52 protein-coding genes and 2 tRNA genes (1 of these 54 cut by a window edge) are annotated in these 56197 nt (G+C 59.9%); 27 read left to right on the plus strand and 27 right to left on the minus strand.

The window, feature by feature from the left end; translation table 11 throughout:
• Positions 1–626 (plus strand): hypothetical protein (locus ACJ8IL_RS19815; protein WP_442516781.1); only part of this gene is annotated, 626 nt, incomplete at its 5' end.
• 328 nt (positions 627–954) lie between these two features.
• Here ACJ8IL_RS19815 and ACJ8IL_RS19820 read toward each other — a convergent pair.
• On the minus strand, positions 955–1848 hold the full coding sequence (locus tag ACJ8IL_RS19820; RefSeq protein ID WP_442516782.1) for a LysR family transcriptional regulator: 894 nt from the start codon (positions 1846–1848) through the stop codon (positions 955–957).
• Between the two features lie 107 nt (positions 1849–1955).
• Between ACJ8IL_RS19820 and ACJ8IL_RS19825 the strand changes: the two genes are divergently transcribed.
• Positions 1956–3263: a serine hydrolase domain-containing protein gene (locus ACJ8IL_RS19825; protein ID WP_442516783.1), complete on the plus strand. Its 1308-nt coding sequence runs from the start codon at positions 1956–1958 to the stop codon at positions 3261–3263.
• 66 nt (positions 3264–3329) lie between these two features.
• Here ACJ8IL_RS19825 and ACJ8IL_RS19830 read toward each other — a convergent pair whose 3' ends face one another.
• The 8 genes from ACJ8IL_RS19830 to ACJ8IL_RS19865 form a co-directional block, all read right to left on the minus strand.
• Positions 3330–4079, minus strand: coding sequence for a glycosyltransferase family 2 protein (locus ACJ8IL_RS19830; protein ID WP_043143064.1), 750 nt, complete (start codon positions 4077–4079; stop codon positions 3330–3332).
• A 103-nt stretch (positions 4080–4182) separates the two neighbouring features.
• Positions 4183–5262: an LPS export ABC transporter permease LptG gene (gene lptG, locus ACJ8IL_RS19835; RefSeq protein WP_442516784.1), complete on the minus strand. Its 1080-nt coding sequence runs from the start codon at positions 5260–5262 to the stop codon at positions 4183–4185.
• A complete protein-coding gene (lptF, locus tag ACJ8IL_RS19840; RefSeq protein ID WP_148123587.1) occupies positions 5259–6329 on the minus strand; it encodes an LPS export ABC transporter permease LptF in 1071 nt (356 codons plus the stop codon). The genes lptG and lptF overlap by 4 nt, the downstream gene beginning before the upstream one ends.
• A 28-nt stretch (positions 6330–6357) precedes the next feature.
• Positions 6358–6924 (minus strand): YtfJ family protein, encoded by a 567-nt coding sequence (locus ACJ8IL_RS19845; RefSeq protein WP_060447913.1) that lies wholly within the window; start codon positions 6922–6924, stop codon positions 6358–6360.
• Between the two features lie 20 nt (positions 6925–6944).
• Positions 6945–7814, minus strand: coding sequence for a hypothetical protein (locus ACJ8IL_RS19850; RefSeq protein ID WP_049203524.1), 870 nt, complete (start codon positions 7812–7814; stop codon positions 6945–6947).
• The gene (locus tag ACJ8IL_RS19855) at positions 7811–9148 is read right to left on the minus strand and encodes a lipopolysaccharide biosynthesis protein (protein ID WP_004935553.1); all 1338 of its coding nucleotides are present in this window, start codon (positions 9146–9148) and stop codon (positions 7811–7813) included. Before ACJ8IL_RS19855 ends, ACJ8IL_RS19850 begins: the two co-directional genes overlap by 4 nt.
• Positions 9149–9220: 72 nt before the next feature.
• On the minus strand, positions 9221–10015 hold the full coding sequence (locus tag ACJ8IL_RS19860; protein ID WP_043143074.1) for a hypothetical protein: 795 nt from the start codon (positions 10013–10015) through the stop codon (positions 9221–9223).
• Positions 10016–10045: 30 nt separating this feature from the next.
• Positions 10046–10771: a hypothetical protein gene (locus ACJ8IL_RS19865; RefSeq protein WP_262237579.1), complete on the minus strand. Its 726-nt coding sequence runs from the start codon at positions 10769–10771 to the stop codon at positions 10046–10048.
• A gap of 371 nt (positions 10772–11142) precedes the next feature.
• On the opposite strand from ACJ8IL_RS19865, the gene ACJ8IL_RS19870 reads away from it, so the two are divergent.
• Positions 11143–11874 (plus strand): ATP-binding protein, encoded by a 732-nt coding sequence (locus tag ACJ8IL_RS19870; protein ID WP_025303502.1) that lies wholly within the window; start codon positions 11143–11145, stop codon positions 11872–11874.
• A gap of 68 nt (positions 11875–11942) precedes the next feature.
• Here the strand turns inward: ACJ8IL_RS19870 and spt are convergent, their stop codons facing one another.
• From spt to ACJ8IL_RS19890, 4 genes are read right to left on the minus strand one after another with little or no spacing between them, the layout of a single operon-like run.
• On the minus strand, positions 11943–13115 hold the full coding sequence (gene spt / locus ACJ8IL_RS19875; RefSeq protein ID WP_060433594.1) for a serine palmitoyltransferase: 1173 nt from the start codon (positions 13113–13115) through the stop codon (positions 11943–11945).
• Positions 13102–13362 (minus strand): acyl carrier protein, encoded by a 261-nt coding sequence (locus ACJ8IL_RS19880; protein WP_015378483.1) that lies wholly within the window; start codon positions 13360–13362, stop codon positions 13102–13104. Before ACJ8IL_RS19880 ends, spt begins: the two co-directional genes overlap by 14 nt.
• 31 nt (positions 13363–13393) lie before the next feature.
• On the minus strand, positions 13394–14308 hold the full coding sequence (locus ACJ8IL_RS19885; RefSeq protein WP_043143080.1) for an NAD-dependent epimerase/dehydratase family protein: 915 nt from the start codon (positions 14306–14308) through the stop codon (positions 13394–13396).
• Positions 14305–16044 (minus strand): fatty acyl-AMP ligase, encoded by a 1740-nt coding sequence (locus ACJ8IL_RS19890; protein WP_038629655.1) that lies wholly within the window; start codon positions 16042–16044, stop codon positions 14305–14307. The genes ACJ8IL_RS19885 and ACJ8IL_RS19890 overlap by 4 nt, the downstream gene beginning before the upstream one ends.
• Before the next feature lie 738 nt (positions 16045–16782).
• On the opposite strand from ACJ8IL_RS19890, the gene ACJ8IL_RS19895 reads away from it, so the two are divergent.
• The 3 genes from ACJ8IL_RS19895 to ACJ8IL_RS19905 all read left to right on the plus strand — a co-directional run bounded on the left by ACJ8IL_RS19895 (position 16783) and on the right by ACJ8IL_RS19905 (position 19495).
• Complete coding sequence (locus ACJ8IL_RS19895; RefSeq protein WP_025303498.1) at positions 16783–17907, plus strand: hypothetical protein; 1125 nt, start codon at positions 16783–16785, stop codon at positions 17905–17907.
• Positions 17908–18126: 219 nt separating this feature from the next.
• Positions 18127–18492 (plus strand): diacylglycerol kinase, encoded by a 366-nt coding sequence (locus ACJ8IL_RS19900; RefSeq protein WP_004935528.1) that lies wholly within the window; start codon positions 18127–18129, stop codon positions 18490–18492.
• 103 nt (positions 18493–18595) lie between these two features.
• Complete coding sequence (locus ACJ8IL_RS19905) at positions 18596–19495, plus strand: LysR family transcriptional regulator (RefSeq protein ID WP_043143085.1); 900 nt, start codon at positions 18596–18598, stop codon at positions 19493–19495.
• Here ACJ8IL_RS19905 and ACJ8IL_RS19910 read toward each other — a convergent pair.
• Entirely contained in the window at positions 19470–20276 is an 807-nt protein-coding gene (locus ACJ8IL_RS19910; protein WP_442516785.1) for a substrate-binding domain-containing protein, read from the minus strand. The two genes, ACJ8IL_RS19905 and ACJ8IL_RS19910, sit on opposite strands and share 26 nt — an antisense overlap.
• A gap of 26 nt (positions 20277–20302) precedes the next feature.
• Positions 20303–21598 (minus strand): MFS transporter, encoded by a 1296-nt coding sequence (locus ACJ8IL_RS19915; RefSeq protein WP_151429227.1) that lies wholly within the window; start codon positions 21596–21598, stop codon positions 20303–20305.
• Positions 21599–22036: 438 nt separating this feature from the next.
• On the opposite strand from ACJ8IL_RS19915, the gene ACJ8IL_RS19920 reads away from it, so the two are divergent.
• The 3 genes from ACJ8IL_RS19920 to ACJ8IL_RS19930 all read left to right on the plus strand — a co-directional run bounded on the left by ACJ8IL_RS19920 (position 22037) and on the right by ACJ8IL_RS19930 (position 24331).
• The gene (locus ACJ8IL_RS19920; RefSeq protein ID WP_025303493.1) at positions 22037–22390 is read left to right on the plus strand and encodes a type II toxin-antitoxin system RelE/ParE family toxin; all 354 of its coding nucleotides are present in this window, start codon (positions 22037–22039) and stop codon (positions 22388–22390) included.
• Positions 22391–22394: 4 nt separating this feature from the next.
• Positions 22395–22697, plus strand: a complete 303-nt coding sequence (locus tag ACJ8IL_RS19925; RefSeq protein WP_016927038.1) for an XRE family transcriptional regulator — start codon at positions 22395–22397, stop codon at positions 22695–22697.
• A gap of 425 nt (positions 22698–23122) precedes the next feature.
• Entirely contained in the window at positions 23123–24331 is a 1209-nt protein-coding gene (locus tag ACJ8IL_RS19930) for an aldose 1-epimerase family protein (protein WP_060433584.1), read from the plus strand.
• 73 nt (positions 24332–24404) lie between these two features.
• Here the strand turns inward: ACJ8IL_RS19930 and ACJ8IL_RS19935 are convergent.
• Positions 24405–24480: transfer RNA gene (locus ACJ8IL_RS19935), tRNA-Asn, on the minus strand.
• Between the two features lie 456 nt (positions 24481–24936).
• Between ACJ8IL_RS19935 and ACJ8IL_RS19940 the strand changes: the two genes are divergently transcribed.
• The 5 genes from ACJ8IL_RS19940 (at position 24937) to ACJ8IL_RS19960 (ending at position 29977) form a co-directional block, all read left to right on the plus strand.
• Entirely contained in the window at positions 24937–26055 is a 1119-nt protein-coding gene (locus ACJ8IL_RS19940; RefSeq protein WP_016927040.1) for a branched-chain amino acid ABC transporter substrate-binding protein, read from the plus strand.
• A 125-nt stretch (positions 26056–26180) separates the two neighbouring features.
• The gene (locus ACJ8IL_RS19945; RefSeq protein ID WP_004928592.1) at positions 26181–27095 is read left to right on the plus strand and encodes an ABC transporter permease subunit; all 915 of its coding nucleotides are present in this window, start codon (positions 26181–26183) and stop codon (positions 27093–27095) included.
• A 10-nt stretch (positions 27096–27105) separates the two neighbouring features.
• The gene (livM, locus tag ACJ8IL_RS19950; protein ID WP_049209259.1) at positions 27106–28392 is read left to right on the plus strand and encodes a high-affinity branched-chain amino acid ABC transporter permease LivM; all 1287 of its coding nucleotides are present in this window, start codon (positions 27106–27108) and stop codon (positions 28390–28392) included.
• Positions 28389–29264 (plus strand): ABC transporter ATP-binding protein, encoded by an 876-nt coding sequence (locus ACJ8IL_RS19955; protein WP_025303490.1) that lies wholly within the window; start codon positions 28389–28391, stop codon positions 29262–29264. Before livM ends, ACJ8IL_RS19955 begins: the two co-directional genes overlap by 4 nt.
• Entirely contained in the window at positions 29261–29977 is a 717-nt protein-coding gene (locus ACJ8IL_RS19960) for an ABC transporter ATP-binding protein (RefSeq protein WP_060433581.1), read from the plus strand. The genes ACJ8IL_RS19955 and ACJ8IL_RS19960 overlap by 4 nt, the downstream gene beginning before the upstream one ends.
• 30 nt (positions 29978–30007) lie before the next feature.
• Here ACJ8IL_RS19960 and ACJ8IL_RS19965 read toward each other — a convergent pair whose 3' ends face one another.
• Positions 30008–30430 (minus strand): winged helix-turn-helix transcriptional regulator, encoded by a 423-nt coding sequence (locus tag ACJ8IL_RS19965; RefSeq protein ID WP_060433579.1) that lies wholly within the window; start codon positions 30428–30430, stop codon positions 30008–30010.
• A gap of 86 nt (positions 30431–30516) precedes the next feature.
• Here ACJ8IL_RS19965 and ACJ8IL_RS19970 point away from each other — a divergent pair, with 86 nt between their 5' ends.
• Positions 30517–31464 carry an aromatic alcohol reductase gene (locus tag ACJ8IL_RS19970; protein ID WP_308370081.1) on the plus strand — a complete coding sequence of 316 codons (948 nt, stop codon included), beginning with the start codon at positions 30517–30519 and terminating at the stop codon, positions 31462–31464.
• 17 nt (positions 31465–31481) lie between these two features.
• On the opposite strand, the gene ACJ8IL_RS19975 is transcribed toward ACJ8IL_RS19970, so the two are convergent.
• The gene (locus tag ACJ8IL_RS19975) at positions 31482–32168 is read right to left on the minus strand and encodes an aspartyl/asparaginyl beta-hydroxylase domain-containing protein (protein ID WP_025303486.1); all 687 of its coding nucleotides are present in this window, start codon (positions 32166–32168) and stop codon (positions 31482–31484) included.
• Between the two features lie 268 nt (positions 32169–32436).
• Between ACJ8IL_RS19975 and ACJ8IL_RS19980 the strand changes: the two genes are divergently transcribed.
• The 6 genes from ACJ8IL_RS19980 to ACJ8IL_RS20005 all read left to right on the plus strand — a co-directional run bounded on the left by ACJ8IL_RS19980 (position 32437) and on the right by ACJ8IL_RS20005 (position 39356).
• Positions 32437–33627, plus strand: a complete 1191-nt coding sequence (locus ACJ8IL_RS19980; RefSeq protein ID WP_025303485.1) for a sugar transporter — start codon at positions 32437–32439, stop codon at positions 33625–33627.
• 174 nt (positions 33628–33801) lie between these two features.
• Positions 33802–35196 (plus strand): MFS transporter, encoded by a 1395-nt coding sequence (locus ACJ8IL_RS19985; RefSeq protein ID WP_334273795.1) that lies wholly within the window; start codon positions 33802–33804, stop codon positions 35194–35196.
• Positions 35197–35338: 142 nt separating this feature from the next.
• On the plus strand, positions 35339–36169 hold the full coding sequence (locus ACJ8IL_RS19990) for an alpha/beta fold hydrolase (protein ID WP_043143107.1): 831 nt from the start codon (positions 35339–35341) through the stop codon (positions 36167–36169).
• A 9-nt stretch (positions 36170–36178) separates the two neighbouring features.
• The gene (locus tag ACJ8IL_RS19995) at positions 36179–36604 is read left to right on the plus strand and encodes a DoxX family protein (RefSeq protein ID WP_043143109.1); all 426 of its coding nucleotides are present in this window, start codon (positions 36179–36181) and stop codon (positions 36602–36604) included.
• Positions 36597–38207, plus strand: a complete 1611-nt coding sequence (locus tag ACJ8IL_RS20000; protein WP_049203315.1) for an MFS transporter — start codon at positions 36597–36599, stop codon at positions 38205–38207. Before ACJ8IL_RS19995 ends, ACJ8IL_RS20000 begins: the two co-directional genes overlap by 8 nt.
• Positions 38208–38303: 96 nt before the next feature.
• A complete protein-coding gene (locus tag ACJ8IL_RS20005) occupies positions 38304–39356 on the plus strand; it encodes an NAD(P)H-dependent flavin oxidoreductase (RefSeq protein ID WP_142590222.1) in 1053 nt (350 codons plus the stop codon).
• Positions 39357–39462: 106 nt separating this feature from the next.
• On the opposite strand, the gene ACJ8IL_RS20010 is transcribed toward ACJ8IL_RS20005, so the two are convergent.
• From ACJ8IL_RS20010 to ACJ8IL_RS20030, 5 genes are all read right to left on the minus strand, one after another.
• The gene (locus ACJ8IL_RS20010; RefSeq protein WP_442516786.1) at positions 39463–40845 is read right to left on the minus strand and encodes a serralysin family metalloprotease; all 1383 of its coding nucleotides are present in this window, start codon (positions 40843–40845) and stop codon (positions 39463–39465) included.
• A gap of 502 nt (positions 40846–41347) precedes the next feature.
• Entirely contained in the window at positions 41348–42637 is a 1290-nt protein-coding gene (locus tag ACJ8IL_RS20015) for an alginate export family protein (protein ID WP_141998493.1), read from the minus strand.
• Positions 42638–42678: 41 nt separating this feature from the next.
• On the minus strand, positions 42679–43476 hold the full coding sequence (locus tag ACJ8IL_RS20020) for a glyoxalase (protein WP_197780947.1): 798 nt from the start codon (positions 43474–43476) through the stop codon (positions 42679–42681).
• Between the two features lie 630 nt (positions 43477–44106).
• Entirely contained in the window at positions 44107–46302 is a 2196-nt protein-coding gene (katG, locus tag ACJ8IL_RS20025; RefSeq protein ID WP_141998491.1) for a catalase/peroxidase HPI, read from the minus strand.
• A gap of 259 nt (positions 46303–46561) precedes the next feature.
• Positions 46562–47986 (minus strand): coniferyl aldehyde dehydrogenase, encoded by a 1425-nt coding sequence (locus ACJ8IL_RS20030; protein WP_442516787.1) that lies wholly within the window; start codon positions 47984–47986, stop codon positions 46562–46564.
• Between the two features lie 199 nt (positions 47987–48185).
• Here ACJ8IL_RS20030 and ACJ8IL_RS20035 point away from each other — a divergent pair, with 199 nt between their 5' ends.
• From ACJ8IL_RS20035 to ACJ8IL_RS20045, 3 genes are all read left to right on the plus strand, one after another.
• Positions 48186–49016, plus strand: a complete 831-nt coding sequence (locus tag ACJ8IL_RS20035) for an alpha/beta fold hydrolase (protein WP_025303474.1) — start codon at positions 48186–48188, stop codon at positions 49014–49016.
• A gap of 121 nt (positions 49017–49137) precedes the next feature.
• Positions 49138–50013 (plus strand): glyoxalase III HchA, encoded by an 876-nt coding sequence (gene hchA, locus ACJ8IL_RS20040; RefSeq protein WP_016927070.1) that lies wholly within the window; start codon positions 49138–49140, stop codon positions 50011–50013.
• Complete coding sequence (locus ACJ8IL_RS20045; protein WP_334273787.1) at positions 50010–50738, plus strand: PA1136 family autoinducer-binding transcriptional regulator; 729 nt, start codon at positions 50010–50012, stop codon at positions 50736–50738. The genes hchA and ACJ8IL_RS20045 overlap by 4 nt, the downstream gene beginning before the upstream one ends.
• Here the strand turns inward: ACJ8IL_RS20045 and ACJ8IL_RS20050 are convergent.
• The gene (locus ACJ8IL_RS20050) at positions 50735–51625 is read right to left on the minus strand and encodes a LysR substrate-binding domain-containing protein (protein WP_197769067.1); all 891 of its coding nucleotides are present in this window, start codon (positions 51623–51625) and stop codon (positions 50735–50737) included. The genes ACJ8IL_RS20045 and ACJ8IL_RS20050 overlap by 4 nt on opposite strands.
• 129 nt (positions 51626–51754) lie before the next feature.
• On the opposite strand from ACJ8IL_RS20050, the gene ACJ8IL_RS20055 reads away from it, so the two are divergent.
• Positions 51755–52327, plus strand: a complete 573-nt coding sequence (locus ACJ8IL_RS20055; RefSeq protein WP_060433544.1) for a hypothetical protein — start codon at positions 51755–51757, stop codon at positions 52325–52327.
• A 235-nt stretch (positions 52328–52562) separates the two neighbouring features.
• Positions 52563–53018 carry a hypothetical protein gene (locus ACJ8IL_RS20060; RefSeq protein ID WP_147823997.1) on the plus strand — a complete coding sequence of 152 codons (456 nt, stop codon included), beginning with the start codon at positions 52563–52565 and terminating at the stop codon, positions 53016–53018.
• A 112-nt stretch (positions 53019–53130) separates the two neighbouring features.
• Here the strand turns inward: ACJ8IL_RS20060 and ACJ8IL_RS20065 are convergent, their stop codons facing one another.
• Entirely contained in the window at positions 53131–54051 is a 921-nt protein-coding gene (locus ACJ8IL_RS20065) for an AraC family transcriptional regulator (RefSeq protein ID WP_442516788.1), read from the minus strand.
• A 105-nt stretch (positions 54052–54156) separates the two neighbouring features.
• Here ACJ8IL_RS20065 and ACJ8IL_RS20070 point away from each other — a divergent pair, with 105 nt between their 5' ends.
• The gene (locus tag ACJ8IL_RS20070) at positions 54157–54990 is read left to right on the plus strand and encodes an oxidoreductase (RefSeq protein ID WP_442516794.1); all 834 of its coding nucleotides are present in this window, start codon (positions 54157–54159) and stop codon (positions 54988–54990) included.
• Positions 54991–55087: 97 nt separating this feature from the next.
• Here the strand turns inward: ACJ8IL_RS20070 and ACJ8IL_RS20075 are convergent.
• Both ACJ8IL_RS20075 and ACJ8IL_RS20080 read right to left on the minus strand, forming a co-directional pair.
• Positions 55088–55163: transfer RNA gene (locus ACJ8IL_RS20075), tRNA-Asn, on the minus strand.
• Positions 55164–55277: 114 nt separating this feature from the next.
• Positions 55278–56197, minus strand: partial view of a beta-galactosidase gene (locus ACJ8IL_RS20080; protein WP_442516789.1) — the final stretch only. The gene runs 2170 nt beyond the window's last position; only the last 920 of its 3090 coding nucleotides appear in the window; the start codon falls outside the window, past its right edge; the stop codon is at positions 55278–55280.

Consider the following 56197-nt stretch of genomic DNA (forward strand, 5'->3'; position numbering starts at 1 on the left):
GGTCAAAACCGCCGGTTAATACGGTAAAAACGACTTTCCCAGACGATGCGCAGCCGGCATCGTCCGGATCGTCGCAGCTAAAAGCAGAAAAAATACAGAATACTCTAAATTTGAAAAAGCATAGGCAAAATATTTTAAATTTTGGTGAGGATGCTTACACTATGGATATTTCAAGGTGTTATAAATCAGTAATACCACACTTAAAAAAAGCAGGCTACCAAAAAGTAACTTGGAAAAGATGTCCAGACTTGCTGACTAAATATGTAGATCTCATATTTAAATGTCAAGATAGTAGACCTTTTTTTCACATACATATAGAGAACTGCCTCCCTTTCTGCTGGAATTCCCCAGCAAAAAAAGGATGGGACCTTAACTATATAAAATACGAGTGGGGACATATTAATTCTATAAACCAAAATAATGATTTAGCTCACAGTGCAAATAATCTCTGTTTACAATCGGCTAGATGCAACCAGCATATACAAAGCTCACTCAACGTAGATGAACTAATTCAATACGGTGGGGAATTGGAAGTCGTTATAAGGAAGAATTTATCTAACAGGGAAAAATTGTTTGCATCAAATGAGTGGCAAGAACTGCTGAAATGCCTTGATTTGTTCAGATAATTTACGATGACATCTTTTTTCCTATCGTCAAAATGGGGGGCGAGATGTTACACATTTACTTGCCCCTCATTAATTGATATATCGTAACCTTAGTAATTTATACATCCGCAGTAATAATAAATGTGAACTTCCACTCCTCGCTCAAAGCTGGCCCTTAATGCCACCGTTCAAAGCAATAAACCAGCACCAGTAGCTGTGGAACGGAAGCGTTATGGGGCTCATTGAGGAAAACAGAAATCCCTGCTTAAGAGCGATCAGATCGACAACGCAGATGATGAGCCCTAAGACCGTCTTCCGGTAACAACACCGCTAATCTAACAGCGAATTTTCACTCCCCAACTCCCCACCACAACCCCGGCAACAGCGCCAACGTCTCATCAATCAACGCCCGCCGGTCATTGCCCGGCTTCCAGATGGTCACTATGGTTTGGCTGATCCCCTGGCTGCCGACTTCGGTGCGCAGCGTGTTGACGTTTTTCCACTGTTCCGCGTGCATATGCGTCGGCAAGAATCCCCAGCCGCAGCCTTGTTCAAGCAGGGCGCGCAGCATTTCCAGCTCGTTGGTAAATATTGTATGCCCGGAAATTTGCAGGCGGCGCGCCACCGGTTCGTCAGAATCCGGGTGCATGATCACCTGCGGCGCGAGCGAGAGCTCCAGCAGTGAAAGCGGCTGTTCCGCGTTGGGGAAAAGCGTTTTTGCGGCGTAAAAATCCATCTCTATCGCCCCTAAGGCGCGCCACTCCATGGCGTCGCCCACGCTGCGATGGCGCGCCTGGCAGATACCCAGATCGGCCTGGCCGTTTGCCAGCAGCCTTTCCGCTTCGTCGCGCGAGGCGTTAATCAGGCTCAGCCGTGTGTTGCGCTGGGCCATGGCGGCAATCAGCGCCTGCAGCAACGCGCGGGGCGTAAAGGGATCGTAGACCAGCGAGATTTCCTGCGCCGCGCTCTTGGGCACGTCTTTGGCAAATGCCTCAAACGCCTTCACCTGGCGCATCAGCAGGTGCGCCTGGCGCTGCAGCTGTTCGCCTTCCGGTGTCAGGTGCAGGCTGCGCCCCTCGCGCAGGAACAGCGCATAGCCCAAGCCATCCTCGAGAAAATCAATCAAATCGCGCAGCGTCGTGCGGTCTTTGCCCAGTTTGAGCGCGGCCTTAGCCAGGCTGCCGTGCTCGGCCACGGCGGTGAAGGCTTCCAGTTGGGCAAAGGAATAAATCAGGCTCGGCACGCGGTTCCCCCGTCGATTTTTCGGGGGATTTTCCCCCATTAGGCGTTTTTTATTATAGGCCGCGTTTTTTTAAGCTGAACGCCTTCCTGAGCTAAGCGAGAAAAAATATGAAAAGCAAAGTGTTTAACCGCAGCCTGCTGGCGGGCGTTGTCATCAGTCTCTGCAGCGGTCTGTTGGCGCCCGCCGCGCTGGCCGCCTGTGCGAGCACCGAACTCAGCGCCTGTCCGGCGCCTTTCGATGCGCAATTGCCGGACACGCACAAGATGCTCACCTGGAGCCAGAGCGATCGGGTGATCGGTTTTCGTAACGACTACCGCAACTATGCCGGGGATGTGTTTCATCACGGCAATGCCGCACCGCTGCCGGCTGCCGCTAAACCGTTAAAGGACGCCAGTTATCGGGTGAATGGCAAAACCTACAGCCTGCAGGACTATCTGCAGCGCCAGAACGTCAGCGGCATGCTGGTATTGAAAGACGGCAAAATCGCCTGGAAATATCTTGGGGAGGGCAATACCGACGCCACGCTGTGGACGTCGCGCTCGGTGGGCAAATCCGTGGTCGCCACGCTGGTGGGCGTGGCGATTAAACAGGGCAAAATCCGCTCGCTCGACGATCTCATCACGCAATACGAACCCGATCTGAAAGGCACCGCGTGGGACGGCGTGACCCTCAGGCAGCTGATCACCCACACCTCCGGCGTGGCGTGGAATGAGGATTACACCAACCCGAAATCGGACTTCGCGCAGCTGACCGAGTGTGAAGCCAGGCCCGGCACCTACGCCTGCGTGCGCAAGCTGGTGGCCGGCTTGCAGCGTGCGCACCCTGCCGGGCAGAACTGGTCTTACTCCTCCGGCGGCGCGTGGCTGCTGGGCGACGTGCTGGAGCGCGCCACCGGCATGCCGCTGGCGGCCTATCTGCAGCAAAGCATCTGGCAGCCGTACGGCATGGCGAGCGACGGCGTGTGGCATGCCTACGCCAAAGGCCAGCACGACGTGGGCGCGCACGGCTTCAACGCCACGCTGGAAGACTGGGGGCGCTTCGGCGAGTTCATTCTGCATAATGGGACGTTGCCGAACGGCAAACAGATCTTGCCGGAAGATTGGGTAGCCCAGTCGTCCAATTGGACTCAGGCGGTGGGCTCGGTGTCGGCGGCGCATCCCAACGGCATTTACGGATTCCAATGGTGGAACAACGAAGTGCCGGTGAATGCGACCAACGTTGAGCCTGTTCCGCAGGCCTCCCTCAAGCATTCCCTGTGGGCGCTGGGGATCTTCGGCCAGATGATTATGGTCAATCAGGCGGAGAATCTGGTGATCGTCCAGTGGTCCACCTGGCCGCAGGCGGAGCCTTCTTTCAGCGCGCAACCGCTGGAGGCGTCGCTGATGTTTAGCGCGATAGCGAAGGAACTGCGTTAAGCCCGCGGAGCGAGCAGGGGCTGGATGGCGTTTGCTATTCAGCCCCTGTTTCTGCCCTTAACGCTATCAATCTTTGCCATACCAGGATTTAAAATACTTTAGGAAACTGTAGGCCACGGCATAAAACCCAGTGACGGCGCCGACTTTGCCTTCCTTCCATGCGCCGCTCAGTACGTACCATTTGAAAAACGCGCCGATCGCGCTAACGACGCCACGAAATATCGAGGGCCTGATGTCTCTGTATTTGACTACCCTTGTCGTATAGCTATTGAGCTTATTGAGTATTTCATGGAGAGAATAAAAAGTATCGTGCTTAACATTGCCGGGAATGACCGACGTGTGAATATAGCCTTCAGCGGCATCATCTACCGGAGCATCATTGAACCTGACCTGTGTTCTATTGAACAGTCGAACGGGGTAGTCCGGTGAGGAGATGGGATAAATCGTTCTGACTGGCTGCCCGAGTACAAACCAATTCCTTTTTATTCTATAGGCTTGCTGTGGTGGCGGGTTTGCCTGCGATTTGAATGTTAAAATGGACGCTATGGTTTCGGCATCAAGGATTTCGTCGCTGTCCAGGCACAGTACCCAATCATGGTGAGATTGAGAAATCGCAAAGTTCATTTGTCGTCCATGCGTTTCGAAACGATGGTAAATAGGGCTTATTCCAAAGCTTTGGCAAATAGACAGCGTTTTATCCGTACTTCCGGAGTCCACCACAATCCACTCATCCGCAATGCCCATGAGTGGAGAAAGCACCTCGTGTAATAAACGAGAGGAGTTAAAAGTCAGTATACAAACAGCTATCTTTGCCATTAACTAACATCCTTAAAAATCGCTGAGCAGGTGAGCGCGTAATGTTTTCTCTGGAATGGAAATTGCGATTCTCTTCTTATCCCTTATCAACCTCGGAAAATGCCTAACCCCGCCGATCAAACCGATAAACCAGCGCCAGCGACAATGTCAGGAGTAAAAGCGGCGGGGCGAGGGCGGTGAAGGGCGCGTTGAGGGCGAACAGCAACCCCAGATTGAGGACGATCTGGTAAGCGATGTAGGTCAGCAGCCCGATGATGACGCCGAGCGCTAATCGGCTGCCCATGCCGGGCGCGCGTGGGGCGGTGAAGGTAAACGGGATGGCTAGCAAAATCATCGCCAGCACCAGCAGGGGCTGGCCGAGTTTTTTCCACAGCGCCAGGCGGTATTCGGTGCTGGGCTGCCCCGAGCCCTGCAGGTAATCGATATAGCGATCCAGCTGTTGGAGCGAGAAGCTGCCGGCCGGCAGGGTCAGCTCTTTCAGGCTCGGCACGGCGAACAGCGAGCGCCAGAGCAGGCTGTCTTGCCGCTGAATCGTCTCCTTTCTGCCTTGCCAGCTTTTTTGCATCACGTTGTGCAGCAGCCAGCTGCCGTCGGCGGCGGTGCTGGCGCTGTCGGCGTAAATGTAAGATTCCAGCGCGTGGTTGGCCTGATAGCGGAAGATCTCAATGCCGTGGGGCTGGTCGTTCTCATCGACGGTTTTGACCGTCACAAACTCGTTGCCGCGCCGCGCCCACAGCGGGTTAACGGTGACGTCGTTATCGTTCGACTGCGCCAGCGCGTTGTTCTTTATCTGCAGCGCGCGTTGCTGCAGCGGCGAAGCGGCCCATTCATCGAGGGCGCCGAGCGAGAGGTTCATCAGCAGCCCGGCGGCGAGCATCACCAGCGCGATGCGGAATATCGACATCCCGGCGGAGCGGATCGCCGTCAGCTCCAGGGTTTTAGACAGCTGCCCCAGCCCGACGATGCCGCCGAGCAGCGCGATAAACGGCCCCAGATCGACCAGGCTGCGCGGCAGGGTCATCACGGTCACCAGCAGCGCCTGCTGCCAGCGGTAGCCGCCCGGAGTGACGTCCTCCAGCTCGTTGATCAGCGTAAAGGTGGTGAACAGCGGGATGAGCAACCCGGCCGCGGCGGCGAAGCCGATGAACACGTTGCGCATTAGGTAGCGGCTAAAAATGGTCATCGGGAGGGTTTCCGCAGCAGGGATAAGTCGCGCGCCAGCAGCAGGGCGATGCCGACAGCCATCGCTATCGGCACCAGCCAAACGCCGGGGATCGGTGGCAGAGAGCCGTTGGCCACCAGCGTGCGGCAAATGTTGCCGCCATAGAAAATCACGGTAAACAGCACCGTCAGGGGCAGCAGCGCGGCGTAGCGCCCCTGCCGCGGCTTGATGCGGCTCAAGGGGATCGCCAGCAGCACCATCAGCACGGTGGTCAGCCCGCGGCTCTCGCGCCATTGCAGTTCGGCGGCGTCGCCCGGATCGGCGGAGCGCGCCAGCTCCGCCGGCGAGGCCGACTTGTGCCGGCTCTCGGCGCTGGGCACGAACGGTTTAAGCGCGATGTCGAAATTGTCGTAGTTCTGCCCGTTGTCGTCGGCGCCCTGGCGATCCAGCACATAGGCAGTGCCGGTTTTCAGCCGCACGGCGGGGCTGGCGGGGGAGGCGTCGAGCACCTCCACCGACTGCGCGCGATACAGGTTGGTGTGATGGCCGCCGCGCACATAAATCAGGGCGTCCGTCAGGTGGTTGGCCGTTTTGTCGACGTGATTGGCGAGGATCATGCGGCCGTTGCCGCTGACGTTGAATTTGTCGGCCTGCAGGTGGCTCACGTCCAGCACCGATTGCGACTGTTGTTGCAGTTGATAAATATTGGCGTACGCCCAGGGCCTGCCATACAGCGACAGCAGCGTGACCGCGATCGCCAGCGGCACGGCGAGCAGCAGCACCGCCTTGTACAGCCGCAGCGGGCTGGCGCCGGCGGCCAGCATGGCGGTGATCTCCGCATCGCTGTACAGCTGGCTCAGCGCCACCGCCACCGAGACATACAGCGCGACGGGCAATATCATCTCCAGCGCGATCAGCGATTTATAGAAAACCACGTCGGCCACCACCCGCAGCGCCAGCGTGCCGTTGGCGGCGTCGGTCAGGTAGCGCTGGGCGGAGTAGCTGGCGAACATAAAGATCAGAAACCCGGCGATCATCATCACCAGGCGGCGGATCTCAACCGTGATATAGCGTTCAATCAAAGACATGCGTCATCGGCTCCCGGCGGCGTGCGCTTCATGGCGTCTCCTGCGCGATCAGGGTGCGCAGCAGGGCGATCACCTGGTCAACTTCCTGCGGGGTGAGTGCGCCGTCCTTCGCCCACTGCACGCGCCCGGCCTTATCCAGCACCACGATGGTGGAGCTCTCCTCCGGCAGCCGCCAGGCCATGCGCCCCAGCCCGTCGCTGTCGACGATGAACTGCGCCCAGGGATAATGGCGCTTGTTTTTCTCGATCTTGCCGCGCACGAAGAAGCCGGAGCCCGGTATCGCGTCGTCGGTGTTGACGATGGTGGTCGGCTGGAAGCGATCGCCCGGCAGGTTCGCGTCCTTAACGGCGTTGATCAGCAACGAGTTCTTCTTTTTGGCGGAGGTGCGCCCGGCGATGTACTGGATCACCCGCACCTTGCCCGCCAGTTTTGCGCTGTTCCACGGCCGGTAGCTGAAATCGCCGTTGCGCAGCAGCAGCTCGCCGCGATCGGCGATGGCGATCGGCGCCACCGGCCGGCCATGCACGAAGTTATGCGCAGATGCCGCCAGCGGCGACAGCAGCAGCGCAAGGGTCAGCAAGCGACGTAACGTCATCATGGCTACGGGCAATGCGCTTATCTGCCCGCCGCGATGGCCGGCTGGGAAAACGACAGCGGAAAGCGCGCCAGCAGCAGCTCCAGGCGCTGGCGGATGTCGATATCCAGGATCGCCGGCCGGTCATAGATATCGCCGCCGGCCAGCTTGTCCGCCACCATCACGTCATGCCGGTCACCCATCAGGCCGTTAATCGCCGCCAGGAAGCGCGAGATCTGCCGGGCTTCGCGGTTGTCGGGATCGATCGATCTCAGCGTGTCGTAAAACGAGACCTGGCGGCTGACGATTTTGCGCACGTCATGGAACTGATGCCCGGTCAGCGCCGGGCCGGCGATCAGCGTTTGCAGCTGGCGCATCTGCTCCTGGCGGTAGGTGATAAAGCCCTGTGCGCTTTCCAGGCGGGTGTGGCGCAGCGCATAACGCACGTATGACCACACCGGCTTGCTGAGCAGTAGCCGCAGCAGGTTGCCGTACAGCGTGAGGTTCTTCTGGTTGCCGTTGCGAAACGCGTCCTGAAAATGGCCGAGTACCACGGTGGTGGTGTGGAACAGGCGGTTGGCGCGGTGGGGGGCGCCGTACAGCTGCTGGGCGAAGCGCAGGTGCTTGTAGCGGGCGCGGATATATTTGTAGCGCATGCGGGTAGCCGCCGCCAACTGCGGGTCTTGCAGGAAACCGTTCACCAACTGCAGCAGCTCACGGCGGGAAAAACCGTCTTCCCAAAACTGCAGGCACAGCGCGTAGTTGTCCCGAATGCTCTCGGGGGAGCATTCCAGATCGATCTGCTGCGGCAGGCTGATATTCGCCTCGACCAGGTCATCCTCTTCCACCGCGACAAACAGCGCCTGGGTGGTTTCGGCGGAGAACTTCTTCCAATTCGTGATAGCGGTCATTGATTACTCTCTTTGGGCACATTCAGCCCCAACATAAAGCGATTGCGGTAGGCGCCGATCGTCGGTATCAGGGATAACAGCACGTCTAAACATTGCCCCAGTAAATAAGCGAAGGCGGCGCCCTGCACGCCGAAGGCATACGCCATCGACACCAGCAGCGCAATGTAGGCCGCCGAGGCCGTCGCCTGCGCGATCAGGAAAGCGCGCTGCTTGCCTGCCATAAATAGTAAGGATTCCTGCGGGAAGCCCATCATGGAGACGATGATCGCGCCCAGCATGATTTGAATCAGGTCATAGGCTTCCAGGTATTGCTGCCCGAAGACCGCGGAAATGAGCGGTTTGCCCACAAGCAACATCAACACCGCGACGGCCAGGCCGATGCCGCCGGCCAGCAGCGAGGAGCGCAGGCCCAGCAGCCACGGGGTCTTGGTGCGCGGATCCAGGCGCATGATCTCGGGATAGAAGCTTTTTTCCAGCAGCTTGGCCGGGGTGCCCGTCGCATCGAAGAAGGTCATGGCGATCTTGAACAGCCCGGCGGCGGCCGGCCCGAGCACCACGCCCACCAGCACGGTGGTGCAGGAGTTGCGCGCGGCCCAGATGGTATGGGCGATGTTGGTGGTCCAGACGAAGTTCCAGGCACCCTCGATGCGGCGCGCGACGTTGAACAGGCGTGGCCTCAGCGCGCCGTGGATATCGCGGCGGCGCAGTTCGCGCGCGGTGAACCACCAAAACAGCGTGCCGCCGATCAGGTTAGAGGCGTACCAGGTGACGATAAAGCCGGGGAACCCCAGATCGAAATAATAGGAGATGACGCTGCCCACCGCCTGCAGGAACGGCTTGATCGCCTGCTGGATGGCGATGAGATCGAAGCGGTTGAAGGCGCGCAGCACGCCGGTCGGCGTGGACGAGGTCATCGACGGGATCAGGGTGCAGTACAGCATGGCGAGCCAGAAGCTTTCGCTGTCCAGCCCCAGGGCGTGAGACAAGAACGGCAGCATGATCATGCCGCCCAGCACGGCGATGACGCCGCTGGCGATATCCAGGCCAAAGGAGAAGGCGACGACGTCGCGGAAGCGCCCGGTATTTTGATGCTCCAGCGCCGGGGTGCCGAATTGCACCACAAACTGCCAGGTCTGGAATTTGATGAAATCGCTGACCGCTTTGGTGTAGGCCTGGATCACCACCAGCACGCCGAACATTTCAGGCGACATGCCTTTCCCGGCGCAGGAGAGCGCCAGCAGGCCGAGCAGCGCGCTGGCGACGCTGCCGGAGCCTAAATAGGCGGCATTACGTAAAATGGAGCGAAACGCGCCATCGGAAAACCACCGTTTCATAACCAAAACCAGCCGTTATCGTTGTTTTGCTGCATTTTTTTTTCCGCCGTCATGCGCTTGCCCTGTATGCGTTTAATAAACCTGAGTTTCTTCGCCGGCGTTTTCGCCGGGTTGCCCGATATCGCTCTGTGGGCGCTTCGCGGGATTCACTACGGCGGAAATGGCGTTGAGCGCGTTGCTCAGCACCTCGTCGTAAGGGGCTCTGGCGTCCAGCTCGATGATGCGCGCACCGTTGTACTGCAGGCGCACCATGGCGGCGATCTTGTCTTTCAGCTCTTCATAGCTGTGATCGGGCTTGCGGGAAAATGCCGTATCGACGTCGATATCAAGGCGAATGATCAGCGCCGGCCGATAGACGGCCATGCGTTGATATAAACGGCGTTCGCGCGCCGCCAGGCGGCTCAATAGCCAGCCTTTTGCGCGTTCCACGCCGATGCCGGGCCCATCGTAGTAAAAACCTGAAATTTCCGCCTGCGGGTAGCGATCGCTGACCACCAGCACGCCGCTCTGCGCCAGCCGTCGCACCTTGCGCAGGTTGGCGGCGCGCCACAGCGAAAAGCCGTACATGATCAGCGCCGCCCACAGCGCCGGCGGCCTGTTGCTCATGCGCTGGGTTTTATCGGATTTGGCCGCGAGGCGCCGTTCCAACCACACGCCGATGAACGGCAACTTCTTGATTTTGTCGCCGTCTTCGCCGGAGATCAGCCCCAAATAGCGGCGCTCCGTGGGGCGATGTTGCTGCAGGTTTTTCACCAGATCGGCGGTCAGCGTGGACTTGCCCGTGCCGTCGCTGCCCACCACGGCAATCAGCCCGGTGATGCAGGTGGGAGAGGTATCCTGTTCGGCGGTGAGTTTATTTTTTTTCATCTGTTTCGGTACGAAAAGGTTATTTGGCTGCTAGGCATTGGCGGCCCTCAGCGATATTTTAACGGCGCGCAGTGAGGCATCGAAAATACGGTTAGCCGGCTCGCGGCCGTCTAAATCCAATATGTTAGCGCCATTAAACGTCAGGTGCGGGATGACGGCGATCTTTTCACGCAACGCCGCCAGCGAGTGATCGGGTTTACGTGAATAGGCCGTTTGTTCGTCAATATCCAGCCGAATTAATAATAAGGGCTGATAAGACGCCATCCATTGGTACAGCTTTTGTTCGCGCTTTCTCAGCCAGCGGATCCAGCGATTGCCGCCGGCGGTTTTCGCCAGCTGCGGGCCATCGAAACGAAACCCTGCCACTTCGGCCTGCGGATAACGATCGGTGATCAGCAATGCGCCGCTGCGACTTTTCTTCAGCATGCGACGGAATTTATAAACGCGCCAATAGGAGAGTAAAAAAATTACCAGCGCCGTGGCATTATCCGGCGGTGTGGAAGGGCGCTCATGCACGCGCTGCGATTTCTTCAGCAAATAACGCCCGAAGGGCGCGCCAATAATCGGCAGCGAACTGATCCATTCGCCGATGCGCCCGGAAGACTGGCCGAGATACAGCAGTTCGGCAGGTTCTTGCGCCGATAAGGCCTCGACCAGGCTGGCAGCTAACGTGGATTTTCCCGAGCCGTCACAGCCGGTTATCGCTATTACGCGCACGGGCGAGCGATCAGATGAAGGTCTTATCTGCTGACTCACAATAATTGATCCAATGCGAAAAAAACTATTGTATTCCAATACGCCTTGGGTTCAAGATATTTATTGTGCTTTGCTGCGATAAAATAATGAGATTGGTATTCTTGTTCGCTATTTGAATTGATATTTATGGCGTTCGTTCTTGTTATTTTGTGCTAATTGTTCGTGCGCGCGCCGGTTTCGCTTTTTATGTTAATTCCCGGCAGGGCTCACGATGAAAAAAGAGCAGAGGTTTTCCATTTTCGCTTAATATTTTGTGCTTTTTGGCGCCGCGCTACGGTAAATTTTTTCACGTAGCCGCCACGGCAATGATAAGCGATAGGTCGCTTCAAATATGGCACGCCGTTTCTGGTGTATTGAAAGAGAGTCTTATTATGAGTGCAAAATTTCCGCCGCTGATTGCGGTTATCGGCAGCGACGGATCGGGTAAGTCCACCGTTTGTGAACATCTGATCGCGTATATGAAACATTATGGCCCGGCGGTGCAAGTGCATCTGGGCAAACAGGCGGGCAACGTCGGCCGCGCGGCGGCGAAATTGCCGCTGCTCGGGCGCTCGGTGGGCAAGGCTATCGAGAGTAATACCAAAAAAGTCAAAACGAAAAAATCCCGCATCGGCCTGTTGCCGTCGGCGGTGATCATCGCTTTCGTGGGGCGGCGGCTGCTGCGTTTCCGCCGCATGCTGGCGTACCGTCGGCAAGGGTTCATCGTGTTGACCGACCGTTTTCCGCAGGCGCAAATCCCCGGCGCTTACGACGGTACGGTTTTTCCCGTCGACGTGGAAGGGAGCCGTTTTGTCCGTTGGCTGGCGGCGCGCGAGCGGGCGGCGTTCCAATGGATGGCGGGGCAAAAACCGGATCTGGTACTCAAGCTGAATGTCAGTCTGGACGTGGCCTGCGCGCGTAAACCCGATCACCGCAAAGCGGCGTTGGAGAAGAAGATCGCCGTCACGCCGTTATTGACGTTCGAAGGCGCCGACATCGTGGATCTCGATGCCGATCGGCCGATCGAGGAGGTGCTTTCGGCGGCGGAAAAAGCCATCGGGGAATTTATGGCGGCGCAGGGTTATCGCTATTCGGCTGATGGGGTATCAACGGCTGCGCACTGAGGTGCGCAGCGATTCGGCAGGGCGGCGATACCATTTTGGCACCGCCGCCGCGGCCGAGAGGGAAGGCTTTATTTTTTCAGCGCCGCAAAGGCGCGCACGATGGCGTCTATCTCTTCATCACTGTGCGCGGCATTGACGCTGCAGCGCAACAGGGTGACGCCCGCCGGCGCGGCCGGTGGCAGCACCAGGTTTACATACACCCCGTGGGCGATCAGCTCGCGCCAGAAACGCAATCCTTCTTCTTTTGAACCGATCATCACCGGCACCACCGGGCTGATGCGCGGCCCCAGGGTATACCCCAGTTCGGCGAGGCCGTGGTACAGACGGTGCGCGTTGCTCCACAGCTTTTCCCGCAGCTCGGGATGGCGCGCGATTTTTTGCAGCGCCGTGCGCACCGATGCGATGCTGGACGGCGACGGCGAAGCGGTAAAGATATACGGCCGGCTGCTGTAGCGCAGCACGTCCATCCCTTTGCCGCCGACGGCGAAACCGCCGATTGAAGCCAGGCTTTTGCTGAAGGTGCCCAGGATAATATCCACGTCTTGCTCGACGCCGAGCGCTTCGGCCAGGCCGCGGCCGTGCTCGCCCATCACGCCGAAGGAGTGCGCTTCGTCGACCAGCAGATAGCCGCCGAGCCGCCGCTTGATATCGACGATTTCCACCAGCGGGGCGACGTCGCCCAGCATGCTGTAGATGCCTTCCACGATAATGATCGCCTCGCGGGCGCGTTCGCCCAGGCGCACCATGCGGCGCTCCAGATCGGCGGCGTCATTGTGGCGGAAGCGAATAATCTCCGCGCCGCCGAGGGCGCAGGCGTCGTAAATGCTCGCGTGGCTGTCCGCGTCGATCAACACCACGGAGCCTGGTCCCGCCAGCGTGCTGATGACGCCCAGGTTGGCGGTATAGCCGGTGGAGAACACGATGGCGCTGGGGCGATCGAAGAATTCCGCCAGCTCCCGTTCCAGCGTCAGGTGCGATCCGTAACTGCCGTTCGCCATGCGCGAGCCGGTGGTGCCGGTGCCGAGCGCGGCCAGGGCCGCCTGGCCGGCGGCGATCGCCTGCGCATCGAACGTCAGGCCAAGGTAATTATTGGTGCCGGCGAGGACAATCTTTTGATCGCCGATGCGCCCCTGGGTGGCGGAATAGACTTCGTCGATGCAGGTGCCGAACGGATTCAGACCGGACGTTTGAAATTGCTCACGGTCATTGGCGAGCCGCGCAAACTTATCATACAGTCCCATGGTTTTTCTCCAGATAAGGGCGCAGCGCGTCAAGCAGTTGCTCAGGCGTTCTGACATCAAGCAATATATTGATAGGAATGGAGATATCTAATTCATCTTCCAGCATCATCAGCAGATCCAAGACTCTGATGGATTCCAGGCCAAGATCATTGACGAGATCGCTATCAGGTTTTATTTCCACTCCGCCTTCGACGATACCTTGCAAACACGTCAGGATATAATCCATTACAGCATCGCGATTTAGCATAAGAACGTTGACACACCTCTAATTGGAATAATTAAAACAGCCCTTCGCGCAGTGCGCGCTCCAAACTTACCTGTGGAAACCAATTAATCTGTTGCGACAGCGCGTGATTACTGGCGGACCAGTCGTGATGCGTTAATTCGCGTATTTTGCTGCGCGTCAGCATCGGCTCTTGTTTGACCAGGCGGTTCCACACCACGCTGATATCCGCCAGGGCTTTCAGCAGCGGCAGCGGAATGCCCACCAGACGCACCGGCCCGTGACGCACGGCGGCGCCGATGTCGCGCAGGCGCAGCCAGTTATAGCCTTCGGCCACGCCGTCGCACAGTTCGTAAATATTCGGCTGCGCGGGTTCGGCCTGCACCCATTGGCTGACCGCCTTTGCCAAATCGCTCACGTGCAGAAAAGTGAGCTTGGCCTCAGGCGCGCCCAGCCGGGGCAGTACGCCGCGCAGCAGGCCGTTGAACAGCGGTTTCAGCTCTTTATCGCCCGGCCCGTAAACCGCCGTTGGGCGGAAAATCCCCAGCGCGATATCGCCGGAGGCTGCGATGAGTTGCTGCTCGGCGGCCTGTTTTGAATGGGCGTACCAGGACAGCGCCGGATGGCGGGCCGCCAGCGACGACATGAACAAGAAACGATTGCAGCGGCCGTTTTGCCTGGCCGCCTGCATCAGGTTCAGGCTGCCGGTGACGTTGCAGCGGGTGAACACCGCTTCCGCATGCCCGCGCACCTGGCCCGCACAATGCACGACGTATTCTGCGCCGCGCACCAGCTCGGTGAGCGAGGGCCGATCTTCCAGCGCGCCGGGGATCCACTGCAGGTTGTCCGCAGCGGCTTTTCCGGCTTGCCGCGTCAGGGCGCGCACGTTAAACCCTTGCGCCAGCAGTTCCTGGACGATATGCCGACCGATAAAGCCGGTCGCGCCCGTCACTGCGACGGTGCCGCTCATTGCGCGAAACCGGCCAGCTGCGGCATTTGCGGATAGAGCGAAGCGCTCAGCCAGCGTTTTTTGGCCTCCGCACGGGCGGGTTTGCCCGATGACGTGCGGGGAATGCTGTGCGGCGGCAGCAGCTCGATGTCCACCGCAATGCCGAACTCGCTTTGAATGCGCGCGCTCAGCGAATGCACGATTTGTTCCCGGCGTTCTTCCGAACTGACTCGGCACTGGATTTGCAAAATGATCCTGGCCGCTTCGTCGTGTTCTTCAGTCACGAAGGCAATCGCATCGCCGGAACGGATTTCCGGTTCGGATTCCGCGACGTACTCGATATCCTGTGGCCAGATATTGCGGCCGCGAATGATGATCAAGTCCTTCTTGCGGCCGGTGACGTACAGATAGCCGTCCAGCAGGTAGCCCAGATCGCCGGTATCCATCCACCCGGTCACCTGAATTTGCTTCTGAGATTCATCGTCGCAGAAATAGCCGTTCATCAGGCTGGGACCGGAAATCGTGATATGGCCGACCTGGCGCTCCGGCAGCGGTTGCCCGGTTTCGCTGCGGATCTCGATGCGGTGGCCGGGCAGCGCACGGCCGCAGTTGACGAAGGTCGAGACGGCGCGGGTTTTTTTGCCCGGCGCGACCGCTTTACCCTCGTACTCCAAAATATCGCGGTCGACCGCGTTGGTTTGCGGGCCGGAGCAAGGATCGGAAAAGCTCACCGCCAGGGTGTTCTCGGCCAGGCCGTAACACGGCATGAAGGCTTTGCTGTCGAAGTTGATGCTGCTGAAGTGTTCGCCAAACTGGCCGAGCAGCTCGGCCGGGATCGGCTCGGCGCCTACGCCGGCAACCCGCCAGCTGGAAAGATCCAGATCGGCCAGCTCTTTGGCGTTGCTGCGGCGTAGACACAGATCGTAGCCGAACGGCGGGGCGACGGACACCGTGCCGCGATTCTTGGCGATCAGTTTCAGCCACTGCATCGGGCGCATGGCGAAATCTTGCGTGCGCAGATAATCGACGGACAGCTGGGTCGCTACCGGCGTCAGCAGGAAACCGACCAGGCCCATGTCGTGATAGAAGGGCAGCCATGAAACGCAGCGATCGCCCGCACGCAGCTTGATCCCGTCGCGGCTGATCGCGTTCAGGTTCGCCATGGCCGCCCGCTGGGTAATGATCACGCCGCGCGGAAAGCGGGTGCTGCCCGAGGTGTATTGGAGGTAGGCGATATCGTCGGGCGAAGGCGCGGGCAACGCGATCTCCGGCTCCGGCAAGGCGTTAAAATCCTCGTCGCTGAGGATGTGCATCGCCGACGTGTTTTCCGTGGCCGACGCGATGAGCGGTGTCCACTCTTCGCTGCTGATGATCGCCGCCGGGTTGCAACTGGCGATCAGCCCTTTCAGTTTGGCGGTGTAGGAGTCGCGCTGGCCCACGCCCATCGGGATCGCCAACGGTACCGCCACCAGGCCGGCATATTGGCACGCAAAAAAGGCTTCGACGAATCCCGCGCTGGTTTCGGCGATAAGCGCCACGCGATCGCCTTTCTTGAGCTTCAGGGACAATAAGCGCCGCGCGCCCGAGATCGCTTTTTGCTGCAGCGTGCGATATTCGAGAACGGTCACGAGTTGATTGCGACGGTCGTAAAAATTCATTCCCGTATTGCCCAGCGCCGCGTAATCCAACGCGTCCACTAAAGTGGGGAAGTCCGCATAGCGCATAGGAAGAGAATGAACGGAACTTGTTTCAGACATAGACAAACTTAGCCATAGATTAAAAATCACCAAAAGAGAAAAATCACTCTTGGCGAGGTAATTGATGTTTTACTATGAATAGGTTTTTGAATAAGTTTGTTATTCAACCATCTTCATTCCGCGAACAGCGTATATTGCCGTGCTTGAGCGGCACGCCGGTTATTAACCGGTCAGAGCGCGAGTAGCCCGTGCTATCAGCCTGAACGGCACCCCGGCGATATACGAGAGGCTATTGTAATATCCGGGTTTCGCCGTTCTTTAGTCTGCATCTGTCGGGCAGGAAATAACTGTCGGCTCATAGGTTATGACCTCATGCATGGCTATCTTGGAACTTAAACACTTCCTAAACAGTATGCCGCAAGAAATCCAAAAGTGAACGATTCATTTAAGGCTAATCTTAAAAAGAGCATTAAGTGGTAAAGATGGCGGCACACCTCCTGATTAAAGTCGGTACACTAAAGACGGCGAGTTTATTTTGCCATAACAGCACGAAATAATAAAAGAGCACCATTAGCGTAGCCTGGCTGCGCCGCTTTCTGTTTCCTTTTTTTATCAATTATGGACATCACAGGGTGAATGTAGAGCCAATAATGCGCTGATTCACAGGGGGTAATATTCGGTTTTTCTTATCATTGAACCGGAGGCAATACACAATCCAATAAAAGAGAACAGCATAAAAAATGCTAAAGGCGTTGTCGCGCGCTCATTTAATTATTTTATTAAAACGTAAGGCTATTTATGATCCGTATTGAGAAAGTTCTGGATAAACGCGAACTTAAAGAATTTATTGCTTTCCCTTCGCAACTGTTTCGCGATGATCCGAACTGGATTGAGCCGCTGCATGTCGAGCGCGAAGAGCACCTGTCAAAGAAGAATCCCGGCACCGACCATATTGAATGGCAGGCATGGGTGGCCAAAAAACAAGGCAAAGTCGTTGGGCGCATCACGGCGCAAATCGATTCTCTGCACCGGGAGCTGCATGGCGAGGATACCGGCCACTTCGGCATGATTGACGCCGTTGACGATCCCGCCGTTTTCAGCACCTTATTCACGGTCGCGGAAGAGTGGCTGAGATCGAAAGGCGCGCGTAAAATCACCGGGCCATTCAGCCTCAATATCAATCAGGAAAGCGGCCTGTTGGTCGAAGGGTTCGATACCCCGCCTTCCGCCCTGATGACGCACGCGAAACCCTACTACGCGGCCCAGATAGCGCAACAGGGCTACAGCGAAGGGATTGATTTGCTTGCCTATTGGATGAAAAGAACCGATCTGCATTTTTCGCCATCGCTGACTCGGATGATGGATCAGGTGCGCAAAAAGGTGACCGTGCGCCGCCTCAATCGCAAGCGCTTTCGCGAGGAGATGCAGGTGCTGCGCGAGGTGTTCAACTCTGGGTGGCAGCATAACTGGGGGTTTGTCCCGTTCACCGAGCATGAGTTCGCCACCATGGGGGATCAGCTGAAGTTTCTGGTGCCCGACGATATGATCCATATCGCCGAGGTGGATGGTGCCCCCTGCGCCTTTATTGTCGGCCTGCCAAACATCAACGAAGCGATTGCCGATCTGCAGGGGCGGTTATTGCCGTTCGGTTGGGCGAAGCTCTTGTGGCGGCTGAAAGTCAGCGGCGTGCGCACCGCGCGCGTGCCGTTGATGGGCGTGCGTCAGGAATATCAATTCAGCCGCATCGGGCCGATTATTGCGCTGTTGCTTATTGAGGCGCTGCGCGAGCCTTTCGCGAAGCGCAATATCGACGCGTTGGAAATGTCGTGGATCCTGGAAACCAATACCGGCATGCGGACGATTTTAGAACGCATTGGCGCAGTTCCCTATAAGCGCTACCGCTTGTTCGAGAAAACGCTTTAACCGGCTGATAACGCATCGCCTTTTCACGTTCTCAGAATAATAACCGCGGCAGGGTATTTTCGGGCGGTGCCGTTTCAGGGGCAGGGTGACGGCGCGTGAGGGAATGCATCGCCTCCTGGAAGAGAACAGTTAAGGTCATTAATTAATAAACTCGTGATAAATTCACGCCGCGTTATTTATTCGCGAGTGATTGTCGCAGTCTTGACGAGAGCAGATTGTATGCCTGTGGAAAAGAAAAAAGGAATAAGCCGATTAACCTACAGCATAAGGAATTCCTGGGCCGGGTTTATTGACGCCGTGCTTACCGAAGATGCGTTCCGCCAATTATTGGTTATTAACGCCATTTTACTGGTTGTTACATTTGGTTTAGATATTACAAATATAGAGCGGCTGTTATTAATCACCTGCAGTTTTCTGCTATTGGTGGTTGAACTGCTTAATACGGCGATTGAAACCGTGGTCGATCGCATTTCGCTGGAATTACATCCGTTATCCAAACGCGCCAAAGATTTGGGCGGCGCAGCGCAGCTGGTGGCCGTGGTGATGACTATCATTATTTGGGGAATGGTGCTGCTGGGGCGATAGGGGCTTTGGTGGCTCAACCAGCAAGCCGGTTGCCGTGGCGATATAAGCGGTTATCATCGTTGTTTTGCGTCCTCTGCCATTTCAGCAAGGAGAGTTGGCCGTTATGCCCGTGAATTTTGATCTCAACGATCTTTATGCGTTTCGCGCGCTGGTGGAGTACGGCAATTTTCGGCTGGCCGCAGAGTCCATCTGCCTGTCGCAGTCGGCATTGAGCCGCAGGATTGAGAAGCTGGAAAACGCGCTGGGCATCAAATTGTTCGACCGCACCACCCGGCGCGTGACCTTGACGCTGTACGGGCAGGCCTTCGCCGAACGTTCGGAGCAGTTACTGATGAACGTCGAAGCGGTGATGGCCGATATCGATAAGGTCAGCCAGGAGCGGGTGGGGCTGGTCACCGTCGCCACGGTGCCATCGGCGGCCTACTATTTCATGCCCGACGTGATACGCCGTTTCCGGCTTCGCTATCCGCGCGTGCGCGTTAAGTTGATCGACGGCAGCGCAGGCAATGTCATCGAGGCGGTCACCGGCGGCCAGGCCGATTTCGGCATCTGCTTCGCAGGGCGGCTGCAGCCTAATCTTGAGTTTGTGCCGTTGGTGGGGGACGTCTACGTGGCCGCCTGCCGGCGTGACCATTCGCTCGCCGGTAAAAAGAGCCTCACCTGGCGGGAGTTTTATCAGCAGGATTACGTGTCGCTGGATAAAACCTCCGGCAATCGCAATCTGCTCGATCAGCGCCTGGAACACCTCGTGCCGGAACGCCCCAGCGTGTGTGAAACTCGCCATGTGACGACCATGCTGGGCATGGTTGAGGCGGGCATCGGCATTGCCGCCGTGCCCGCCATGTCGATGCCCGCTTCAGAGCATTCAGTGTTGACGTCGGTGCCGCTGGTCGATCCGGTGGTGAAACGCACCGTAGGCCTCATCAGACGCGGCGGCCGCATGCAGTCTTTCGTCGCCGCCGAGTTGGAAAAGCTGATTACTGAACAGTATCACTCTGCCTGACCGGCTGCGGCGCCGGCACGGTTCGCATGCCGGTCGCACGAATGGTCGGCTGCGCCTGAGAGGAGGTGAGGAAGTCCAGCAGCGCTTTGCCTTCGCGGCGGTGCTCCGCCTTGGCGGTTACCGCGCCCGCGAAGCGGGTGATGTACTGCACGTTTTCCGGCAGCTCGCCGATAAAGGTCACGCCCGCCACGGGTAGCAATTCGCTGACCTGCTGGAAGCCCAGTGCGTATTTCCCCTGCGCCACTTCAGAGGCCACCGGAATGCGCTCAACCTTATGCGCTTTCCCTTTCACCTGTTCCTCGATACCCAGCTTTTTAAACAGTTGGCCGCTGACATAGCGGCCGCTGGCGCTGTCGGAATAGGCGAAAGAGTCCGCCTGCAGCAGGACCTTGCGCAGGTCGGCATCCGTTTTTACCACCGGCTTGGGCGCGCCCTGTTTGACCACCATTCCGATCGGCGAATCGGCCAGCTCCACGCGCGAACCTGGCTGGGTCCAGCGCTCTTTTTCCAGTTGGGTGAGCGCGTCGCCCACCATGATCAGCACATCGGCTTGCTCTCCGCGCGCTAACCGCGCGGGGATCGCCTGCGGCGTTTTGCCCATCGAGGGGCCGGACACCAGAATGATTTTATCGCCGCTTTGGGCTTCATATTCCGGGGCCAGCTTCTCCAGCGCGGCTTTGAAGCCGCCGGAGATCATCACGGTCACGTCTTTGGCCAGCGCCGCCGTACTGCAGGAGACGCACACCAGCGCGGCGAGGATCGAACGAGTGAGTTTTAGCATGACATCATTCCTTTTGAGATGGCGGCTTAGCGCGCGGTTTGCAGCGGCATGGCGATGCGGCGATACATATACAGCGTCGCCAGCAGGGCGCACAGCGCGGCGAAGCTCATCCAGTAGCCCGGTGAAGCTTTGTCGCCGGTGTATTCGATCAACGCAGTGGAGACTACCGGCGTAAAGCCGCCGAACACCGCCGTCGCCAGGCTGTAGGCCAGCGAGAACCCGGCCACCCGCACTTCCGTTGGCATGATCTCCGTCAAGGCCGGGATCATCGCGCCGTTGTAGAGGCCGTAAATGAAGGACAGCCACAGCAGCACGGCCAGCATCATGCTGAAGCTGGGGGCGGCGGCGAGCAGGCTCAGCGCCGGGTAGGCGGTGGCCAACGTCAGCAACGTCATGGTGACCAGCACTGGTTTGCGGCCGAAACGGTCCGACAGCGCGCCGCCGATGGGCAGCCAGATGAAGTTGGAGATCGCCACCAGCAGGGTGACCAGCAAGCTGTCTGAAGCGCTGAGCAGCAGCACCTTTTTGCCGAAGGTCGGCGCATAGACGGTGATGAGGTAAAACGCGGTGGTGGTCATGGCGACCATCAGCATGCCGGCGATCACCACCGGCCAGTTTTTCAGCAGGGTTTTAAACACGTCGCGCATCGCCAGGTGGTGACGGCGAGCGGTAAATTCCTGCGTCTCTTCCAGCTTGCGGCGCAGGAAGAAGATGAAGGGAACGATCAGGCAGCCAAACAGGAAAGGCAGGCGCCAGCCCCATTCGCGAATGGCGCTTTCTTCCAGCGCCGCATTGAGCGCGAAGCCCATGGCTGCCGCCACCATGATAGCCACCTGCTGGCTGCCGGACTGCCAGCTGGTGTAGAAGCCTTTACGGCCCGGCGTGGCGATTTCAGCCAGATAGACGGACACGCCACCCAGCTCCGCGCCCGCCGAGAAGCCTTGCAACAGACGCCCGCACAGCACCAGCAGCGGCGCCCAAAGCCCGATGCTTTGGTAAGAGGGGATCAGCACGATCAGGAAGGTGCCCGCGGCCATGATCGACAGGGTCACGATCAGCCCTGTGCGGCGGCCGACTTTATCGATGTAAGCACCTAGCACGACAGCGCCGATCGGGCGCATCAGAAAACCGGCGCCGAATACCGCGAAGGTCATCATCAGCGAGGCAAATTCGCTGCTGGCCGGGAAAAAGGTGTGTGCGATGTAGGTAGCGTAAAAGCCGAACAGGAAAAAATCGAACTGTTCTAAAAAGTTGCCGGAGGTGACGCGCAGTATCGCGCCGGTTCTGGCCCTGATGGTCATGGGTGAGGTAGAGGAATGCATCTTTATCTCCAGTTTGTTATTGGCGTTTGACGCCGCGCCTGTTGCTGAAGACTCGCTCAGGAAAATAAAGTAAATAAGCGCAATAAACGCATGACGCGATGCGTTTGACGCATCAATCGGCGTTAACAATGTTGCCTAACCCGATGTAACGTGGCGTTAACAAGTTTGTCGCTCATTGCCCGCTGCGCAGAACGCCGAAAACGTTATGCGCTTTTTGTGACAGGGTTCATAAAGGGGCGGCGGGGAAGCGCCCCGTGCCTCTGAACGATTGTTCGATACCGTACGTAAAAAGATGAATACCTCGCACTGCGTTTGCAAAATACGTGGATGTACGTTCAGCCTTGCAGTATCCACGTATGCCTTTGCATGTTATCCCTGCGCCTCTCTGCTATAGCTTTACATCTATATAGTTACTGATCTATATTTTAGGGAGATCCCGTGTGGGAAATTAAAACAACGGATGCATTTGATCATTGGTACAGATCGCTCAGCGATGCCGATCGGGCCGGCGTACTTGCCGCATTGATGGTCCTGCGGGAAAAGGGGCCGGGGCTGCCCAGACCCTATGCCGATACGGTTAAAGGCTCACGTTACAGCAATATGAAAGAGTTGCGCATTCAGTGCCGAGGCGAACCGTTGCGGGCATTCTTCGCTTTCGATCCGTACCGTATTGGCATCGTGCTTTGCGCGGGCAATAAAGCTGGTAATGAAAAGCGTTTTTACGATCGGATGATCCAGGTTGCCGATCGGGAATTCACGAACTGGCTGAACACATTAAACGAGAAGGAGTGACGCGATGGGCAGAACGTTGGAACAGCTTATTGCGGATGAAAAGCCCGAGGTCGTGGCCAAAGCGCAGGCGCTGGCGGCGGACATCATGCTGAACATTCACCTTGCCGAGCTGCGTGAAAAAGTACAGAAAACGCAGGTTGAAATGGCGCAGGCGCTGGGGATCAGGCAGCCGACCGTTGCCGTGATGGAAAAACCGGGCCGCGATCTGAAACTGTCTTCGCTTAAACGCTATGTTGAGGCGGCCGGCGGCAAACTGCGCCTGGACATCGAACTGCCGGACGGCTCTCACTACGAGTTTGTGCTGTAAGCGCTAACGGCAGAAAGGCACAAAGCCCGCTCAGGTTCCCCGGAGCGGGCTTTATGCACCAGGGCTCCTTTGACACAAGCAGGCGGCCGTGAAAGCAAAGAGGCGCAAGACGGGCAGGCTGTCTGAGCACTTTCGTTTGGGCCGGATAGCGTTAAACAAGCCACGCGCACTCCCTTCGCGATGTCTTGCTTGCCCGTAACTGTCTCTTTGCTCCTTAGCTGAAACGATACAAATTATGTTGATAAATAGCTCGTTTTGTGTGCAAAAACTCAACGTCTTTCATTAAAACTGCGATGAAATTCGTATTTTTATCGCGCTATTTCGTCAAATACTCACCCGGTGAAGCTCATCACATTTCTTTAACCTGCTTAACAGTAGATTTTCCTTGCTTAGAAAAAAAACGATTCAGCTAAAGGGGAAGGGAAATGAAAAAGGCATGGGTGATGGCGGTGTTTTCGGCCCTGATTTCAGGACAGGCTGCGGCGCAGAGTTGGGTGCTGACCAGCGCTGAAGATGGCGTGGAGAAAGGAAACTGGAAGATTTCGAGCGAGGCGCTGAAGGTGAAGGATAAAACGTTCAGCATTGAGCAGAAAGTGTTGCACGGCGGCAAGCAAGAAGGCAGCAAAGTCGTCATTATCCGCAGCGAGGATGGCCTGACCATCACGCTGAGCCCCACCCGCGGCATGAACCTCCTGCGGGCAGAAGGCTTTGGCGCGAAAATGGGATGGGATTCCCCGGTCAAAGAGGTGGTCAATCCCGCCTTTATCAACCTGGAAAGCCGCAATGGGCTCGGCTGGCTGGAAGGTTTCAACGAGATGATGGTGCGTTGTGGCTATGAGTGGACCGGTCATCCGGTGACCGAAGGAGGGCAAATGTACACGTTGCACGGCAAAGCGGGCAATACGCCGGCCTCGCGGGTTGAGGTTGAGGTCGCGGATACGGCGCCGTATGAAATTCGTGTTCGCGGCCTGATCAAAGAGAGCACATTCAAAAAAGCCGATCTGCAAACCCTGACCGAATTGCGCTATGTGCCCGGCAGCAACAGTTTCCGCCTGCATGATGTGTTAACCAACCGGGCGGATTATCCCCATGACTACCAGATTATTTATCACAGCAATTTCGGCGCACCGATTCTGGAAAATGGCGCCCGCTTCCTGGCGCCGATGGCCAGCATCAGCCCGTTTAACGACTATGCCAAAGCCGGGCTGAAGACCTGGGCAACCTATGCCGGTCCAACCAAAGGGTTCGATGAAATGGTCTTTAACATTAAGCCATTATCGGATCCGAATCATCAGACACTGGCGGCGCTGGTCAATAACGCGGGCGACAAAGGGGTGGCGATTCAGTTCGATACCCGCCAGTTGCCCGTCCTGACGCTGTGGAAGAATACCGATACGTTAAAACAGGGGTATGTCACGGGGATTGAGCCGGGCACCAGCTATGCCTACCCGGTCACTATCGAGCGCGAACAAAAACGCGTTAAGCAGCTGCAGCCAGGCGCCAGTGCGCAGTTTGATCTGACCTATACCTTGCTGCACAGCAAAGCACAGGTGGCGGATCTGGAGCAGAAGATTGCGGATATTCAGGGCAAGGTAAAAATTGATGAGAATGACGCGCCGATAGCCAAAGAGTAACGCTGCCTGTCGATGCATTTAGCGTTAAAGCAAAAAGCCCGCTTAAGTTTCCTTAAGCGGGCTTCTCTAAATATGGCTCCTCTGACTGGACTCGAACCAGTGACATACGGATTAACAGTCCGCCGTTCTACCGACTGAACTACAGAGGAATCGTGTGAACGGGGCGAATAATAGCGGGGCGCCTGGGGTTTGTCAAAGCGCTAAACTGCAAAAAAAGTGCGTTTGCTGAGGGAATGAGCACCTTGCGCTGTTTTTCGGCATTTTACATCGCCAGGCGGTGATGTTTGCCGCCGGTCTCGTTATCGCGTCGCTTGCACATGCCCTTGCACGGCGATGGTGCAGGGCCGTTCTCCCTCCCATACTTCCTCTCGCGCTAGCCGTATTGCCCAGTCTCCGGCTAACGCCGCCACACGCCGCGCCGCAACTGATATGTAGGATGAATAAGCAAACAATATGTATTCGTCGTCACAATGGCTGGATTTTTGCTTACCCATTTTTGGGGAATGCGACTGCGCTCTCAAGAAAATTATTTTCCCCGTCTACACATAAAGTGACTGATCCGCGCCCCAGGGCGTTTCGCTACAACAGTGCTGAGGAAGATAACAATGTCATCGAAATTGATAAAAAGTCCGCTCGCTGCTTTGCTCATCGGTTGTTTAGGTACGGCGTTTTCCGCGCAGGCCGATATTGTCATCGGCGTCGCCGGGCCGTTCTCCGGGCCGAACGCCACTTACGGCGATCAGTATTGGCGCGGGGCTTCGCAGGCGGCGGCGGATATCAACGCCGCCGGCGGCATCAAAGGGGAAAAAATCAAGCTGGTGCAGGGGGATGACGCCTGCGAACCGAAACAGGCGGTCGCGGTCGCCAACCGGCTGGTGGATCAGGACAAGGTCTCGGCGGTGGTCGGCCACTTCTGCTCCTCTTCCACCATGCCCGCCTCCGAGGTGTATGACGAGGCCGGCATCATCGCCATTACCCCCGGCTCCACCAACCCGCAGATCACCGAGCGCGGCATGAAGACGATGTTCCGCATGTGCGGGCGCGACGATCAGCAGGGGGTGATCGCCACCAACTACATGCTGGATACCCTGAAGGCCAAACGCATCGCGGTGATCCACGATAAAGACACCTACGGCCAGGGGCTGGCGGACGCAGCGAAGGCGGCAATGAACAAGCGCGGGGTCAAGGAAGTGCTGTATGAGGGGCTGTCGCGCGGTGAGAAAGACTTCAACGCGCTGGTGACCAAGATCGCCTCGGTCAAGCCGGACGTGGTCTACTTCGGCGGCTGCCATCCGGAAGCCGGGCCGCTGGTGCGCCAGATGCGCGAGCAGGGCGTGACCGCCAAGTTCTTCTCCGGCGACTGCGTGGTGACCGAAGAGCTGGTGACCGCCGCCGGCGGGCCGCAGTACACCAACGGCGTGCTGATGACCTTCGGCAACGATCCGCGTCAGATCGCGGAAGGCAAGGCGGTGATCGCCAAGTTCCGCGCCAGCGGTTTTGAACCGGAAGGGTACACCCTCTACTCCTATGCCTCGATCCAGGCGATCGCCGCCGCCTTCAACGCCACCGGCGGCAAAGACAGCGCCAAGGCCGCCGAATGGCTGAAGTCGCACGATGTCGACACCGTGATGGGCAAAAAAGCCTGGGATCAGAAGGGCGACCTGAAGGTCTCGGACTACGTGGTCTATCAGTGGGATGACAAGGGCAAATATCACCAGCTTTGAACAACCCAATACTGACGTTGTGACTCTATGACAGACGGGCTCGCCGCCCTGGCGAGCCCGTTCCTCGATGACCTTTGGGCCGCGTCGGACTGCGTTGGCGGCCTTACCAGGCGAGACTGCTCATTATGGATGTATTCTTTCTGCAACAGCTGATCAACGGCCTGACCCTCGGTGCGGTGTATGGCCTAATCGCCATTGGCTACACCATGGTTTACGGCATCATCGGTATGATCAACTTCGCTCACGGCGAGGTGTACATGATCTCCGCCTACCTGTGCGCCATCGGTTTGGCGCTGCTGTCGTTCTTCGGGCTGCACTCGTTCCCGTTGCTGATCCTCGGCACGCTGGTGTTCACCATCGTTATCACCGGGGTGTACGGCTGGGTGATCGAGCGTATTGCCTACAAGCCGCTGCGCAACTCCACCCGCCTGGCGCCGCTGATCTCCGCCATCGGCATGTCGTTAATCCTGCAAAACTACGCGCAGATAAGCCAGGGGCCGCGCCAGCAGGGTATCCCTACGCTGCTGAGCGGCGTGTTCCGCCTGGAGTTCGACGGCGGCGTGGTGCAGATCACCTACACCAAGGTGTTCATTCTGGTGGCGTCACTGCTCGGCATGGCGATCCTCACCTACATCATTCAGCGTACCCGGCTGGGGCGCATCTGCCGCGCCACCCAGCAGGATCGCAAAATGGCCTCGATTCTCGGCATCAATACCGATCGGGTGATCTCGCTGGTGTTTGTGATCGGTGCTGCCATGGCCGGGCTGGCCGGGGTGCTGATCACCATGAACTACGGCACCTTCGATTTTTACGTCGGCTTTATCATCGGTATCAAGGCCTTCACCGCCGCGGTGCTGGGCGGCATCGGCTCGCTGCCGGGCGCGATGCTGGGCGGGCTGCTGCTCGGGGTGGCGGAGGCGCAGTTCGCCGGCATGGTGAACTCGGATTACAAGGACGTGTTCTCCTTCGGGTTGCTGGTGGCGATTCTGATCTTCCGTCCGCAGGGGCTGCTCGGCCGGCCGCTGATCGCCAAGGTTTAAGGAGAATGCCATGTCGCAATCCGTGATCAACGGCGGGCTGGACGTTAAACGCAGCCTGCTGGACGCCGTCTTGGCCGGGCTGATCGCCCTGATCGTGTTCGGGCCGATCGTCGGCATCGTGCTGAACGGCTACAGCTTCAACTTCGAACCGCACCGGCTGGTGTGGATTATCGTCGCGGTGATGGTCGGGCGGCTGCTGCTGAGCCTGTTCCTGCAAACCGCGCCGGGGCGCAGAGTGCTGGCGCGCTTCGACGGCGGCAACGACGGCGTCTACGTACGGCCGCTGGGCGATAAATCCAACCTGCGCTGGTTCCTGCCGCTGATGGCGGCGATCGCGCTGCTGTTCCCGTTCGTCGCCACCAAATACCTGCTGACGGTGGCGATCCTCGGCCTGATCTACGTGCTGCTCGGGCTGGGGCTGAACATCGTGGTCGGGTTGGCGGGGCTGCTCGATCTGGGGTACGTGGCGTTTTACGCCATCGGCGCCTACGGGTTGGCGTTGGGCTACCAGTATCTCGGGCTGGGGTTTTGGGCGATGCTGCCGCTGGGGGCGCTGATGGCGGCGTTGGCGGGCGCGCTGCTGGGTTTCCCGGTGCTGCGCATGCACGGCGACTACCTGGCGATCGTCACGCTCGGGTTCGGCGAGATCATCCGGCTGGTGCTGAACAACTGGATGTCGCTCACCGGCGGGCCGAACGGCATTTCGGTGCCGGCGCCGACGGTGTTCGGCCTGGAATTCGGCCGGCGCGCCAAAGACGGCGGCGTGCCGATCCACGAGTTTCTCGGCATCGATTACAACCCGAATCTCAAGTTCATTTTCATCTACGCGGTGCTGTTTTTGGTGGTGCTGCTGGTGCTGTACATCAAGCACCGGCTGACGCGCATGCCGATCGGCCGCGCCTGGGAGGCGCTGCGCGAAGATGAGATCGCCTGCCGCTCTCTCGGGCTGAACCACGTGCTGGTGAAGCTGTCGGCGTTTATGCTGGGCGCCTCTACCGCCGGGCTGGCGGGGGTGTTTTTCGCCACCTATCAGGGCTTTGTCAACCCGACCTCGTTCACCTTCTTCGAGTCGGCGCTGATCCTGGCGATCGTGGTATTGGGCGGCATGGGGTCTACCCTTGGCGTGGTGCTGGCGGCCTTCGTGCTGACGGTGGCGCCGGAGCTGCTGCGCAGCTTTGCCGAATACCGGGTGCTGTTGTTCGGCGTGCTGATGGTGGCGATGATGATCTGGCGGCCGCGCGGGCTGGTGCGCATCAGCCGCGCCAGCTTTGCGGAACGCAAGGGGGTGGCGCCATGAGCGACGCCATTTTGCGGGTGGAACACCTGATGATGCGCTTTGGCGGCATCAAGGCGCTGAACGACGTCAATCTGGAGGTGGAGCGCGGCTCCATCACCGCCCTGATCGGCCCCAACGGCGCCGGCAAGACCACGGTGTTCAACTGCCTGACCGGTTTTTACCGCGCCACCGGCGGCGCGATCCTGCTCAATACCCACAAGCGGCCAACCGATGTGATCCAGGTGCTGGGGCAGAAGTTTCGCGCCGGTGATTGGATACGCCCGAAGCGGCTCGGTTCGCGCCTCTATTACAAGATGTTCGGCGGCACCCATCTGGTCAACCGCGCCGGGCTGGCGCGTACCTTCCAGAATATCCGCCTGTTCCGCGAAATGTCGGTGGTGGAGAACCTGCTGGTGGCGCAGCACATGCAGAGTAACCGCAACCTGATCGCCGGGGTGCTGAATACGCCGGGCTACCGCCGGGCGGAAAGCGCCGCGCTCGATCACGCCTTCTACTGGCTGGAGGTGGTAGATCTGGTGGACTGCGCCAACCGGCTGGCGGGGGAGATGTCCTACGGCCAGCAGCGGCGGCTGGAGATCGCGCGCGCCATGTGCACCGCGCCGGAGATGATCTGCCTCGACGAGCCTGCCGCCGGGCTGAACCCGGTGGAGACGGCCACGCTGAGCCGCATTATCCGCTTCCTGCGCCAGCATCACGGCATCACGGTGCTGCTGATCGAGCATGATATGGGCATGGTGATGGAGATCTCCGATCGGGTGATCGTGCTCGATCACGGCGACGTGATCGCCCGCGGCACGCCGCAGGAGATCCAGCACAACGAGGCGGTGATCGCCGCCTACCTGGGCGCGGACGAAGAGGAGCTGGCGGGATGAGCGAGGCGATGCTGGAATTTCGCGAAGTGGACGTGTTTTACGGGCCGATCCAGGCGCTGCGCAAGGTGTCGTTGCAGGTTAACGCCGGGGAGACGGTGGCGCTGATCGGCGCCAACGGCGCGGGCAAATCCACGCTGTTGATGTCGATCTTCGGCCAGCCGCGCATCGCCGGCGGGCAGATCCTGTTTGGCGGCGAGGACATCAGCCGTCGCTCCACGCACTTTGTTGCCAGCAGCGGCATCGCGCAGGCGCCGGAAGGGCGGCGCATCTTTCCGGACATGAGCGTAGAGGAGAACCTGCTGATGGGCACCATCACCGTCGGCAATCGCTACCTGGAGGAGGATTTGCCGCGCATGTTCGAGCTGTTTCCGCGCCTGAAAGAGCGGCGCAACCAGCGGGCGATGACCCTGTCCGGCGGTGAGCAGCAGATGTTGGCGATCGCCCGCGCGCTGATGAGCCGGCCGAAGCTACTGCTGTTGGACGAGCCGAGCCTGGGGCTGGCGCCGATCGTGGTGCGGCAGATCTTCGGCGTGCTGCGCGAGCTGACCCGCAGCGGCATGACGCTGTTTCTGGTGGAGCAGAACGCCAACCACGCGCTGAAGTTGTCCGATCGCGGTTATGTGATGGTCAACGGCCAGATCCGCCTCACCGGCAGCGGCCAGGAGCTGTTGAACGATCCGGAGGTGAGAAAGGCCTATCTGGGCGGCGGCTGAGCGCCGCCCCACGGGCAGGGATGCCCACGTTCATCCCTCGATGGCGCTTCGTTCTTGATCATCGTAGCGCGAGCGGGCCGCTCTGAAGGAGCCGGCGGAGGAGATAATCCACGACCAGAGCGGCAGCATGTTGAGCAGCATCTCTTCCCCCGCGTCGGTGATGGTGTAAACCACGCGGGGCAGTTTTTCCTGATAATCGCAGCGCGATATCAACCCGTCCCGCTCGAGATGGCGCAGCGTCCGCGTCAGCATTCTCTGCGTCACGCCCGCTAATTGGCGGCCTATCTCGCCGTGGCGCAGCGGCCCGTGGGTACCCAGGATATGCAATACCCCCAGCGACCAACGGTTGCCCGCATGCGCGAGGATCTCACGCTTTAGCCCTTCATCGTCGTTGCTCAATGCTTCACAGAACGCCTGTGAAAATTGCAGCAGCGCTTCCCGATCGTTCGTCATATTCCTCTCCGGTATCACGCGTGTACCTAATTGAACCCGTTTTTGTCAGCTGTCAGGATGGCGCAGTGTCAAGACAGGAGGCAAGAATGAAATCCACAAATCCATCTATCAATACCGTGCTCATCCTCGGCGCCGGTGAACTGGGGCTGCCGGTATTGCGTGCGATGAGCCGGCAGGCTCGGTTACACCATGCTTTAAAAATCAGCGTGCTGCTCCGGCCGGAGGCCGCCCGCGCCGAGAGCGGCCCGCATCGTGCACGGCGGGATGCGCTGGCGCGGCTCGGTATCGCCGTGGTGGAAGGCGATCTGCAGCAAAACGGCGTGGAGGCGCTGAGTGCGCTATTCCGTTCCTTCGACGCGGTGATCAACTGTAGCGGCTTTGTCGGCGGGGCGGGCACGCAGATAAAGATCACCCAGGCCGTCTTGCAAGCGGGCGTGGCGCGCTACTTCCCGTGGCAGTTCGGCGTGGACTACGATGTTGTCGGCAAAGGCAGCGGGCAGCCGGTGTGGGATGAACAGCTCGAGGTGCGTCACCTGTTGCGTGCGCAGAAGACGACGGAGTGGGTGATTGTTTCCACGGGCATTTTCACCAGCTACCTGTTTGACTCGGGCTTTGGCGTGGTGGACGCGGCAACCAAAACGGTGCGCGCGCTGGGCGACTGGCGCTACGCGGTGACGCTGACCACTCCCGCGGACATTGGCCGGCTGACGGCCGCGATTTTTTTCCATCGGCCCGCGTTTCGCAACCAGGTAGTCTATATCGCCGGGGACACGCTGACCTACCGCGAGCTTGCCGATGTCATGCAGGCGCACTGGGGCGTGGAGGTCAACAGAGTCCTGTTGGACAAAGAGCGGCTGCAGGAGGAGGTGCGGAACCATCCGCGCGACGTCGGCGCCAAATACCGGCTGGCTTTCGCCCGCCCCGACGGCGTGGCCTGGGATAAGGCGAAAACCTTCAATGCGCGCCAGGGCATAGCCACCACCACCGCCGAGCAGTGGCTGGCGCAGCAATGGCCGATCTCTCAGGACGGTTAGTCGCCTGAGCGCCGGAATCAGAACTGGCGCTGCATCCAGCGCACGTTCAGCCGCACCAGGGCGATGATGGCGCTGGAGAGCAGCCGCAGCCCGCCGGGCATGTCGCGGCGGCGGATGTCCAGCAGCAGCACGGTGCGCACCTGCGGGCTGTCGTTCCACACCTCGTGTTCGAAGGTATCGTCCCACAGCATGAACTCCCCTTCGTGCAGCCGGTATTCGCGGCCGTCCACTTTCAGCACCGCCGCGGGTACGCCGTCGGCGCGTTTGGGCATGTCCAGCACCAGATAGCCGCGCAGAATGCCGCGAAACGGCCCGCGGTGGGGCGGCACCTGCTTGCCGGGCGCGAGGAAGGAGAGCGAGGCGGACAGTACGTCCGGCGACGAAGCGATCAGCGCCGCCAGCGTCGGGCAACGCGCCAGGTTGCGGTCAATCGGCTGGCCGTAGGCCTTCATGATGAACATGCGCCAGTCGCGCGCGTCGTTGGCGGAGATCGATTCCTGCTGGATCATGATCTCGTGAAAGCGGGGAATATTGTGCAGATCGTGGGCGACGGTCAGCGCCTCTTCGCGGATCTGCCGCCATTGAGCGGTGAAACGTTCGGCGTCGGGGAACAGCGCGGCGCTGTCGAGCACTGGTTTGCCCTGAATGCGGCGATCGTAAACATTGCGCAATGCGAGCACGGACCAATCATAAATCGCAGACATAATGACCTCGCCTCAGAAAACGCCAAAGGGACACTGCGCGCGGTTCTTCGGCGCGGCGCGTCCTGTGTGGCGGCCGGAGGGGAAGAGCGGCAGGAAAAATTGGTACGCTTCAAGAGATTAGCACAGCATTTGTGCAACCGTGTGTCTGCGAATGTGTCGAAATGCGGCGAAAAAAACCACACAATTAAAGTGTGACGCGTATCGCATTTAGCGGGCCGGTTGGTTAAAATATCGCTACTTGCCCGCACCTGTCCGGATTTTGTTTACCATGGAACACGCTCCCGTTTCGCGCTCAACCGCCTGGTTGCGCGTGGTTATCCTCGCCGTCTCGGCCTTTATCTTCAACACCACCGAATTTATCCCGGTCGGTCTGCTGAGCGATATCGCCGCCAGCTTCTCGATGCAAACCGAACAGGTCGGCCTGATCATTACCATTTATGCCTGGATCGTCGCCGCCGCCTCGTTGGCGTGCATGCTGCTGACCAGCAAAATTGAGCGCCGCAAGCTGCTGATCGGCGTGTTCATGCTGTTTATCGCCAGCCACGTGCTGACCGCCGTGGCCTGGGACTTCACCACGCTGGTTATCTCGCGCGCCGGCGTGGCGCTGGCGCACTCGGTGTTCTGGTCGATCACCGCCTCGCTGGCGATCCGCGTGGCGCCGCCGGGCAAGAAAGCCCAGGCGCTGAGCCTGCTGGCGGGGGGCACCGCGCTGGCGATGGTGCTCGGCCTGCCGCTCGGGCGGGTGGTGGGGCAGTTGCTCGGTTGGCGCATGACCTTTATCGGCATCGCGGTGTGCGCCACCCTGGCGCTGGTGCTGCTGTGGCGCCTGCTGCCGGTACTGAAAAGCGAGCATTCCGGCTCGCTGGCCAGCGTGCCGCTGCTGTTCAAACGCCCGGCGCTGGTGGCGCTGTACATGCTGACTATCATCGTGGTGACGGCGCACTTCACCGCCTACAGCTACATCGAGCCGTTTATCCAGACCGTGGCCGGGCTGTCGGAGAACTTCACCACGCTGATGCTGCTGCTGTTCGGCGCCGCCGGCATCGTCGGCAGCCTGCTGTTCAGCCGCTACAGCGAGCGTTTTCCTTCCGGCTTCTTTATCGGCGCCATCGTGCTGCTGGCCTTGAGCCTGCTGCTGCTGTTGCCGGCCGCCGGCAGCGAAAGCCACCTGACGGTGCTGTGCATCTTCTGGGGCATGGCGATCATGGCCATCGGCCTGTCGATGCAGGCCAAAGTGCTGAGCCTGGCGCCGGACGCCACCGACGTGGCGATGGCGATCTTCTCCGGCCTCTACAACTTCGGCATCGGCAGCGGCGCGCTGCTGGGCAACCAGGTGAGCCTGCATCTGGGCATGGGCAACATCGGCTTCGTCGCCGCGCCGCTGGCGCTGATCGCTCTCGGCTGGTGCCTGCTGAGCGTCTATCGCAGCGAACGGCTGCAGCAGCACCACAGTCGTTAATCCACCGATTCGGGATGCCGCTGCGGCATCCCGCGCTGCATTTTCCTGCTATAAAACAGGCTGCTGCAGCGTTTTATGCTTAACTTTTTTTCATAGTCTGCTAATTAAAAATTTAACTCCGACGCCGCTTCGCTAGCATAGAAAGTCATCAAAAATGTTAATGCGAGGTTAACGGTGAGTGACTCTGTAGCGGCGTCGCCGATCCATGCGCGGGATTTGGCGGCCAGAATCGACGCCTTGCCCGCGTCGGCCGGCCTGTGGCGCTTTATTATTCTGCTGTCGCTGGGCGGCTTTTTCGAACTCTACGATCTGTTCCAGACCGGCTATATCAGCACCGGCCTTATCGCCGACGGCATTTTCCACACCGGCGCGCTGGGTGTCTTCGGCGTGTCGGATCAGGCGGCCTTCGCCTCCGCCACCTTTCTCGGCCTGTTCGTCGGCGCCAGCCTGCTGAGCCCGTACGCCGATCGCTTCGGCCGGCGTGCCACCTTTATGTTCGCCCTGATCTGGTATGGCGCGTTCTCGCTGCTGCTGGCGTTTCAACAGCAGGCGGAATGGGTGATCTTTCTGCGTTTTCTGGTGGGCGTTGGGCTCGGTATCGAGCTGGTGACCATCGACACTTACCTGACGGAATGGGTCCCCGCGCACTTGCGTACCCGGGCTTTCGCCTTCGCGTTCTTCGTGCAGTTTCTGTCGGTGCCGGCGGTGGCGCTGATGTCCTGGTGGCTGGTGCCGCAGACGATTTGGGGCCTGAGCGGCTGGCGCTACGTGGTGATCGCCGGCGCGCTGGCTTCGCTGGTGATCTGGCTGGTGCGCAAGGGGCTGCCGGAGTCGCCGCGCTGGCTGGTGCAGCAGCGGCGCTATGCGCAGGCCCGGCAGGTGATGCGGGACATGGAGCGGCGCTGCGGCGTGGCGGCCACTGATTTTCCGTCGCGCCCGGTGGACGATGCCGAGGGGGCGCCTCTGCGCGGCCGCTTTCGCGACATCTGGGCGCCGCAGTATCGCGATCGCACGCTGATGCTGGTGGTGATGAACTTCTTTCAGGCCATCGGCTTCTTCGGCTTCGGCAACTGGCTACCGGCGCTGCTGTCGGGCAAGGGCGCTTCGGTCACCCACAGCCTGCTGTACGCTTTCTTCATCACGCTGGCTTACCCGCTGGGCTCGCTGCTGTGCAGCTTCTACGCCGACAAGATGGAGAACAAGTGGCAGATCGTGTTGTCCTGCCTGGTGACGGTGATCTTCGGCTCGCTGTTCGCACTGCAGAACAACCCGCTGTGGCTGATCCTGTGCGGCTTCTTCATCACCTGGTCCAACGCCTGGCTGACCTACAGCTACCACTCTTACCAGTCCGAGATCTTCCCGACCCATATCCGCGCCCGCGCCGTCGGCTTCTGCTACTCCTTCAGCCGCCTGTCGACGGTGTTCAGCAGTATCATCATCGGTATTATCTTGCAGTACGGCGGTTCGCTGGGAGTGATCGCGTTTATCGTTGCCAGCATGCTGATCGTGATGCTGGTGATCGGGCTGTTCGGCCCGAAAACGCGCGGCATCGATCTGGAAAACATCTGACGTTTTGCGCCGGCGGTGACGCCGGCTTCTTCAGCAAAAAAATTCGCGATCATGCGAAAATTATTCCGTTATCACTGCCTTTGCGCCTGCCGTACTGTTAACCCGTACAAAATCCAATTCGATACCGAGCGGGGAACACGTCATGAGCACCCTTACCGCGCCCGATGGCGCACGCATTTTCTATAAGGATTGGGGCCGCGGCCAGCCGATCCTGTTCTCCCACGGTTGGCCGCTGTCCGCCGACGCCTGGGACAACCAGCTGCTGTTTTTCGGCCAGAGCGGATTCCGCGTGATTGCCCACGATCGCCGCGGCCACGGCCGTTCCGATCAAACCTGGCACGGCAACGACATCAATCAATACGCTGACGATCTGGCCCTGCTGATCGAAACGCTGGATCTGCGCGATCTGATCCTGGTCGGCCATTCCACCGGCGGCGGCGAAGTGGCGCGCTACATCGGCCGTCACGGCAGCGATCGGGTGGCGAAGGTGGTGCTGGTCGGCGCCGTGCCGCCGCTGATGCTGCAAACGCCGGTCAACCCAGAGGGTACGCCGATGGCGGCCTTCGACGGCATTCGCAGCGGCGTGGCGGGCAACCGCTCGCAGTTCTTCAAAGATTTGGCGGTGCCGTTCTATGGCCTCCACTGCGACGAGGTGGAGAGCAATGCGGGGCTGATCGACCACTTCTGGCTGATGAGCATGCAGGGCGGCGTGAAAGGGCAGTACGAGTGTGTGCGCGCGTTCTCCGAAGTGGATTACACCGCCGATCTGCTGGCGATCGACAAGCCGACGCTGCTGGTGCACGGTGACGCCGATCAGATCGTGCCGATCGGTGCCTCGGCGCTGAAAGCCGCTAAGCTTATGCAACAGGCGGAGCTGAATGTTTACGCCGGCGGTTCTCACGGTTTGGCGCAGGTCGATCCCGATCGCTTCAACGCCGATCTGCTGGCCTTCATCCAGAATTCGCCGTTTTAAGGGGGCGCGATGAACCTGACTGCTATCGCCGCCCGCTGCGTACAGCGGCTGCATGCGCCCGCGGTGCGCTGGCTGCTGCTGCTCGCGATTTGTACCGCCTATATTCAGGGCGGATTGGTCAAGGCGTTGAACGTTGAGGGCGCCATCGCCGAAATGACCCACTTCGGCCTGCAGCCGGCGGCGCTGTTCGCCGTGCTGGTGACGCTGCTCGAACTGGCCGCGTCGGCGCTGATCCTGAGCGGCTTTTATCGCTGGCTCGGCGCGTTGGCGCTGGCCGGTTTTACCCTGATGGCGACGCTGATGGCCAATCCGTTCTGGCAGTTCGACGGGGCGGAGCGCGGCCAGATGATGAACGGATTTTTTGAACACCTCGGGCTGGCCGGCGCGCTGTTGCTGGTGGCATTTAACGATTTGAAGGAGCGAACGGATGGCTGAACAGACGGAAAACAAGGCGGCGGCGGGCGGCTTCGCGCCACTGAAAATCCCATTATTTGCGGTGCTGTGGGGCGCCACGGTGCTCGGCAACGTCGGCAGCTTTATGCGCGACGTCGCCAGCTCGTGGCTGATCACCGACCTGTCGAGCAACCCTTCGGCGGTGGCGCTGATGCAGACCGCCGCTACGCTACCGGTGTTCCTGCTGGCGATCCCGGCCGGGGTATTGTCGGACATCCTCGATCGGCGGCGCTTTCTGATCTTCGTGCAAATTCTGCTGGCCTGCGTCAGCGGCAGCCTGTTGCTGCTGTCGCAGACCGGCGCGCTGACGGTGGAATACCTGCTGGCGCTGACCTTCGTCGGCGGCATCGGCGCGGCGCTGATGGGGCCGACCTGGCAGGCGATCGTGCCGGAGCTGGTACCGCGCACCGAGCTGAAAAACGCCGTGGCGCTGAACTCGCTGGGCATCAACATCGCCCGTTCCATCGGCCCGGCGGCCGGCGGTCTGCTGTTGGCCAGCTTCGGCGCCGGCGCGGCCTACGGCGCGGACGTGATGAGCTATGTGCTGGTGATCGCGGCGCTGCTGTGGTGGAAGCGGCCGAAGGCCGAGGACAGCGGGCTGTCGGAGCATTTCTTCGGTGCCTTCCGCGCCGGCCTGCGTTATGCCCGCTCCAGCCGCGAGCTGCACGTGGTGCTGCTGCGGGCGGCGGTGTTCTTCGCCTTCTCCAGCTCGGTTTGGGCGCTGTTGCCGCTGGTGGCGCGCCGCATGCTGGGCGGCAGCGCCGGTTTCTACGGCGTTCTGCTGGGGGCGGTAGGCGCCGGGGCGATCCTTGGGGCTATTGTGCTGCCGCGTCTGCGCCAGCGGCTGAATGCCGACGGGCTGGTGTTGCTGGCGGCGGTGCTCACCGCCGTGGTGATGGCGGCCCTGTCGCTGGCGCCGCCGCAGTGGCTGGCGGTGGTGCTGCTGCTGGTGCTGGGCGCCGGCTGGATTATCGCGCTGACCACGCTTAACGGCGCGGCGCAGGGCGTGCTGCCCAACTGGGTGCGTGGCCGTGGTCTGGCCATTTACCTGATGGTGTTCAACGGCGCGATGGCGGCGGGCAGCCTGCTGTGGGGACTGGTGGCGCAGGAGCTGGGCGTGGCCGCCACGCTGCTGGTCGGCGGCGTCGGCCTGTTGGCGGCGGGGCTGCTGTTCCACCGCCTGCGTCTGCCGACCGGTGAGGCCGATCTGCAGCCGTCGAACCATTGGCCGGAGCCGTTGGTTAACACGCCGGTTGAAAACGATCGCGGCCCGGTCATGATCCAGGTGGAGTACCGCATCCGCGAACAGGACCGGCCGCAGTTCTTGCGCACGCTGCTGATGCTGGAACGGGCGCGCCGCCGCGATGGCGCTTACGCCTGGGGCATCACCGAGCACACCGGCGATCCGGAATGCATCATGGAGTGGTTCCTGGTGGAGTCCTGGGCGGAGCACCTGCGGCAGCACCAGCGGGTGTCGCACGCCGACGCCGACCTGCAGCAGGAGGCGCTGCGCTTCCACATTGGCCCTGAGAAACCGGTGGTGCATCACTTCCTGTCGCTCGACCGGCGTCAGGTGAAGCATTAACTGCACGGCCAGGCGGCGAGAAGGTGCTATGCTTTTGGTCGGTTCGGCGGCGCGGCCGCCGTAAGACGAATGTAGTCAGCACAGGGAGACACATTGATGACGGCACCTTCTGCTTTTGCCCGCGAGCTTGGGCTGCGCTATCCGATCGTTCAGGGGCCGATGAACGGCGCGTCGCCGCCGGCGTTGGCGGTGGCGGTGAGCAACGCCGGGGCGCTGGGATCGTGCGCGGCGGCGCTGTTTTCACCGGCGGTGATCCTCGAACGGGTGCAGCAGATCCGCGCGCAGACCGCCGCGCCGTTCAACATCAATCTGTTTCTGCTCGATGAGCAGCACCCGGATCTCGCCGAGCTCAAGCGCGCCCAGCACCTGCTGCGGCCGTTCCGCGAAGCGCTGGGGCTGAGTGAGCCGCCCATGCCGACCCAATTCGCCGAAAACAACCGCGACCAGATCGCGGCCCTGTTGGAGGCGGCGCCGCCGGTGGTCAGCTTCACCTTCGGCGTGCTGCCGCGCGCCACGGTCACGCAGTTCAAGAAGGCCGGCTCGCGGGTGATCGGCACCGCCACCACGGTGGCGGAAGCCCGCGCCTGGGAAGAGGCGGGCGCCGACTTCGTGTGCGTCTCGGGCGCGGAGGCGGGCGGCCACCGCCCGACCTTCCTCGGCGACATTGAGCAATCCTGCGTCGGCCTGATGGCCCTGCTGCCGCAGGTGGTGGCGGCGGTGAAGATCCCGGCGATCGCCGCAGGCGGCATCATGAACGGGCGCGGCATCGCAGCGGCGCAATTGCTGGGCGCGCAGGCGGCGCAGCTGGGCACCGCGTTCCTGTGCAGCCCGGAGTCGGGCATCGCCGAAGCCTGGCGGGCGGCGCTGCGCAACGCCGGCGATGACAGCACGCGCCTGACGCGCGCCTTCAGCGGCCGCCCGGCGCGCGGCATCGTCAATGATTTCATGCGGCAGATGCGCGCGGAAGAGGCGCAGATCCTGCCTTATCCGGTGCAGAACGCGCTCACCGGCGATATCCGCCAGGCGGCGGCCAAGGCCGGGCGCGGGGAGTTTATGTCGCTGTGGGCCGGGCAGGGCGTGGGCCTGGCGCGGCCGATGCCGGCGGCGGAGCTGGTCGCCACGCTGGCGGCGGAGCTGGAAGCGGTGTGACCTCGTCGGCGCGATTTATTGCTGTGGCAATGTAAAAAGACGCCGGGGTGAGGCCTGAGAGAGATAAACAGTCCGGCGTGAAGGCCGGACTGCGGGTTTGCCTTGGCTAGACGAGAATATCGGCGGAAGCGTCGACATGCCCAACGATTTTAACCAGGAAATCAGGCAGGTGATTGCCGGAGAGATTGATGGCCAGATCGGTGACATTCTGCTGCGCGTCATAATTCAGTGCCGCTTCATACAACGAGCCGCTTAAACTATCCACGAAGTGCAGCTCGCTCCCGTCGGCCTTAGCCGTCTGGTTGAGCCACGACAGATCGATTTTATCCACCGCCGTCTGGAAATCGCGGATCCAATCCGGCGCGGCGGCTTGGCTGTCGCCGGCTTCGCGGAAGACGAAGGTGTCCGCGCCTGCATTGCCCCAGAGCTGATCGGCGCCGCCGGCACCGTAAATGATGTCGTTGCCTGCACCGCCTTTTAGCGTATTGTTCAGCGCGTTGCCCACTAAAATGTCTGCGCCGCTGCCGCCGATGATATTTTCAATCTGCGCGCCGTAGGCGATGGCGATATTTGCCTTCAAGCCGCCCACATCAGAGAATGCGCCTTCGTTAATGTTGATGCGCTGATCCTGGCTGTAGCCTGAAAAATCCAGCGTGTCATTGCCGCCGGCATCCCAGATAGCCGCCACGATTTTGTCCGTGGACGCCTTAACGCTCAAAAAGTCTCTGTCCGTATTCGAGTTGAAACCATAGGTGGTATCGCCGGTGCGCGTGGTGGTATTCGCGCCGTAAAGCTTCTGTATGGCGGTAATATCATCCAGCTGCGGCCCTGATGGCCAAACGCCTTTATAGTCAGAGCTGGTGTATTGTTCGTTAAAATAGCTCATCAAAGAATATTGATGGTCGTCTTCATAATACTTCGCCGAGTTGGCGTAGGTGGGGTAGGTGGCATTTGACGCATCATAATTGCCGGGATGAGAAAGCCCCAACGCATGCCCTATTTCATGAGTCAGCGTATCCCTGGCGTAGTTATTGGTTTGCGGATTGGAGGCGTCGTAGCCGTTATTGCCGCTGATCCAAATGGTGCTTTTGAGATTGCTCTGCGTACTTTCATACGAGGTGTAATTGCCCCCGCTGGCCGCCTTATAAAAACCAAACTTTATATCTGCATTTTTCGCGTCGTTGCCTTTAACCTCGGTGAACGTGATGTTGGCCACATCCGACCAGGATTGCAATGAAAGCTTGGTTTGGGCTTGCTGCGCGGCGGTAAGCTGCGCGGCGCCCGTCTTGTCGCTGTCGGTATAGACGGGGAAAGAGTAGGTCAAGGTAGCCGCATGGTCGGTCACGCCTTTGCCATTGGCGGAATAATGGCTCCTTAGCAGCAGATCTGAAACCTCTTGCGTGGTATATGACGGTTTACTGCTCCCCGCGTGATCGCCTCTTTCATAACGGGTTAAATAATCGGAAATCTTATCGGTCGCTAATGACATATCAAACTCCTTTGGACGTTGACAATATTGCACCTAACGCTCTATATGCTCGTACACAGGTTTGAAAATCAGGGGTAATTAATGTGATATCATTGGCTTGCCTCCTTGGTCCGGCTTGAATATTGCGTTCAAGCGGAATATATCCTTATCATTAATCACGGTGAGGAATTAATTGTGCGCTGTGATTGAGTTAAAGCAGTATAAACACAATTATTTCATTGATGAGTTATTCTTATATGAATCTTTTACATAAGATATGCGTAAAAGGCGTGATTAAATAACCAGGTGGAATTAAATTTTTATTTAATATTACACTGTAATTGGCTCGCGGAGTTTACGTGATTGATTTATCTTTTTGCTTTTATTTAGCTTTTATCTGTGAATGGCGGCGAGTAGCCGCCATTGCCGCAATGCATATGGACGGCTACTCGCCGGCGCTCGTCATTAATTGAGTACGGGATTATTAAGGGCGTCCGCGTACACCGATTAACTTACCTGATACTTAAAAACTGTAGGTGCCCTGCGCCAGCACGAAGTTCATGTTTTTCAGCCCGGCATGTTGCTGCAGGCTGTTGCTGACGTCGAAGTAGACGTAGGCCACCTTGAACTGAAGATCGCTGCGCGGTGTCCAGGTCGTTTCAACCTGATACTGGTTGCCGATAAAGCGCGAGCCCTGCGCGCTGCCCTTCACCGGGCGCATTGGCCCGAGGTAGAAGGCATCCTCGCGGCGTTGCCGCCACAACGCGTCCCAGCTGAAGTCGATGGCCAGGGTTTGCCACGGCATAATCGTGACCGAAGGATGGATGGCGATCAGGTTAGCCGGCGCCACCAGCCCGTTCTCGGTCAGGTAGGGCAGCTTGGGGTACATGGCGTTAAAGGTGTTGAGCTGCCCATCGTGACCGTTTTTATCGCCGCTGGCGATGCCAATCTTGCCGCCGAAGCGCGGTTGCCAGCGCCAGTCGTTGACCGTATAGCCGGCGTGCGCCGACGCCGACCAGGCGCGGATGTCACGCTGTTCTGCGCTGCCGAACTGCCAGGCGGCTTCATTATCCCAGTCGAACCCCTGTGCCGCGCCGAAAATGCGCGCGCCGACGGTATAGCGCCGCTCTTGCCCGCTGAGCTGCGCGTAGTGGACGTCGTGATCCTCAAAGCCGAAGGTGTAGAGATCGAGCGAGGAGGCCAGCGCTGCCAGCGGCGTGGTGCCGTACAGCCCCCAGACCTTTTGGCTGTTGTCAGTATCGTCGTCGAAACTGCCGGTTTTGAGGGTGACGGGATGGCCGATAAAGGCGTCGAGGCGGTTTTTATCCTTGGCCCAGCTGGCGCGGATAGCATCGAAGGAACGGCGCACGTTGGGGCCGTCGCGGGTGCCTAGCAGGTGCAGCGAGCCCAGCGCAATCTCCTGGCGGCCGGCCCGCAGGGTGCCGAGGCCGTAGGCGGTGGGCAGTTTTAAGTCCACATAGCCCTGGCCGAGATAGGCATGATCTTCGTCGGTCGGCTTGCGCCCGCGATCGCGCGGGGTGGCCAGCGACGATCCCACCTGCACATAGGCGCCGAAATAGTCGCCGTAGTCGAGGCGCGCGCCAACCAGCAAGCGCTGCATGAAAGTGTCGTCGCGTCCGCCGCTCAGATCCCGTTGATCCGTCCATTCATAGCGCTCGCGCAGTGAACCGTCGAAAGACAACGTGGCCGCATCGCCCAACGGGATGTTTTTCCAGGGGGAAGCGGCGGGCTCCGCCGCCAGCGCGGGGAGCGTGGAGAACAGCAACAGTGCGGGTAGCGTGCGTTTCATCATGGATATCCGAAGAAAAAAGCGCGCCGCAGCGCGCCTTGGGTTTATTTAGCCGTCTGGTGAATTTCGGCGATATAGCCGCCGGGAAAACGCACCAGCGCCGAGGCGCGGCGTTCCGCCGCCGTCGAACGCCACAGCACCTGCGCGCCGCTGGCCGTCGCTTTGGCCAGCGTGGCCTGCAGATCGTCGACGCCATAACCGGTGCGCTCATGGCCGAACGGATAAGGCAGATGCCCGTCGGTGACGAAAATGCGCGTTTTGCCGAAGTGGGAGTCCAGCTCGATCTGACGGACCTTGCCGTTGTCGCTGCGGCCGATCGCCGTGTCGCTGACCTGTTCGTCGCTCACGACCTTGCCGTGCGAGAACGCCTGGTAGCTTTTCAGGAAATCGTCGACGCGGTAGGCGGAGAGATACAGGCGGTTTTCCGGCACGCTCAGCAGCGGCTTGTAGTCAGGCGCCTTGGTGTGCCAATAGAGCTGCATGTTGACGCCGCCGGGCCATTGGATCACCGCGTCGCGGCCGATCGGATCGTCGAAAGGCGCAACCTGCACATCGGCGCCGGCGGCCCTGGCCTGCCGGATGGCGGCGTCCATATCCCTGACCAGAAAACCGTTGCGCTCGGCGCCGAACGGGTACGGGATCGGCGTTTTGAAATCGAACACCGAGAAGCTGCCGGCCGGCGTCAGTATCAGCTGGGAATAGGTTTCACTCGGCGTGGGCGTGACGTTGACCAGCACGCGTTCGGTACTGGTGCCGCCGAAGGTTTTCAGGATGCTGTCGACAAAGGCGTCCATCTTGCCGCGTTCGACGTAGACATGGGTGGTGTCATATTGCGGCCCCACGGCAAGAGGCGCCGTATCGGCCGCCCATGATACGGCAGGGAGCAGTAGCGCAAGGGCCGATATCCTCAGCCGACGAGAAGAAATGCCGATAATATGTTGCATGATGACCTCCAGGTAGCGGTTATTTTCCTGAGTGAAGCGTAATTTCCTATGAGCTTTCCCGTCGGCTGAAAAATAAAAACGAAAAACGCAATGTGCGTCGTGAAACATTAAATAAGGGCGATGTTCTGGCGCCTAAGCGAATATCGCGCAGGTGCAAAATATCTCTTTTTATGGGCGTAGAACGGTGGGGCGCCTTTGCCGGCTCAGCCCGCTATCGCTAAGGAATAGCGGTGGTCATGAGGCCCGCTTCGCCGCGTGTTGAGGTGAATCGAGGATAATCCATAACGGTGTTCTCCTAGATGGGATATATCGCATGAGCCAGCTGAGTTTACGGTCTTCATTGCCGTCTAAATATAAATACAGCATTAAAAGAATTGCCGCCCATCAAATTTTTATATGACTTGTTGAGTAAATACGAATAAGCGGGGAAAGAGAATATCGCGGCGCCAGCCATGGCTGACGTGGAGCGGAAGCGGTGTTGATCTCGGGAGAAAAAACGGCCCGCCGAAGCAGGCCGTTGGGGGGACGTTACGCCAGATCGAAACGATCGAGGTTCATCACTTTGTTCCAGGCGGCGACGAAGTCGTGGGCGAACTTCTCCTGCGCGTCGGCGCTGCCGTAGACTTCGGCCAGCGCGCGCAGCTGCGCGTGCGAACCGAACACCAGATCGACGCGGGTGCCGGTCCACTTGACCGCGCCGCTGCGGCGATCGCGGCCTTCGAACAGGCCGTCTTCACCGATCGGATGCCAGGTGGTGCCCATGTCGAGCAGGTTGACGAAGAAGTCGTTGGTCAGCGCCTGCGGCCGCTGGGTGAACACGCCGTGCTGCGTGCCGCCAACGTTGGCGCCGAGCACGCGCAGCCCGCCGACCAGCACCGTCATTTCCGGCGCGGTCAGGGTCAGCAGCTGCGCCTTGTCGACCAGCAGCGTTTCGGCCGGCACGCGGTATTTACCCTTCAGGAAGTTGCGGAATCCGTCGGCGAGCGGCTCCATCGCCTCGAAGGAGTCCACGTCGGTCTGTTCCTGCGAGGCGTCCATGCGGCCCGGGGCGAACGGCACCGTCAGGGCGAAACCGGCGTTCTTCGCCGCCTGTTCCACGCCCGCCGCGCCGGCCAGCACGATCAGATCCGCCAGCGAGACGCGCTTGCCGCCGGTCTGGGCATCGTTGAAGGCGCGTTGGATGCTCTCCAGCTTGGCCAGCGTCGCGGCGAGCTGCGCAGGTTGGTTGACCGCCCAGTCCTTTTGCGGCGCCAGGCGAATGCGCGCGCCGTTGGCGCCGCCGCGTTTGTCGGAACCGCGGAAGCTGGAAGCCGAAGCCCAGGCGGTGGAGACCAGTGCGGACACCGGCAGGCCGGAAGCCAGCACGGCGTTTTTCAGCGCGGCGATGTCCTGCTCGTCGATCAGCGGATGATCGACCGCTGGGATCGGATCCTGCCAAATCAGCTCTTCCTGCGGCACTTCCGGGCCGAGGTAGCGCGCGCGCGGCCCCATATCGCGGTGGGTCAGCTTGAACCAGGCGCGGGCGAAGGCGTCGGCCAACTCTTCCGGATGCTCATAGAAACGGCGCGAAATCTTCTCGTAGGCCGGATCGAAGCGCAGCGACAGGTCGGTGGTCAGCATGGTCGGGCGGCGTTTCTTGTTGGGATCGAAGGCGTCGGGAATGGTTTCACCGATGTCTTTCGCTACCCACTGATGCGCCCCGGCCGGGCTTTGGCTCAGCTCCCATTCGTATTCGAACAGGTGGCGGAAGAAGTCGTGGTTCCACTGGGTCGGGGTGGTGGTCCAGGTGACTTCCAGGCCGCTGGTGATGGCGTCTTTGCCAACGCCGGTGCCGAAGGTGCTGTGCCAGCCGAGGCCCTGCGACTCCAGCCCGGCGGCCTCCGGATCGGCGCCGACGTTAGACGCCGGGCCGGCGCCGTGGGTCTTGCCGAAGGTGTGGCCGCCGGCGATCAGCGCCACGGTTTCTTCGTCGTTCATCGCCATGCGGGCGAAGGTTTCACGGATATCGCGTGCGGCGGCCACCGGATCGGGATTGCCGTCCGGGCCTTCCGGGTTGACGTAGATCAGGCCCATCTGCACTGCCGCCAGCGGGTCCTCCAGATCGCGGTCGCCCGAGTAACGGCTGTTTGGCCCGCCGCTCAGCTCCAGCCAGATCTTCTCAGAACCCCAGTAGACGTCGTCCGGCTCCCAGGTGTCGGCGCGGCCGCCGGCATAGCCGAAGGTTTTGAAGCCCATCGATTCCAGCGCCACGTTGCCGGTCAAGATAATCAGGTCGGCCCAGGAGAGGTTGCGGCCGTATTTCTGTTTGATTGGCCACAGCAGGCGACGCGCCTTGTCGAGGCTGACGTTGTCCGGCCAGCTGTTGAGCGGGGCGAAGCGCTGCTGGCCTTCGCCCGCGCCGCCGCGGCCGTCGCCGATGCGGTAGGTGCCGGCGCTGTGCCAGGCCATGCGGATGAACAGGCCGCCGTAGTGGCCGAAGTCTGCCGGCCACCATTCCTGCGAGTCGGTCATCAGGGCGTGCAGATCCTGTTTGACCGCCGCCAGATCGAGACTGTTGAAGGCATCGGCGTAGTTGAAGTCTTTATCCATCGGATCGGACAGGGGGGAATGTTGGTGCAGTGGTTTCAGGCTGAGCTGATTAGGCCACCAATCCTGATTGGTGGGGCCGTTCTGCGGTGCGGGCTGCTTGCCGCCCGAAAACGGGCATTTGCTTTCAGTTGTCATAATGCGCTCTCTGCTTCCATAAAGGTGCTCCAGCCGCCGGGCGTGGAGCGGTTAACAAGGCATGCGGGTAAGGCTTGCGTCGGGTGTTGCGCTAAATAACTGAACTCAATGGATTCGCATCGCCCCGGCCGCTAACGGGCAAAAGGCGACTCATGGCTAAGCTTAGTCAGCGGTGGCGGAGAGATAAAATAGGAATGAGTGAATATTGTGATAGCTTGCGGCGATTTATGGGTGTGCTATTGATAGTCAACACGCCGTGTTATCGGCGCCGCAGCATAACCTTGAGCACCGCGTCCGCCAGCTTGCCGAACGGCGCGCGCAGGAGGTCGGTAAAACGCCAGCGGCTCTGGATAAAGACGCCTTTGGCGTGGCTCAGCGCCCGAAATCCTTCGATGCCGTGACAGGCCCCCATGCCGCTGGGGCCGATGCCGCCGAACGGCAGATCGTCCTGGGCGAAATGCAGTAGGGTGGCGTTAACGCTGACGTTGCCGGAGGTGGTGCGCGCCAGCAGCCGGTCCCGATCCTCGCCCGGCGGACCGAAGTAGTAGAGCGCAAGCGGGCGCGGCCCGGCGTTGATAACGTCGATCGTTTCATCAAAGGCGGCGTAGGTGCGCACCGGCAGCAGCGGCCCGAAGATCTCCTCTTGCATGATCCGGCTGTCGTCGGGGGCGCCGACGATCAGCGTGGGGGCGAGGGTTTTCGGCCGTTCAGACGCCGAGTCCGGGCGGTGGCCGACCGGATGGATTTGCGCGCCCCGCGCCTGGGCATCGGCGAGCAGATCGTGCAAGCGGTGGTAGTGCCTGTCGTTGATGATGGCGCCGTAGTCGTCGCCGGTTGGCCCGTCGGGATAAAAGCTTTTAACCGCCGCGTCATAGAGCGCCATGAAGCTTGCCAGATCGTCCTGATGAACCAGCAGGTAATCGGGCGCGATACAGGTTTGGCCCGCGTTTGACAGCTTGCCGAACGCCACGCTCTTGACGTTTCTGGCGTTAACCGCGCCGCGCGCCATGACGGCGGGGCTTTTGCCGCCCAGTTCAAGCGTTAACGGCACCAGATGTTTGCCGGCCGCCTGCATGACCTGACGGCCGATCGCCGTGCTGCCGGTGAACACCAGATGGTCGAACGCCAGCTCGCTGAATCTGGCCCCGACGTCCGGCCCGCCGGTCACGACGGCGACCTCATCGGCGGGAAACAGCGCCGCCAGCATCGTTTCGATGAGGCGGCTGGTATGTGGCGTGAGCTCCGAAGGTTTCAGCATCACGCGGTTGCCGGCGGCCAGGGCGGTGGCCAGCGGGATGAAGGTCAACGAGAAGGGATAGTTCCACGGCGCCATGATGCCAATCACCCCCTTGGGCTGATATTGCACATAGGCGCGTGCGGCCTGATACGGCAGGGCGACGTGGCGGCGCTCCGGCTGCATGAAGCGTTTCAGGTTGCGCAGCAGGTAATCGATCGCCTGCACGGTGACCAGGATCTCCAGAATGTCGGTTTCGTAAGGCGTACGGTGGCCGAAGTCCGCGCTGACGGCCGCCGCCAGCGCGGCGCGCTGGGTCAGAATGGCGCTTCGCAAGCGGCGCAGAGCGGCCTTGCGCTGATCCCTCGTCGGCGCGCCGTCGCGCAGGAAGGCGTGGCGCTGGGCGGCAAGCCGTTGCTCCATCGTCGTGGCGGTGTCATCTCCTTGCACTTGAATACTCCTGATGCCGAGTGAAAGCGGGAATGCGGTTTGCCGAATTGTGTTTGACCTTAAAGTGAACTTTAAACCTATACTCGTTAAACGATCAACGCAAGATCGTCGGCCAACCGGGATGAGGGAGCCAGAGATCCCGGCGCCGTGCGCAGTATAAACCTTCTTTTTTAACCATAGTGTAAACGGGAGAAACGACATGGGTTATGTAACGACCAGCGATGGCGTCGAGATTTTCTACAAGGATTGGGGCCCAAAAAACGGCAAGGTTATCTACTTCCACCACGGTTGGCCGCTGTCCAGCGATGACTGGGATGCCCAGATGCTGTTCTTCGTGAACAAAGGGTTCCGCGTGGTTGCGCACGATCGCCGCGGCCACGGCCGCTCCAGCCAGGTGTGGGAAGGGCACGACATGGATCATTACGCCGATGACGTCGCCGCGGTGGTAAAACACCTGGGCGTGCAGGGCGCCATGCACGTAGGCCACTCGACGGGCGGCGGCGAAGTGGTGCGCTACATCGTGCGCCACGGCGAGGACAAGGTGTCCAAAGCGGTGCTGATCAGCGCGGTGCCGCCGCTGATGGTGAAAACCGACGCCAATCCGCAGGGCACCCCAAAATCGGTATTCGATGATTTCCAGGCGCAGCTGGCCGCCAACCGGGCGCAGTTCTATTACGACGTGCCCGCAGGCCCGTTCTATGGCTATAACCGCCCGGGTGCCAAACCGTCGGAGGCGATTATCTGGAACTGGTGGCGGCAGGGCATGATGGGGGGCGCCAAGGCGCACTATGACGGCATCGTCGCCTTCTCGCAGACCGATTTCACCGAAGATCTCAAGAAGATTGCCATTCCGGTGCTGGTGATCCACGGCGATGACGACCAGGTGGTGCCTTATCAGGATTCCGGCGTGCTCTCGGCCAAGCTGGTGCAAAACGGCACGCTCCATACCTATAAGGGCGCGCCGCACGGCATCCCGACCACCCATGCCGATCAGGTCAACGCCGATCTGCTGGCGTTCGTGAACAGCTAACAACATCGCCCGGGCGGAATCTCCACCGCCTGGGCAATGATTGAGGGATATCCCTCATTGCGGCCCCGCCGGCGGTTATTTAAGCTGAAAGAGAAATGCAACGGTGAATATGGAGATAATCATGACTGATTCAGTATCCAACGATCGTAATCCCACCCCGGATGTGGCGGAAGACAACGCATTCTTCCCATCGCCTTACTCCCTCAGCCAGTACACCTCGTCCAAAACCGACTTCACGGGTGCCAGCTACCCGAACGCCTATCGCGGCGGCAAGTGGAAGGTGCTGATGATCGCCTCGCAGGAGCGTTACCTGCTGATGCAAAACGGCAAGTTCTTCTCCACCGGCAACCATCCGGTCGAGATGCTGCTGCCGATGTATCACCTGGATCTCGCCGGTTTCGAGATCGACATCGCCACGCCGTCCGGCGATCCGGTGAAGCTGGAGATGTGGGCGTTCCCGCATGAAGATGAAGCGGTCAAGGCCACCTACGAGAAGTACCGCAGCCAACTCAAGCAGCCGAAAAAGTTGACGGAAGTGGTGAAGGATCTGGATGGCGGCAACTACCTCGGCGTTTTCATTCCCGGCGGCCACGGCGTGCTCAATGATATCCCGTTCAGCGAAGAGGTGAAAAAGACCCTGCACTGGGCGCATGACAACGATCGCTACGTGATTTCGCTGTGCCACGGGCCGGCCGGTTTGCTGGCGGCGGGCATCGGCGAGAACAAAGAGGATTTCCTCTATCGTGGCTATGAGATGTGCGTGTTCCCGGACTCGCTCGATACCGGCGCCAACATCGACATCGGCTATATTCCCGGTCCGATGCCCTGGCTGGTGGGCGAACGCCTGCGCGAGCGGGGCGTGAAGATCGTCAACGCCGACATCACCGGCAAGGTGCATAAAGATCGGCGCCTGCTGACCGGCGACAGCCCGCTGGCTTCCAACAACCTCGGCAAACTGGCGGCAGAGACGCTGCTGGCCGACGTCGCCACGCGATGAGCGACGAGATCGCGCAGCGCGCTTTCCAGACGGCGCTGGCGATGGACCACGAGCGAACCCTGTCCGCCATTCAGGGGCGGGTTCGCGCCTTCGCCGCGCCGTTCGGCTTCGATCGCTTTGTGCTGTTTTCCGCTTCCGCCGCGGCGGAGGCGGGGATCGAGCATATCTACTGGGTCGAGGGCGACTGGTTCGGCGACGGCGAGGCCGTCGATGCGTTGACCTACGTGCGGCACTGCCCGGTGACCCGGCACATGCTGCGGGCCAGCGAGCCGTTCTTCTGGACTAAAACCCGGGCGCAGCAGGGCGAGCGCTATCGGATTGTGCGCACGCCGCGCGGCGCCGGCCTGCACGGCGTGCAGATCCCGGTGTTTGGCCCGGCCGGTTTGGAGGGGGCCGTCAGCCTGGGGGGCGAGCGCATCGATGCCTCGCCGCCGGTGCGGCTGGCGCTGTCGCTGGTGGGTACGGCGGCCTTTCTGGCGGCACGGCGGCTGTTCGCACCGGCGGCCGGCGAGGGAGAGGGCCGACTGTCGGCGCGTGAGCGCGAAGTGCTGAGCTGGACCGCCATCGGCCGGCGGCAGGCGGATATCGCTGCGATGCTCGGCCTGTCTGAACGCACGGTGGAAAACCACCTGCGGCGTATTCGCCAACGCCTCGGCGCCGCCACCACCGCGCAGGCGATCGGCGTGGCGATCCGCCTGGGGGAGATCGCCCCCGAGCGCCGTTAGCCCGTCGCCATTTGCCGCAGCAACCATTCGCGCAGCGCAATGATATCGGGGCGCTGCGCGGTCTCTTCGGTGGCCACCAGATAGTAGTTGGCGCCGGGTAACGACATCTCGAACGGCGCGGCCAGCACGCCGCGCTGCAACAAATCGCGCGCCAGCAGCCGGCTGGCGATCACCACCCCCTGGCCCGCCACCGCCGCCTGCAGCGCATGGGTTTCGTCGCTGAAGGTCAGCCCGGCTTCCACGTTCAACCCTTCCGGCCCGTAGCGCCGTCGCCAGTTTTCCCAGGTCGGCGCGTCGGCGGGCACCTGCCGATGTTCCACGTGAAACAGCGTCACCCGCTGCAAATCTTCGATGCGCTCCAGCGCCAGCGCCGGGCTGGCCACCACGATAAAACGATCCTCATGCAGCAAGGTGCAGTGCAGATCGCTTTCCGGTGTTTCGCGGTAGCGGATGGCGACGTCCACGGTGCGCTGGCTGAGATCGACCCGCTCGACGCTGGTGTGCAGGCGCAGATCGATGGCGGGAAACTCCGCCTTGAAATCGGCCAGGCGCGGCACCAGCCAGTGGGTGAGAAAATTGGAGGTGGTGGTGACGGTCAGCGCCGGTGGCTGCTGGGCGCGGGTGATTTGGGCGACGGACTGCTCCAGTGCGGCGAAGGCGCGCTGGGTGCCGGCATACAGGATCTCGCCGGTCTCGGTCAGGCTGACGCCCTGCGCGCTGCGCTCGCACACCCGGCATTCCAGCACCGATTCCAGCAGCTTGATCTGATGGCTGACCGCCGTCGCGCTGACGCCCAGCGCTTCGGCGGCATGTTTAAAGCTGCGGCAGCCGGCCACGGCGTGGAAGGCGCGCAGCGCGCCCAGCGGCGGCAAACGGGGTTTTCTCATGGCTGAGTTATTCTCATCTAAGGCTGAAAACTATGAGTTTGTCTGACCGATTATACAAGAGATAGGCTACTGACATGTGAATAGGGAAATGAATTTATTTCATCATTTCCATCATGTCGGGAGTGAACGATGAGCCTTTATATCAACAACGGTGCCCTGGGCGCCATGGCACACACGGGAGCGGCGGCGAGCGCCCTGGCGCTCAGCGTGCCGGCCGCGGCAGGCGCCTTGCTGCTGAAGACCGAAAATCTGCTGGGCATCGGCGCGACCCTGATGCTGCTAACGGCATTGGCGCTGGCGTTTCTCGGCGGCGCCGCACTGGCCCGTCTACGGCCGCTGCGGAACCGGCCTGCGCTGGCGATTCTCCGCTACGGCTTTTTACTGGCAGCGGTGGGGTGGCTATTGACGCTGCTGATGCTGTTCGGCGGCCATGATTGGCCGGCCCTGCTGGCGGGCATCGTCCTCGGCGGTCTGGGGCAGGGCGTCGCCTACCGCACGGCAGTGGGGGAGAAAGCGGCGTTCGCCGTGGCGTGCAGGCTGACGACGGTAGTGACTATCGTGGCCGTAGTGATTGCCGCTTCGCTGGTGCAAACCTATGCCGCACCGGGCGTGAGAGGGATCTGTTTCGCGCTGGCATTGCTGGTCGACCTGGCGTTGCTGGGGGCATTGATGGCGCGGGTTGCGGAGCGGGATGGGGCCTGAGACATTGCGGAGGGATAAAGGCCTGCCTGGGGGCGGGCCTTTTGGTGCTTGTGGAGATTGTTGAGTAGGTGATCCGCCGGGGCAGTTTTGTGCCAGGAGCGGACACCGTAAAAACCAAGCATATTGATTACTTAGCGGCAGTTCAGAATCACGAAAAGCACATTAAAGATTGGCACGAGGTATCAGTAGAGCTTACAGTTGCTGCCATAATTTTTACCAAGCAATTGGGGGGGGAATGGCACGCCGAATTGAATTGCAGGGCATAGCTAATGCTCTTAATGAGAGCTTTGTGAGCCGTAACAACGATTTTAAAGGATACTGGGCTATTGGTCAGTTAAAGTTATTGGCTATCAATAACAAACTCACTACGATAGATTTTTTCCTTACTCCCCCTAAAAGCTTACCGCACTTTAATCTGAGACATTATGTTGAACTCCACTATGTAGGCATGCTTGGACATTTGTTAAGAAAGCAACAAATTCCTGATATTTGGGTCAGTGAAGCTAGTATTACGCTCGATTTTAACGTTAATGCTAAACACGAGCAGTTGAATAAATGCTCAACCGCAGGTGAGCCTTTTCAGTGCCGTTGTCAGATAATTGATGACACTGGTCGCTGTTACTCTTCGGTTGTTTATGGTCGGAGCCAGGTTCACTCATCTGTAAAAGAACTAAAACGACTCGAAAAATAACTGTATAAAAATCAGCTGAAGTTCCACTCCTCGCTCATAGCGGATTTTCTCTCCAAGTGCTGGTCCGCCTGGCGCCAGAAGCGAACTATCGTTTTGCCATACCAAATAAGCCTCAGTGCGATGAAACAAATACCGACGCAGGCTGCGCGGGCGGAATGGCGAAGTGACGCTGCAGGCGTTTTATCTCCTCTGCCGGTGGCAGGCCAAACAGACGTTTGAATTCGCGGTTAAATTGCGATGGGCTTTCATAGCCAACGGCGTAACTCGCGGCGGCGGCGGTGATTTGTTGGCGCACCATCAGCATCCGTGCCTGGTGCAGGCGTACCGATTTCACATACTGCATTGGCGGCATCTGCGTTATCGCTTTGAAATGGCTATGAAAGGTCGGCACGCTCATGCCGGCCATCATTGCCAGCTGCGTCAGCGTTAACGGCTCCGCGTAAGCGGCATGGATGTGCTGCAACGCTTTACCGATTTTGCCAAATTGGCCCTGCAAGGCCAGCGCGGCACGCATTGCGTTGCCCTGTGCGCCTGTCAGCACGCGAAAATAAAGCTCACGCACCCGCGCCGGGCCGAGGATCGCCGCCTCAAGCGGGTTAGCCAGGACTTCAAGTAAGCGAAGTACGGCCATTTTTACCGCGCTGTCCATGGGGCTCGACATCATGCTTTGCGGCGCGACGGGAGGATGTGGGGCGCCATGCTGTTCAATCTGCAACATCAGTTCCGCGGCAAGCTGAAAATCCAGATGCATATAAATCGCCAGCAGCGGATGTGCTGCCGACGCGTCGGTTTCCATCACAAACGGCACCGGCACCGAAACCGCCAGGTAGTGCTGCTCATCATATAAATAGGTCTGTTGACCGAAATAGCCGCGTTTGCTGCCCTGGCAGACGATCACGATCCCCGGATCGTAAAGCACCGGCGTTCTGGCAAGCGGGCGATCGGAACGCAAAATTCGCACATCAGGTAGGGCAGTGAGGTTGTATCCCTCTTGCACCGCAAGTCTATTCATCAGGGCAATCATGTCGGACATCCCACCACCTCATAAAATCAGGCAAGAAAAAGAGAAAATACGGCCTAAAAATACGGCAGGGAAGAGAATACCATGCAACCTTCATGGTTCATGGGAGTTCTTTTTATGGCATCTGCAAAAACGATTTTAATTACCGGCGTCAGCAGTGGCTTTGGTCAGGCGCTGGCGCGAGAAGCCCTCGCCGTGGGGCATCGGATTGTAGGGACGGTGCGCAACAGCGAAGCACTGCAGGCTTTCGGTGCGCTCGATACGCAGCGGGCTTTTGGCTATCTGCTTGATGTCACGGACGTTGAACGTATTGATGAGGTGGTTGGAGAGATAGAGTCCGCCGTCGGTCCGATAGATGTGCTGGTGAACAATGCCGGTTACGGCCATGAAGGCATTCTGGAAGAATCCCCGCTTGCAGAGCTGCGCCGCCAGTTTGACGTCAATGTGTTTGGCGCGGTGGCGATGATCAAAGCCGTGCTACCGGGCATGCGCCAGCGCCGTCGCGGCCACATTATCAATATCACCTCAATGGGCAGTTTCATTACCTTACCCGGTATCAGCTATTACTGCGGCAGCAAATTTGCACTGGAAGGGATATCAGAAACGTTAAGTAAAGAGCTTGCCCCGTTCAACCTACACGTGACCGCCGTGGCGCCCGGCTCGTTTCGAACGGACTGGGCCGGGCGTTCAATGGTACGCAGCCCTCGCCGTGTCCCTGACTATGACGCGCTATTTGAACCTGTTCGTCAGGCGCGCCAGGAAAAAAGCGGTAAGCAACTCGGCGATCCGATTAAGGCGGCTCACGCCATGCTGGCATTGATCGAGAGCGGGAACCCGCCCACGCATCTGTTGTTAGGCAGTGACGCATTAAGTTTGGTGCGGCAAAAGCTCGAGGCGCTAGGTAAGGAAATTGAACAATGGGAGAAACTCACCCGTTCAACGGATGGCTGAACGGTGTCGGGTAGAGAGAGTGTAGGGGATCGCCGATTATGATCCGCCCAACAGCAAAAAGCCCGCTCAGGTTTCCCTGAGCGGGCTTCTCTAAATATGGCTCCTCTGACTGGACTCGAACCAGTGACATACGGATTAACAGTCCGCCGTTCTACCGACTGAACTACAGAGGAATCGTGTGAACGGGGCGAATAATAGCGAGGCGCCGTCGGCATGTCAAAGGCGGATTACACATTCTGTGACTGTTTGCTTACAGAATGCGCAACCCGTTGAGTTTTTTGGCAGATTTAGCCCTCGGGCGCCCGCTGCAGGCGCAGCTGATAGCGGTAAACGCCGGCGGTGAGCAGGTAATCCCGGTGCACGCTCGGGCTCCAGGAATCGTCGCCGCCCACCCCCATATGGAAGCCGTCCAGATGCAGCCAGGTGCCTGCTTCCGGCTGCAGCAGATGCTGGTGGCTGCAGGCCATCAGCTGTTGCAGGCCGTAGCGGCTGAGCGAGAAGTGGAAGCGGCCGTCGATGCGCCAGCCGCCGTAGCGCAGGCTGCGGGTGTCGCAGCGCAGGCCGTTCTCGCCGGGGAAAATATACGGCGTGTGCAGATCCGCCAGCGGCAGGCGCCAGCGCCCGTGCTGCGCGGCCAGGCATCGATCCGGGTAGTTCTCGTGCGGGCCCAGGCCCAGCCATTCCGCCTGCGGCTGCACCGTTGCCAGTTGGCAGTGCAGGCCGATGCGCGCCGGCGGCGGCAGGGCGTCGGCCACCTCGACCTCCACGTTCACGCTCACCGCGCCCAACGCGTCGAACAGCCACTGTTTGCGGCTGATCAGCAAAATCTCCTCGTCCACGCCGAACTGGTGTTCGCTCACCACCTGCACGCCGTTTTGCATCGCATCTGCCTGCAGCCGCGTGCAGCGCTCCTCCAGCCGGTACAGGCCCGCCAGCTTCCAGCGTTCGACCCAGGCGTTGGGATCGATATGGTCCGCTTCGCTGACGCCGATGTCGTTATCGATCGGCGCGCGCGCAAAGCCGTCGCGCAGCGGCGTCAGCAGCTGCGGCTGCTCATTCTGCCACCACTGCGTCAGGTGGCCGCTGCTGCGCTCGAAGCGCCAGCGCTGGTCGCCGTGGGTGAGGGTCAGCCCCTGATCGTCTTCAGTCAGCGTGGGTGGCACGCCCTGCGCCGGCGGCGGCGCGGGATGCAGCGCGCGCGGCACCC

The sequence above is a fragment of the Serratia sp. CY47444 genome (assembly GCF_052168635.1).
GTDB lineage: Bacteria > Pseudomonadota > Gammaproteobacteria > Enterobacterales > Enterobacteriaceae > Serratia > Serratia bockelmannii.

What these genes read in the sequence shown, in the direction of transcription:
- ACJ8IL_RS19825 (WP_442516783.1), top strand. Translation starts at nt 1,956, where the DNA reads ATGAAAAGCAAAGTGTTTAACCGCAGCCTGCTGGCGGGCGTTGTCATC.
- ACJ8IL_RS19830 (WP_043143064.1), bottom strand. Translation starts at nt 4,079, where the DNA reads ATGGCAAAGATAGCTGTTTGTATACTGACTTTTAACTCCTCTCGTTTA.
- lptG (WP_442516784.1), bottom strand. Translation starts at nt 5,262, where the DNA reads ATGACCATTTTTAGCCGCTACCTAATGCGCAACGTGTTCATCGGCTTC.
- lptF (WP_148123587.1), bottom strand. Translation starts at nt 6,329, where the DNA reads ATGTCTTTGATTGAACGCTATATCACGGTTGAGATCCGCCGCCTGGTG.
- ACJ8IL_RS19845 (WP_060447913.1), bottom strand. Translation starts at nt 6,924, where the DNA reads ATGACGTTACGTCGCTTGCTGACCCTTGCGCTGCTGCTGTCGCCGCTG.
- ACJ8IL_RS19850 (WP_049203524.1), bottom strand. Translation starts at nt 7,814, where the DNA reads ATGACCGCTATCACGAATTGGAAGAAGTTCTCCGCCGAAACCACCCAG.
- ACJ8IL_RS19855 (WP_004935553.1), bottom strand. Translation starts at nt 9,148, where the DNA reads ATGAAACGGTGGTTTTCCGATGGCGCGTTTCGCTCCATTTTACGTAAT.
- ACJ8IL_RS19860 (WP_043143074.1), bottom strand. Translation starts at nt 10,015, where the DNA reads ATGAAAAAAAATAAACTCACCGCCGAACAGGATACCTCTCCCACCTGC.
- ACJ8IL_RS19870 (WP_025303502.1), top strand. Translation starts at nt 11,143, where the DNA reads ATGAGTGCAAAATTTCCGCCGCTGATTGCGGTTATCGGCAGCGACGGA.
- spt (WP_060433594.1), bottom strand. Translation starts at nt 13,115, where the DNA reads ATGGGACTGTATGATAAGTTTGCGCGGCTCGCCAATGACCGTGAGCAA.
- ACJ8IL_RS19880 (WP_015378483.1), bottom strand. Translation starts at nt 13,362, where the DNA reads ATGCTAAATCGCGATGCTGTAATGGATTATATCCTGACGTGTTTGCAA.
- ACJ8IL_RS19885 (WP_043143080.1), bottom strand. Translation starts at nt 14,308, where the DNA reads ATGAGCGGCACCGTCGCAGTGACGGGCGCGACCGGCTTTATCGGTCGG.
- ACJ8IL_RS19890 (WP_038629655.1), bottom strand. Translation starts at nt 16,044, where the DNA reads ATGTCTGAAACAAGTTCCGTTCATTCTCTTCCTATGCGCTATGCGGAC.
- ACJ8IL_RS19895 (WP_025303498.1), top strand. Translation starts at nt 16,783, where the DNA reads ATGATCCGTATTGAGAAAGTTCTGGATAAACGCGAACTTAAAGAATTT.
- ACJ8IL_RS19900 (WP_004935528.1), top strand. Translation starts at nt 18,127, where the DNA reads ATGCCTGTGGAAAAGAAAAAAGGAATAAGCCGATTAACCTACAGCATA.
- ACJ8IL_RS19905 (WP_043143085.1), top strand. Translation starts at nt 18,596, where the DNA reads ATGCCCGTGAATTTTGATCTCAACGATCTTTATGCGTTTCGCGCGCTG.
- ACJ8IL_RS19910 (WP_442516785.1), bottom strand. Translation starts at nt 20,276, where the DNA reads ATGCTAAAACTCACTCGTTCGATCCTCGCCGCGCTGGTGTGCGTCTCC.
- ACJ8IL_RS19915 (WP_151429227.1), bottom strand. Translation starts at nt 21,598, where the DNA reads ATGCATTCCTCTACCTCACCCATGACCATCAGGGCCAGAACCGGCGCG.
- ACJ8IL_RS19925 (WP_016927038.1), top strand. Translation starts at nt 22,395, where the DNA reads ATGGGCAGAACGTTGGAACAGCTTATTGCGGATGAAAAGCCCGAGGTC.
- ACJ8IL_RS19930 (WP_060433584.1), top strand. Translation starts at nt 23,123, where the DNA reads ATGAAAAAGGCATGGGTGATGGCGGTGTTTTCGGCCCTGATTTCAGGA.
- ACJ8IL_RS19940 (WP_016927040.1), top strand. Translation starts at nt 24,937, where the DNA reads ATGTCATCGAAATTGATAAAAAGTCCGCTCGCTGCTTTGCTCATCGGT.
- ACJ8IL_RS19945 (WP_004928592.1), top strand. Translation starts at nt 26,181, where the DNA reads ATGGATGTATTCTTTCTGCAACAGCTGATCAACGGCCTGACCCTCGGT.
- livM (WP_049209259.1), top strand. Translation starts at nt 27,106, where the DNA reads ATGTCGCAATCCGTGATCAACGGCGGGCTGGACGTTAAACGCAGCCTG.
- ACJ8IL_RS19955 (WP_025303490.1), top strand. Translation starts at nt 28,389, where the DNA reads ATGAGCGACGCCATTTTGCGGGTGGAACACCTGATGATGCGCTTTGGC.
- ACJ8IL_RS19960 (WP_060433581.1), top strand. Translation starts at nt 29,261, where the DNA reads ATGAGCGAGGCGATGCTGGAATTTCGCGAAGTGGACGTGTTTTACGGG.
- ACJ8IL_RS19965 (WP_060433579.1), bottom strand. Translation starts at nt 30,430, where the DNA reads ATGACGAACGATCGGGAAGCGCTGCTGCAATTTTCACAGGCGTTCTGT.
- ACJ8IL_RS19970 (WP_308370081.1), top strand. Translation starts at nt 30,517, where the DNA reads ATGAAATCCACAAATCCATCTATCAATACCGTGCTCATCCTCGGCGCC.
- ACJ8IL_RS19975 (WP_025303486.1), bottom strand. Translation starts at nt 32,168, where the DNA reads ATGTCTGCGATTTATGATTGGTCCGTGCTCGCATTGCGCAATGTTTAC.
- ACJ8IL_RS19980 (WP_025303485.1), top strand. Translation starts at nt 32,437, where the DNA reads ATGGAACACGCTCCCGTTTCGCGCTCAACCGCCTGGTTGCGCGTGGTT.
- ACJ8IL_RS19990 (WP_043143107.1), top strand. Translation starts at nt 35,339, where the DNA reads ATGAGCACCCTTACCGCGCCCGATGGCGCACGCATTTTCTATAAGGAT.
- ACJ8IL_RS19995 (WP_043143109.1), top strand. Translation starts at nt 36,179, where the DNA reads ATGAACCTGACTGCTATCGCCGCCCGCTGCGTACAGCGGCTGCATGCG.
- ACJ8IL_RS20000 (WP_049203315.1), top strand. Translation starts at nt 36,597, where the DNA reads ATGGCTGAACAGACGGAAAACAAGGCGGCGGCGGGCGGCTTCGCGCCA.
- ACJ8IL_RS20005 (WP_142590222.1), top strand. Translation starts at nt 38,304, where the DNA reads ATGACGGCACCTTCTGCTTTTGCCCGCGAGCTTGGGCTGCGCTATCCG.
- ACJ8IL_RS20010 (WP_442516786.1), bottom strand. Translation starts at nt 40,845, where the DNA reads ATGTCATTAGCGACCGATAAGATTTCCGATTATTTAACCCGTTATGAA.
- ACJ8IL_RS20015 (WP_141998493.1), bottom strand. Translation starts at nt 42,637, where the DNA reads ATGATGAAACGCACGCTACCCGCACTGTTGCTGTTCTCCACGCTCCCC.
- katG (WP_141998491.1), bottom strand. Translation starts at nt 46,302, where the DNA reads ATGACAACTGAAAGCAAATGCCCGTTTTCGGGCGGCAAGCAGCCCGCA.
- ACJ8IL_RS20035 (WP_025303474.1), top strand. Translation starts at nt 48,186, where the DNA reads ATGGGTTATGTAACGACCAGCGATGGCGTCGAGATTTTCTACAAGGAT.
- hchA (WP_016927070.1), top strand. Translation starts at nt 49,138, where the DNA reads ATGACTGATTCAGTATCCAACGATCGTAATCCCACCCCGGATGTGGCG.
- ACJ8IL_RS20045 (WP_334273787.1), top strand. Translation starts at nt 50,010, where the DNA reads ATGAGCGACGAGATCGCGCAGCGCGCTTTCCAGACGGCGCTGGCGATG.
- ACJ8IL_RS20050 (WP_197769067.1), bottom strand. Translation starts at nt 51,625, where the DNA reads ATGAGAAAACCCCGTTTGCCGCCGCTGGGCGCGCTGCGCGCCTTCCAC.
- ACJ8IL_RS20055 (WP_060433544.1), top strand. Translation starts at nt 51,755, where the DNA reads ATGAGCCTTTATATCAACAACGGTGCCCTGGGCGCCATGGCACACACG.
- ACJ8IL_RS20060 (WP_147823997.1), top strand. Translation starts at nt 52,563, where the DNA reads ATGGCACGCCGAATTGAATTGCAGGGCATAGCTAATGCTCTTAATGAG.
- ACJ8IL_RS20065 (WP_442516788.1), bottom strand. Translation starts at nt 54,051, where the DNA reads ATGTCCGACATGATTGCCCTGATGAATAGACTTGCGGTGCAAGAGGGA.
- ACJ8IL_RS20070 (WP_442516794.1), top strand. Translation starts at nt 54,157, where the DNA reads ATGGCATCTGCAAAAACGATTTTAATTACCGGCGTCAGCAGTGGCTTT.